Genomic DNA, 57671 nt, shown 5'->3' on the forward strand with positions numbered 1-57671 from the left:
AACAGCCTGTTGGCCGAAGCTTCCGCAATGGCGCAATGGAATTGCCCATCCAGCAGCACCCAGGGATGCGGCCTTTCTTCGGCTTCCATCCGATCACAGAGGTCAAGCAGGACTTCCAGCTGAGCATTCGTGCGCCTCAACGCCGCCCAACCGGCCGCAGGAACTTCGATGAAGGGGCGGGCCTCGATCAGATCGCGGGCGGAATAGGCGCCGTAATTCAATTCGGAAGGCGGCGTCGGCGTCATCACATAGGTGCCGCTTCCGGTGCGGGTCTGTGTCAGCCCCAGGGTCTGGAGCGACCGCAAAGCTTCGCGAACAATCGGCCGGCTGACGCCATATCGGGCGGCCAGATGGGCTTCGGAAGGCAGCCGGGTGCCGACCGCAAGCTGCCCCGAAGTGATGGCGGAACGGATATCATCAAACACCGCTTCTGCGGCATTCTTGCGATTGATCGGCTGCGCATCCGCTAGCCAATCCGACAACCCGCCCATCTTCAAACCCTCCGCACTCTCAATATGTTCGCAATATCAACGCAAAACCAGACAACCGTCCAAACGCAAAAGGACGGCCGCCGCTCTCGCAGCCAAGCCGACCTTCCTAACATTATCCTGCCAGCCGGAACAACGACGGCGGATATTTTTTGTTGAAGCGAGGGCGCTGTATCGCCGCACCCTCGCTCCGCGTCAGATATTACGCCTTGATTTCCGCTGCCTCCGGCTTGTCATCCTCACGCGGAATGCGGAACCACGCGACATAGAGCGCCGGCAGGAAGAGCAGGGTAAGCGCCGTGCCAACCACGATACCGCCCATCATCGCATAGGCCATCGGCCCCCAGAAGATTTCCCGGGAGATGGGGATGAGGGCAAGCGTGGCCGCCGCCGCCGTCAGCATGATCGGTCGCATGCGATGCTCGGTCGCCTCGATGACGGCACGCCATGCCGAGACCCCTTCGCTTCTCAGATGCTCGATCTGCACGACGAGGATGACCGAGTTGCGTATCAGGATGCCGATTAGCGCCAGCACGCCGAGAATGGCGACGAAGCCCATCGGCGCATTGGAGAAAAGCAGCGCCACCACGACACCGATCAGGGCAGTCGGCGCCACGGCAAAGACCAGGAACAGCCGGCTGAAGCTCTGCAACTGGATCATCAGGATCGTCGCCATCGCAAACAGCATCATGGGCACGACAGCGACGATCGGCGCTTGCGAATCCGCGCTGGATTCCACCGAGCCGCCCGTCTCCAGCGTATAGCCGACGGGAAGCGTTTTCTGGAACGCCTCGATCTTCGGCTTCAGCTGTTCCACAATCGTCGCCGGCTGCGTTGGACCGATAATGGCCGCCTTGACGGTGACCGTCGGGATCCTGTCACGACGCCAGATGGTCGGCTGCTCCAGCTCATAGCGGAAATTGGCGATTGCCGAGAGCGGCACGGCCTTGCCGTTGGTTGCCGGCAATTGCAGGTTTTGCAGCGTCTCGATGGAGCCGCGCTCCGAAAGCTGCGCCCGCGCCACCACGTTGATGAGGTAGATATCGTCCCTCACCTGCGTGACGGTGGAGCCTTCGACAATGCTGTTCATGGCATTGGCGATATCTTCCGAGGAGACGCCGAGCTGGCGGGCCTTGTCCTGCAGAACATCGACCTTGACGACGCGCGTCGGCTCGTTCCAGTCCATCACCATGTTGGACAGTAGCCGATGTTCGCCGACGATGCCCGACAATTGCTGCCCGAGTTCACGCACCTTCTGGATGTCAGGACCGCTGAGGCGATATTGTACCGGCTTTCCGACCGGCGGACCGATATCGAGCAGTTTCACGAAGGCGTCCGTGCCGATAAAAGTCTTGTTCAGATAGTCCTGCAATTCGGCGCGCACCTTGTCACGCACATCCAGCCCCTTGGTGACGATGACCGTCTGGCCGAAGGTGACATCCGGCGTCTGCACGTCGAAGGACAGGATGAAACGCGGCGCGCCTTCACCGACATAGGTTGTCCAATGGTCGATATCCGGATTCTTGGCCAGCATTTCCTGCTCGAACTGCGCCATCTGCCGGTTGGTTTCGGCAATGGAACTGTTCTGCGGCAGGTTCCAGTCAACGATCAGTTCCACGCGGTCGGATGACGGGAAGAACTGCTGCTGCACAAGGCTCATACCGCCGATAGAAAGGCCGAACAGCGCGATGGTGAGGATAATCGTCACCCAGCGCCAGCGCAGCGCCCGGCCGAGAAGCCAGGAAAAGGCGGAGGCAAAGCGGCCCTTTTTCTCGTGATGCGATTTCATCGTCTTCGGCAGGATCGTCACGCCGAGCAGCGGCGTGAACAGGACCGCGACGATCCATGACACGATCAGCGAAACGGCGATCACCACAAAAAGCGTGAAGGTGAATTCACCCGCCGCGCTGTTGTTGAGACCGACCGGAATGAAGCCGGCGACGGTGACCAGCGTACCGGTCAGCATCGGGAAAGCGGTCGAGGTGTAAACATAGGTCGCCGCTTTCCTGAGATCGTCACCGACCTCGAGCCGCGCCACCATCATCTCGACGGCGATCATCGCATCGTCGACGAGAAGCCCGAGCGCGATGATGAGGGCGCCCAGAGAGATGCGTTGCAGCGAGATGCCGGTATATTCCATGTAGACGAAGGTGATCGCCAGCACGAGCGGAATGGAAACGGCAACCACCATGCCGGCCCTGAGGCCAAGGCTGATGAAGCTGATGACGAGAACGATGGCGATGGCCTCGAAGAGCGCCGAGGTGAAGCCAGAGACCGCCTCATCGACCACGGCCGGCTGATCGGACACGCGATGCACATCGACACCAATAGGCAAATCCGCCACCACCCGCTTCATCTGCGCATCCAGCGCCTCGCCGAAATGCAGCAGGTTCGCGCCGGTTTTCATGCCGATGGCAAGGCCGATGGCCGGCTGGCCGTTGAAGCGGAACAGCGAGGACGGCGGATCAACATAACCGCGCCGGATCGTCGCCACTTCCGTCAGCGGGAAAAACCGGTTGTTGACCCGCAGATTGATGGACCGCAGGCTGTCCTCCGAGGTGAACTGGCCGCTTACACGCAGCGCCACGCGCTCAGGCCCGGCATTGACGAAGCCGGATTGCGTGACGGCGTTCTGGGCTTGCAGCGTCTTGATGATCGACTGCTGGTCGATGCCGAGCGCCGCGATCTGCCGCGTGGAGAACTCCAGATAGATCGTCTCGTCCTGCGCGCCGATGACATCGACCTTGCCGATATTGTCGACGGTCAGCACCTTCGCACGGGCATCCTCCACCAGATCGCGCAATTGCCGCTGGCTGAGACCGTCGCTGGTGAAGGCGTAGATATTGCCATAGACATCGCCGAAGCGGTCGTTGAAGAAGGGACCGACGACGCCCGAGGGGAAGTCGCCCTTGATGTCGCCGATCATGTTGCGCACCCGCACCCAGGTCGGCTCGACGTTGCGCGCCTTGGTTTCCGGCACCAGTTCCACGAAGATCGTTGTGCGGCCGGCGACCGTCTGGCTGCGCAGATGGTCGAGATTGTCGAGTTCCTCGAGCTTTTTCTCGATCCTGTCGGTCACCTGCCGCGCCACCTCTTCGGCGGAAGCGCCGGGCCATTGCGCGCTGATCACCATGGTCTTGATGGTGAAGTTCGGATCTTCCTCGCGGCCGAGGTTGAGATAGGAGAAAACGCCGGCAAGAACGAAAACCAGCATGAAGTACCAGACGAGCGAACGGTGTTCGAGCGCCCAGTCGGAGAGATTGAATTTCTTCACTGACGGACCTCCTGATCGATCCTGATGGCCTGTCCATCCTTGAGCTTGTGAACGCCGGCGCTGGCAACGCGCTCACCGGGCTTGACGCCGCCGATGATGCGGACGTTGCCGCCTTCGGCAGGCTCGCCCTCTATCGTGACCGGGCGAAGCGTTACCGTTGCCGTCTCGGCATTGACGATCCAGACGCCCCATCCATTGTCGGTTTTCAGCAGGGCCGATGACGGAAGCATGATCTGCGGTTCGGAGGCAGCAAGCACCGAGGCCGTGACGACGGACCCCAGCCGGAATGCCGGCGGCGCATCCTGCAGGCTGATCTTCGTGCGGCGCGTACGCGTCGCCGTTTCGGCTTCCGGAGCGATCTCGCGCACCACGCCGTTGGTGCGAATTTTCGGATCGAGCTGCAGGGCGACCTCGAAGGCGGAGCCGATCTCCAACCGCTGCGCCGCAAACTGCGGAACATCGACCACCACGTCGCGCACTTCCGGACGGGCAATGGTCACGACCGTTTGGCCGGCCGAGACCACCTGACCGATTTCGCCCGAAGTTGCCGTTACGACGCCATCAAATTCCGCATGCAGCTGCGCATAACCCAGCTGCTCCTCGGCCTTGTCCAGATTGGCGCGGGCCTTGGCGACAGCGGCATTGGCGGTGCGTGTTGCCTGCTCGGCCTCTTCCAGTGCGGCTTCCGTGCCGCTGCGCGCCTCGGCCAGCACACGCTGGCGCTGCTCGGTCGTCACTGCATTGGCCAGCTGCGCTTCCGCATTGGAAAGGTCGGATTGCGCGCTCTTCACCGCAAGCTCGAGCGCGAGCGGATCGATCGACGCTACCACGTCACCCTTCTTCACAAGATCGGCGACATCGACATTGCGGGCGATAATGCGCCCGAGCACGCGAAAGCCGAGATCGGTCTGAATGCGCGATTCCACCGTGCCGGTCAGACGCAGGGCATCGGCCGGCTTCTCTTCCACGACGACGGAAAGCACCGGGCGCGGCGCTTCAGCGGCTGCTTCCTGCTTGTTCTCGCAGGAGGAAACCGCAATCGCCACAGCCAACAAAAACAAGCATTTATATATACTGGACATTATTGTGCCTGCCCCTTTTCATAGGCGACCTTTTCACCGGCGCGGAGAAATTTGGTGCCGACGGTGACGACGAGATCGCCGGGATTAAGCCCCTGCGTGATGACGAATTGACCCGTCTCGTAATCGGCGACCTCGACGCGCCGCATGGCGATTTCCGAAGATTGCGGATCGACCACCCAGACGGCGGGTAAGCCGTCCTGCGACGTCATCGCCGACCACGGAAGCTCAATCGCATCGACCTGTTTGAAGCGGAAATGGCCGGATACGGGCGCGCCGAGCGGCATGGTCATATCGCCGTTCAGACCCACCTTGACCCTGATCGTTCCATTGTCCGGGTCTATCGTCGGAGAAATCTCCCGCACCGGCGCCGCAACGCTGCGGGCGGGGTCCGACAGGAGGCTGACATTGACCAGATTGTCGATATCACGCTCGAGGAAGAGGGATTCGTAAACATCGAAGACCGCATCGCGCGGCCCGTCATGCGCCAGCGTGAAGACGAGCTGGGCGGCCTGCGCCACCTGGCCGACCTCCACATTACGCGCCGTGATAACGCCGTCCGCATCCGCCCTGAGTTCGGTATAGGACAGGGCATCGCGCGCCGTATCGAGCTGCGCCTGCGCCGATCTCACCGCTCCTTGCGTCGTGAGAAGGGTTTCCTGGGCCTTGTCGACCGCCGAACGCGAGGTCACCTGCGTCCTGAACAGGCTTTGCTGACGGTCGAACGTCAATTGCGCCTGCGTCTGCTGCGCTTCCGCTGATTGCAGGTTGGCCAGGGCGACATCGAGATCGGCCTTCTGCTCTTCGGGATCCATGCGGGCAAGCAATTGCCCGGTCTTCACCCTTGCGCCCACATCCACCAGCCGCTCGGTGATCTTGCCGCTGACGCGGAAGGACAGATCCGTCTGGACCCGTGCCTTTACTTCGCCCGTGATGACGCTGCCGCGATCGACAGGCTTTTTCTCAGCCGCGACCACATCGACGGTGCGGAGCGGCTTTTCGGCAGGCGGCTCTTCATTGCTGCAGGACGACAGGGCGAAAATACCGCCAAGCGCCGCCGCGATAAGAATAGTTCTCATGGTGACCTCTTGATCTTCGCCTCATCCTATAATATTTGACTGACTGAATAGTCAATGAAATTCTTATGCCGCTGATCGGGGGAGCTGTCCGGAACATCGGGCCAGCCTCCCGAATGATCATTTCCTTCTCGTCCGGCACATACCTGCGGGCGCATCGGCAATGTTCCGGCATATTGAAGCATGCGCGCGCCTTCACAAAAATCGTTCCGGTTTTTGCGCCGGTGCTATAGGCAAACCCATCTCTCATTTCCGCCAATCGCGACGGACAGAAGGGCACGCGTCGAAAATAAAGAAGGAATCCGGGGCCATGGCGAAAGCAAAACTGACACGTGCTGAACAGAAGATACAACGTCCGTTGCAAATTCTCGATGCAGCATTCGAAGAATTCACCAAAAGGGGATTTACCGCGACGCGGGTGGAAGACATCGCGGAACGGGTGGGGGTGACGAAGGGAACGGTCTACGTCTATTTCGAAACCAAGGAGGCGCTCTTCGAGGCCATGGTAAAACGTGCCTCCATGCCGTTCCGGGAGGCGTTCAGGGCCTATACGCACAAGTCAGACGATCCCGTCGAGCAGCTTCGTCTGCTGCTCGAATTCCTGTTCGACTCACTCGTCGACAATAGAAAAATGCGGGAACTGTTTCGTCTAATCGTCGCGGAAGGCGCAAAATTCCCGGATCTCATCGACCAGCACCATGACACGATGATGGCGCCGGTCTTTGCACGCATCGATGCGGTCCTCGAGGAAGGCGTCGCGAAAAAAAGGTTCAGGGCCAACCCTCCCGAACTCGCCAAAGTGGTGATGTCACCCATGGTCGGAACATTGGTGTTTCGGCTAATTTTCAACGACCGGCGCATTCTGGACAGACAAGCCGTCCTGAAAATTCATCTCGAGCTGATCATGCGCGGGCTGCTGGCATAGGCATCATTCTTCGCGGCCCGGCCTTAGCCGACGCCGCCGATGCAAACATATTTGAGCTCGGTATATTCCTCGATGCCGTGGCGTGACCCTTCCCGGCCAAGACCCGACATCTTGACACCGCCGAAAGGCGCCTCCGCGGTGGAAATAGCCCCCGTATTGACGCCGACCATGCCATATTCGAGCGCCTCGGCGACCCGGAAGACCCGCGACAGATCGCGCGCATAAAAATAAGATGCGAGACCGAAATCCGTATTGTTCGCTTGCGCGATCACATCGGCCTCATTCTCGAAGCGGAAGAGCGGGGCGAGAGGCCCGAAGGTTTCCTCATGCGCCACTTGCATGCCGGCATCGACATTGCGCAGGATCGTCGGCTCGAAGAAGTTGCCGCCCAGCGCATGTCTTCTGCCGCCGGTAGTGACTTCCGCGCCTTTCGAAAGCGCATCGGCAATATGGGCCTCCACTTTGGCAACGGCGTTTGCATCGATGAGAGGCCCGAGAATGCTTGCCCCCTCCAACCCGTTACCGACCTTCAATTGCGCGACGGCTCGAGCGAATTTTTCAGCGAAAGCGTCATAGACGCCGCTCTGCACATAAAGACGGTTGGCGCAAACGCAGGTCTGACCATTGTTGCGGAATTTGGCGAGGATCGCGCCCTCAACAGCTGCATCGAGATCGGCGTCATCGAAGACGATGAAGGGCGCATTGCCGCCGAGTTCCAGCCCCAGTTTCTTGATCGTCGGCGCACATTGCCGGTAAAGATGCTCTCCTGTGCGCGTCGAGCCGGTAAAGGTCAGAAGGCGGATATCCGGGCTTGCCGTCATTTCTGCGCCTATCTCGGCGGCTGGCCCTGTCAAAATGCTGAAAAGCGCAAGCGGCAGGCCGGCGCGCTCGGCAAGGATCGCAAGGGCGATGGCAGAAAACGGCGTTTGCGGCGCCGGTTTCAGCACCACCGCACAGCCGGCGGCCAGCGCCGGGCCGGCCTTGCGGGTGATCATGGCATTGGGGAAATTCCATGGCGTGATGGCCGCAACCACGCCCACGGGCTGGCGGAGAACCAGAATGCGTTTGTCCGGCTGGTGGCCGGGCACTGTCTCGCCATTGATCCGCCGCGCCTCCTCGGCAAACCATTCGATGAAGCTCGCACCATAGGCGACCTCACCCTTTGCTTCCGCCAGCGGCTTTCCCTGTTCCAGCGTCAGTATCATGCCGAGATCGTCACGGTTTTCCATGACGAGCCGGAACCATTCCTTCAGGATATTCGCACGCTCGCCGGCGGTGCGGCGGGCCCACTCCTTCTGGGCGATTACAGCCGCAGCGATCGCTTCTCGTGTTTCCTTCGCGCCGAGTTCTGGAACCCGTCCAACGATCTCTCCGGTTGCGGGATTGCGGATCGCCGCCGTTTCATGGCCATCGCAACCGATCCAGCGACCGGCCACCGGCACTTTCTCGCCGAAGAGTGTGGGATCATTCAGATGCATGGCCCATCCCTCAACAGAAGACCTGCGCCGAGGCCGGATCGAAGGCGAGATGCACGAGGTCGCCACGGTTGAGGCCAGAAATCGCCTCATGGCCGAAAGGCAGGCGCACTGCAAGCGGCTCACCCGAGCCGGTATGGGCCACCACATGGACATTGTTGCCGAGGAAGGTGATATCGCTGACCGTGGCCTGGAAACCGGCGGCGGCGACCGGCCGGTTACGGCTGAGCTGCAGCCGCTCCGGGCGCAGCATCAGCGCCGCCTTCGTTCCCGGCGCAGCCTCACCATGCACCGGAATATGATCGAAGACGATATCCCGGCCGAGCGACACCGTCGCCTTGCCGCCCGAGGCGGCGAGGAGATCGCAGGCGATGAAATCGCTGTCGCCGATGAATTCAGCCACAAAACGGGTAGCCGGGTGAGCGTAAAGCTCCGGTCCTGTGCCGATCTGGTCGATAACCCCCTTGGAAAACACGGCGATGCGGTCGGAAAGACGCAAGGCCTCTTCCTGGTCGTGGGTAACATAGAGGATCGTCACTTCCGTCTGCTGGTGAATGCGGCGGATTTCGAACTGGATTTCTTCGCGCAGCTTCTTGTCGAGCGCCGACAGCGGCTCATCCATCAGAAGCACCGGCGGGTCGTAGGCAAGCGCGCGGGCGAGCGCCACGCGTTGCTGCTGGCCGCCCGACATCTGCGCCGGTTTTCTGTCCTCGAAACCTTCGAGACGGACAAGCCGCAGCATTTCCTCCACCTTCGCATCGATTTCCGCCTTGCTCTTGCGGCGGACCTTCAGCGGAAAGGCGATGTTCTCACCGACCGACAGATGCGGAAACAGGGTGTAGCGCTGGAAGACCATACCGATATTGCGCTTGTGCGACGGCGTCGACAGCAGGCTTTCACCGTTCAGCAGAATATCGCCCGATGTCGGCTGCTCGAAACCAGCGAGGATATAAAGCGTCGTGCTCTTGCCCGAGCCGGACGGCCCGAGAAATGTCATGAACTCGCCCGGTTGCACGTCGAGATTGACGTCCTGAACGGCGACGACCGGTCCGTATTGCTTGCGGATGCCGCGAATCTGCAGGAGCGGTTTGGTCATGTTTTCAGTCCTTTTCGCACAGCCGCGACAAGCAGCATGAGAATGATGGTCACCGCGATGAGAAGCGTGGAGGCGGCCGCGATCACCGGCGTCAGATCCTGACGCAGCGTTGCCCAGATTTTCACCGGCAGCGTCTGCAATGTCGGGCTTGCCATGAAGATCGCCAGCACCACCTCATCCCACGAGGTTAGGAAGGAGAAGATCGCCGCCGAAAACAGGCCGTGACTGATGGCGGGAAGCGTGATGCGGATTTTCGCCTGCAACGGGCTTGCGCCGCACAGCACCGCCGCATCCTCAATCGATTTGTCGAAACCCTCGAGCGCGCCGGTCAACGCCAGAATGGAAAAGGGCAGCGCCACGACAAGATGGGCGATAACGAACCCGGCAGTGGTGCCGGCAAGGCCAAGTTTCAGGAAAAAGGCGTAAAGCGCCACAGCCAGCACCACGACGGGCAGGATCATCGGCGTCATGAACAGCGCGCGAAGCGTGTTACGCCCGATGAAACGGCCGCGCACCAGCCCGAAGGAGGCGACAAGACCGATCAGCACGGACAGCACCGTGACCATGAGGGCTATGCGCAGGCTCGTCCAGGCGGCCTCCAGCCATCGCGGATCGGCGAAGAAATCCGCATACCATTTCAATGTCCAGCCGGGCGGCGGAAAGATCAGCCATTGCGACGAGCCGAAGGACAGCGCTGCGATGAAAACGATGGGCAGAACGAGAAATGCCGTCGTCAGCAGCGTGATCAGGAGGAGTAGCCATTTCCAGACGCCGAGGCTGTTATAGTTCAAAAGCATGTCAGCGCCCCCCTGCCCCGGCCGCGCCGAAAAATTTGAGCTGCACGGCGTAAAGCGTCAGCGTCACCCCCAGCAGCACCAGTGCGGCCGCCCCGCCCATGCCCCAGTTGACGAGCGACTGGACGAATTGCGCAATGAGTTCGGCCAGCATCATGTTCGCCGTACCGCCAAGGAGCGCCGGGGTGACGAAGTAACCGAGCGACATGACGAAGACCATCAGCGCGCCGGAAATCATGCCGGGCGCGGCCAGCGGAATAAGGATACGGGTCAGCGCCTGAAAGCGTGTCGCCCCGCACAGGGCCGCCGCCTGAAGAATGGCCGGATCGATCTTGCGGATGACGCCATAGAGCGGAATGATGATGAAGGGCAGCATGATATAGGTCATGCCTATCGTTACCCCGGTAAGATTATTGACCAGCGCCAGAGGCTGATCGATGATGCCGAGTCCCATCAGCGTCTTGTTCACCACGCCCGTGCGCTGCAACAGCACCATCCACGCATAGGTGCGCGCCAGAAGATTGGTCCACATCGACAGGAGCAATATGGCAAAGACGATGGAAGCGAGCCGCGCCGGCATGATGGCGAGCGCCCAGGCGACGGGAAAGCCGATCGCCAGCGACACGACCGTGACCAGCGCCGACACCGCGAAGGTATTGAAGAAAATCTTCAGATAGGTGGAGCTTCCCAGCAGGGCGGCATAGTTGCCCAATCCGAAAACAGGTTCGGTGACGCTGCGCGACAGCAGGATCAGAACCGGAACGACGAAGAACAGGACAAGCAGGACAAGCGCCGGCAGGGTAGCCGTAAAGTTGCCGGGCCGGAAAGGCATCCGCACCTTCGCTTTCGGGCTGACTGTTTCATCGGTAAGCGAGACCATGCCCAAACCTCCCGGACGTGGAAAATCGCGCGGGCGCCTGTCGCGGCCCGCGCCGTTATCTTACTTCGCCTGCCAGGCGTACCAGCGCTCGCCAATCTCATCGCGATGCTGCGCCCAGTAGCTCATATCGGCATTGACCTGGCTTGCCGTCTGCTGGTCCGGCAGTGTCTTGGCGGTTTCCGGATCCATCAGCTTGGCGGATTCGATATTGACCGGCGCATAACCCGTCGCGGTCGCCATATCCGCCTGCGCCTGCGCAGAGGTGGCGAGCGCGATGAACTTCATCGCCGCATCCTTGTTCTTCGTTCCCTTGGGAACGACGAGGGAATCCGCCGCGGTGATGTTCTGCTGCCAGGAGGTCTCCACCTTCACGCCGCTTTTTTCAAGCGCCGTCATGCGCCCGTTCCAGACGCTGCCGAATGGCGCTTCCGCAGATGCAATCAACTGCTGCGACTGCGCGCCGCCGGACCACCAGATGATATCGGATTTGATCGTATCGAGCTTCTTGAAAGCGCGGTCGAGATCGAGCGGATAAAGCTTGTCGGCGGCCACGCCATCGGCCAGAAGGGCGGCTTCGATCACGCCCGGCGCAGACCATTTGTAGAAGGTTCGTTTACCGGGAAATTTCGCGGTGTCGAACAGATCCGCCCAGCTCTTCGGGCAGGCGGCCACGGCATCGACATTGCAGCCGATGACGAAGGAATAATAAAAGCTGCCGACGGAGTAGTCCGTCACGAAGCGCGGATCAAGTTTGGTCTTGTCGATGACGGCAAAATCGAGTTTTTCCAATAGGCCCTTCGGGCCGGCCTGCGCGGCATAATCGCCCTCGACATCGACCACATCCCAGGTCACGCCGTTCGCCTCGACCATGGCTTTCAATTTGCCGTAGTCCGTAGGACCATCCTGCACCACATTAATGCCGGTCGACACCATGAATTTTTCAGCCCAGGCCGCCTTCTGGGCGTCCTGCGTGGTTCCTCCCCAGCTGGAGAAAACCAGATCATTCGCCTCAGCAGATGCACCAAGGGCAAAAAGAGCGGCGCATGTCGTCAATACCAGTTTCAATTTCATGTTCCCTTACTCCGTTTTAGAGCTTCTTGTTGGTATGCACGTCGCAAACGGCGCATTTCACCCGAGCGGTGAAAATCGCGCTGGTTTCATGATCTTGTTTTCGGCGACTTCGATGAGGTCGCGGATTTTCGGAAGGAAGGACAACCAGCGCGGATCGGCCATGAGCCGTGCGCGCCGTTCTTCGCGGTCATCCAGGCTCGAAAAGGCCCAGATATGGACGATCTCATTGATCGGTCCGATCTCGGAGAAGAAGTAACCCACCAGCTCGCCGAGATGGATCTTCTGGATTTCGATACCCTCCTCCTCGACCACCTTGAGGTAGGCGGGAATGGCGCCGTTTTTCAGCCGGTAGGTACGGATTTCGTAAAACATGGGCTCACCGCATCACGAAGGGATCGGGGATCGGGTCATCGGAGGTGCGCAACCATATGGTCTTGGTGCGCGTGTAATCGAGCGCCGCCGCAAGCCCGCCTTCGCGACCGTCGCCCGACAGGCCGAATCCGCCGAAAGGCGCAATCGGAGAGACCGCACGGTAGGTATTCACCCAAACGATGCCGGCACGGATCGCTTTCATCAGACGGTGGGCGCGCGTCAGGTTCTGCGTGAAGACACCGGAGGCAAGGCCATAGACCGTGTCATTGGCCAGCGCGATGGCTTCCGCTTCGGTTTCAAATGAAACGACCGAGAGGACGGGGCCGAAGAACTCCTTCCCCATCGATGGGGAACGAATGCCGTCGCAATCGAGAATGGTTGGCCGATAGAAATAACCGTCGCCGTCTAGAGGCGCACCGCCTGTGACAACCTTGGCGCCCGCATCCACGGAGGCGGAAACCAGAGAAACGATATGCTTTCTTTGACGCTCCGTCGCCAGCGGGCCTACTTCCGTCGCCATATCCAGCGGCGAGCCGATGCGGATCGCCTCAGCTTTCGCCTTCAGAATATCGAGGAATCGATCTTTGATACTTCTTTCGATGATCAGCCGCGAGCCGGCGACGCAGCTCTGGCCGGTCGCGGCAAAAATGCCAGCCACCTGCGCATTGGCAGCACTTTCGAGATCGGCATCGGCAAAAACGAGGATCGGCGATTTGCCGCCGAGTTCCAGCGAGGTGGAAGCGAGGTTTTCAGCCGAATTACGCACGATATGACGCGCCGTTTCCGGACCGCCGGTAAAGGCGATATGTGCCACCTTCGGATGGGTGGTGAGCGCCGTGCCGCAGGATGCGCCGAAGCCGGAGACGATATTGACGACGCCGGCGGGAAAACCGGCTTCATGCACCAGCCGGGCAAATTCCAGAAGAGGTGCCGGCCCATCTTCCGAGGCCTTGACGACGATGGTGCAGCCGGCGGCGAGTGCGGGACCGATCTTGACGGCGGCGAGAAACAGCTGGCTGTTCCACGGCACGATGGCCGCCACGACGCCCACGGGTTCGCGTCGCAGCCAGACATCCATATCCGGCTTGTCGATCGGCAGATAGGCGCCCTCGATCTTGTCGGCCAGACCCGCATAATAACGATAATAATCCGCGACATAGGCAATCTGCGCGGAGGTTTCCCGAATGATCTTGCCGGTATCGCGGGTTTCGAGTTCGGCGAGCGCCTTCGCATTCTCACTGACCAGATCGGCGAGCCGATAGAGCAGCTTGCCACGCTGTGTCGCCGTCAGTTTCGACCAGCCTGCATCTTCGTAAAGCGCCCGATGCGCGGCTTCGACCGCACGACCGACATCGGCCTCGCGGCTTTCCGGCATTTCGGCCCATGCCGTGCCGCTTGCGGGATCGAGACTTGCGAAACGCGCCTCGCCATCTTCGAAACGTCCATCGATATAGCACTGGAAACTGCGCATCGCGTTACTCCCCGAAAGCCGGCATGACATCGGAAAGGAAGCGTTCCAGCGAGGCCTTCTTACGCTCGAAGCTCATGCCCGTATCGATCCAGAAGGAATATTCGTCATAGCCCATGGCCTCGTAAGCTTTAAGCCGGGTAATCACCTCATCGGCATTGCCCACGACATTGTTCTTTCGCATGACATCGGTGGAAAGCATCGCGTTGGCGGCGATGTCTTCGGGCGCAATACGCTCGATCAGCCCCTGATGGATCGGTGTTTCGTTTTTGAACCAGGCGAAGAAATAATTGTAATAGACGCTCATCTCATGCGCTGCCTGGGCGATATCGGCTTCATCGGAACCGACATAGGTGTGGCGAAGCAGCATGATTTTCGGCCGCTGTTTTTCCGGGTTCTTGGCGCAGGCATCGTTGAAGCGGCCCATCAGGGTTTCCACCTCGTCATCGCCCTGCCAAAGCGGCGTCACCTGCACGTTGCAATCATTGGCGACGGCGAATTCATGCGAATTCGGATCGCGCGCCGCCACCCAGATCGGCGGGAAGGGCTGTTGCAATGGCTTGGGAGCAGAGGTGGTGGCCGGAAATTTGTAGAACTCGCCGTCATGGGCATAGTCGCCTGCCCACACACCTTTGACGGCCGGGATCAGCTCGCGCATGCGCTGGCCGGCGCCCCAGGCATCGAGGCCCGGAAGCAGCCGCTCATATTCAAACGAGTAAGCACCGCGCGCAATGCCGATATCGAGACGGCCATCGCAGATGAGGTCGGTCATCGCGGCTTCGCCGGCAAGCTTGATCGGGTGCCAGAAGGGCGCGATTACCGTTCCCGTGCCAAGGCGCGCCGTCCTGGTGCGCCGCGCCAGATCGGCGATCGTCACGAAGGGGTTCGGGGCAATGGTGAAGTCCATGCCGTGATGTTCACCGGTCCAGATGGCATGCATGCCGCCGCGATCGGCGATTTCGCAAAGCGTTACGAACTCCTCGTAGAGCGTCTTGTGATCCTGCGAGGCGTCCAGCCGTTCCATATGGACGAAGAGGGAGAATTTCATGGGTTTGCCGCCTTCATCGAGATGGGGTGGACCCTGCCGGCAGTCTCGTTACCGACATAGACACCGAAGTTGCCGATTGAACTTTCCAGCGCGAACCGGTTGACAATGTCCGCCGTCGCGCCGGAGTCGAACTTTGCCGAAGCCAGCGCGCCGGGCAACAGAAAACGGCCATGGCGCGGCGCATCGTCACCATCTGCCAGCGCGTGGTAGACGATGTGCTGACGCCCATCCGCCTTGTTTTCATAAACCGAGTAAAGAAAGCCCGTCCTGACCGGCAGCCCGGTGAGTTCTTCCAGCCGCGCCGTCAGCGCCGCGACCGGATCGCCGCCCGCCACGACGCAGCCGGGCAGCGACAGCACATCCTCACCAACGAGGTAAATCTCGCCACGACGCTCGAGAACCGCGCCGACAGCGATTTCACCCTCTGCCGCAGCCGAAAGCGCCTTGGCGGCCAGCATCGGCGTGAAGTAACCGCCGCGCGCATAACCGAGGCCGTTCAGGCCGCTATTCTCGAACGCCTCGATGCGACCGAGCAGAATGACGTGGTCTCCGGCCTCGATAACCTCCTGCATCGAACATTCGAACCAGGCCGCAACATCGGCAAAGACCGGTGAGCCTGCCGGCGCATCCGACCAGATGGCGGCGGCAAAACGATCTTCCACCGGCCGGGCGAACGTATTGGACAGGTCCTTCTGGCCTTCCGACAGAATATTGACGGCGAAATTTTTCGCACCCCTCATCGTCGCGAAATTGCGCGAGGTGCGGGCAAGGCAGATCAGCAGCAGCGGCGGATCGAGCGAGACCGAGGTGAAGGAATTTGCGGTGAAACCCACCGGCTTTCCGGCTTCGTCGCGGGTGGTAACGATCGTCACCCCAGTCACGAAGGCGCCGAATGCGTCGCGCAGGGCGCGCGGGTCAAGGGTTGCAACGGTCATTGCGGCTCCTCCTCTAAAGCCAGCCATTCAGCCATCAGTGCATTGACGGTTTCGGGTGCGGTCAGATTGACCATATGCCGGTGCGCCTCAACGATACGGGCATAACCGCGCGGCGTGATCGCCGCCATCTGCTCCGCCATCAGGGGCGTGGAGTTCGGATCGTCCGAACCGGTCAGAAAAAGCGCCGGGCAGGTGACAGAAGGCCAGCGGTCGGCATAGGTCTCATCCCCGCCCGCAAAAGCGGTATAGGCGACCGCGTAACCTTCCGGATCGACCATTTCCAGCCAGCCTCTCGTCAATTCCCGGGCGTGCTGGCTTTTCAGATCATCGCCGAACCAGCGCAGCAAGGGGCCTTCCTTGTCCACGCCCGTGGTGCGGATCGCCGCCGCGCGCGCAAGCACCGCCGCCTTCGCAACGGGGTCGCGGCGATAAACACCGTTCAGATACCCGACACGCGCTATGCGATCTCCAAGCGTCGCGGCTGCCCCGCCGGAAATCAGCGCCCCCATGGAATGCCCGGCGACATTGGCGCGCTCTATCCGCATGTCGTCGAGAAACCGGCCGAACCAGCCGACGAAATCCTCAAGAGTGCTGCCGGCCGCAAGACGTTCGCTGCCGCCGTGGCCCGGCATATCGACCGCGATGACGCGGTGCGTCCTCGAAAACACCTCGATCTGCGGCGTCCATGCTTCGAGCCGCATTCCAACACCGTGGATGAGGATCAGATTCTCGCCCGCGCCGGCTTCGAAATAGGCGGCCCCGCCTCCGGTCGTTTTCCGGGGAAGCGTGGCGGCGCCTGTCTTTGCACCATTGACCCGTGACGTGTCGGCGACCCTTTGCATTGGCGTCCGCCTCAAACGCCGGCCGGATTGGCGACATCCTGACCGAGATCCTTCAGATCCTGATAACGGTCACCAATGCGGTGGTGCGGCCGGCCGCCAACGGAAGCACCGAGTGCGACCACGATCTCGTCGGCGGCCGGAGCATCGGGAATGGCCGTCTGGATCGTCAGATAATGCGAACGGCGACCCTCATCATTCTTGTCCATCAGCGGGATCATGATCGGCGCATTGCCGGGGCCGCGTGTGTTGCAGAAAGCGAGATAGGATTTGGCGCCGACCGCCTGACGATAGTGATTGCCGAAGCGCAGCGTATGGATGAGCGCGGAGGCATGTTCGATCTCACCATCCAGCCCCACGACGGCCGCCTTGCCATAGGCCTCCACCGCCTCGCCGGACCCGACGGCGTCAAGGATCATCTTCGTCAGCAATTCGCCCAGCACCGGCGCACCTGCGTGAATTTCCGGCTTCAGATCGGCTACGAAACCTTTGCCCGCCCACGGATTTTTAACGACCGCAATGGCGGCGAACAGCTTCAACGGCGCTGCGGCAGCCTTGCCCCCCTCAATCAACGTCGTTTCGACCTGCAGCAGGGTCTTGCGGATCTGGATGGACATCAGCGCTCTCTCCGTAAATATGATGGCTTATGGTATGCCATAATATACGACTGTCAAGTACCGTAATCCCGTAAGGGTGAGCAATGGAATTTTTGGGGTTGTCGTCGCCGATAAGCCGAGCGCTATGGCCAACCGATTGCACTTGGCAAGCAACGATTGGAGGCGGGAAAATGGGGCAGATTTGACCGGGGCGTCATCAGCCGGACTGGATGCGCAAGTAGCCGCCCGATACGGCAGCAATGTTACGGAAGATCAGGGAGCCGAGGCCGGCGGCCTCTATTCCTGACTTTCAAGCCGATATCGGGAACCGGGATAGAGCAGCCGCACGGACGTGACGGCGCGGCTTGATGACCAGGTTCTGCGGCGCACGAGAAGGCAGGGCTCGTTTCGGCTGATGGCCATCAATTTGCATTCCCAGGGCTGGGGCGATGCCGCCTCGATGAATTGCTCGGTGCGCGAAATCGGTGCCGCCGCCGTCAGATAGGCATTCGGGGTGAGCGTATTGAAATCCTGCATAAGATAATCCGGAGCGATCTCCGCATTGACGAAGCGATCTTCGAGCTGGATCGGCACATCGTCTTCGTGGTGCACGATGATGGAGTGAAAAACCTTCGCTCCCACGGCGATCTCCAGCGCCGTTGCAAGATCGGGACCGCAAACTTCCGTCTGGGCGAGAATCAGGCTCGGCCGATGCGTCGAACCGCGCTCCTTGATCTCGTCGGCAATGTTGCGCACGCCCATCATGCCGGCGCTTCGCTTTTTCGGGGCGACAAAGGACCCGCGCCCCTGCACGCGAACGATCACCCCCTCGGTTGCCAGCTCCCGCAGCGCGCGGTTTGCCGTCATGCGACTGACACCCAGCATGTCGACGATCTCGTTTTCGGAGGGTATCCTGTGGTTGGTCAACCACTCGCCGCTGGCGATCTTATCCTTGATCTGTTCTTTCACCCGCTCATACAGCGGCAAGGAGGAGCGATCGCCCGAGACAGGAAACTCGTTTTCGGTGACGGGCAGCATTCAAACTCCTAAAAATCGGGCGACTGCACAAAACGCAGCCAGAATCCGCGCAAGCACAAAATTATCACATCCTATCTTGCTTGTCTTTCGCAAATGTGTGAAGTTACATATACAACTTGAGGGGAAAATAATGGCAAGCGAAGACTCGATCTCCAGCGGCCGCAAGTCTCCCGCCGATAGTCGGGGCGATATTCGAATGCCCGCCCAGCGCAACGGCAGGAGCTGCCATGCCGGTGCCGAAGCCATGTTTGGTGGCTCGGCCGCGCAATATGCGCTGAAAGACCGCCCTTGCCAGAACCCGCCAACCGCATGCGCCTTCTACCCGGCGTCGCCAATGCGCGTGAACCATTTGAATTTTTCAAAGTTGTATAGTGAACTTTCGGCACATCGTTTCGAGGCGAACAACGAATTCCGTATTGATTCGACAATCAACCGGCTGCCGATTTCGATGGGACATGAAATGCACCAATGACCGCCGGGCTCACGGGTAGACATCTGCCCGGAGCGCCCGGCTGAAACCACAAAACGCATGCCAGCAACTTGCCAATCATCAAACCAAAAGGGGAATGCAATGCTGAATTCAAAGCTGAAAATCGCGCTGGCCACCACCGCGCTCATCATGGGAGCCTATGCCGGGTCCGCGAAAGCGGAAGGCTATTGCGCCGCTGGAAAGACCATCACCTTCGCCGGCATCGACTGGGAAAGCGGTGCTTTCATCACCGAAGTCATGAAGGAAATCCTCTCCAAGGGCTATGATTGCAAGGTCGATTCCATTCCCGGCAACTCCGTGACGCTGGAACAGGCGACCGCCAATAACGACGTGCAGATCTTCGCTGAAGAATGGATCGGCCGCTCCGACGTCTGGAACAAGGCTGCGGAAGCAGGCCAGGTAACATCGGTCGGAAAGACCTTCGTTGGCGCCGCCGAAGGCTGGTTCGTGCCGGAATATCTGGTCAAGGGCGACCCGGCAAAAGGCATCGAAGCCAAGGCTCCGGACCTGAAGAGCGTCGACCAGCTTTCCGACCCGAAGATCGTCGAGCTGTTCAAGGATCCGGAAGAGCCGACCAAGGGCCGCTTCCTCAATTGCCCCTCGGGCTGGACCTGCGAAGGCGTCAATACCGCTAAGCTGCAGGCCTACAAGCTGGAAGCAAACTATGTGAACTTCCGCCCCGGCACCGGCACCGCTCTCGACGCCGCCATTGCCGCCGCCTATCTCCAGGGCGAGCCGATGCTGTTCTATTACTGGAGCCCAACGGCAATCATGGGCAAATACAAGCTCATCCAGCTGCAGGAGCCGGCCTATAGCGACGCCTGCTGGAAGGAACTGACGAGCGCCGATGGAAAGCGCGACGCCGGTTGCGCCTTCCCCTCCGTCGAGGTGGCCTATGGCGTGAACAGCACCTTTGCGAAGGAAGCGCCGGAAATCATCGCGATCCTTGAAAAGGCGACATTCCCGCTGACCGAGATCAACTCCAGCCTCGCCTATATGACCGACAAACAGGTCGATGCGACAGCCGCCGCCAAAACCTTCCTTCAGACCAAGGCCGATATCTGGGGCAGCTGGGTTTCTGCGGACGCCAAGGCGCGGATCGAAGCCGCCGTCAAGTAAACATCGCAGGCGCGCCGGGCTTCCGGCGCGCATTTTCCCGTCAGGACAGGGGCCGGCTCCCGGACATGGGGTCGGCAGGCGCGAGGACGACACCAATGTTTCCTGAAGTTTTCCATATTTCCATCCGAGGCCCGATCAACGAGATCGTGCGTTCGCTGGTGGTGAATTACGGCTCCGTTTTCAAGGCGATCTCGCAGACGATCCTGCAGGCGATCCTCTTCGTGGAATGGGTGCTGCGCGGTCTGCCGTGGTGGGTCATTTTTCTGGTCTTCCTGGTGCTCGCCTGGTTCGCGGCGAAGAAGATTTCGCTCGTCATCATGGTGGCGGTAATGCTTTTCATCGTCGGCGCGCTCGGTCTCTGGGACCTGACAATGCAGACGCTGGCACTGATGCTGATTGCCAGCCTCATCTCCATCGTCATCGGCGTGCCCATGGGCATCCTGCTTGCCAAAAGCGAGTGGGCAAGGCGCATCACCCTGCCGGTGCTCGACGTCATGCAGACCATGCCGAGCTTCGTCTATCTCATTCCCGCCATCATGCTTTTCGGTCTCGGCAAGGTTCCGGCCGTGCTGGCCACCATCGTTTACGCCGTGCCGCCGCTGATCCGCCTGACCGATCTCGGCATCCGGCAGGTGGACCGGGAAGTGGTGGAGGCGGCGACCGCCTTTGGCGGCAGCCCGAGACAAATCCTCTTCGGCGTCGAATTGCCGCTCGCCACGCCCACGATCATGGCCGGCCTCAACCAGACGATCATGATGGCGCTCTCCATGGTCGTCGTCGCCTCGATGATCGGCGCGCGCGGCCTTGGCGAGCAGGTGCTGAACGGCATCCAGACGCTCGATGTCGGCAAGGGCCTCGAAGCGGGCCTCGGCATCGTGATTCTCGCAATCGTGCTCGATCGTATCACCCAGGGTTTTGGCCGATCCAGCCGGAAGGAAATGGGCAATGACTGATATCCATATCCGCAACGTGTCCAAGATCTTCGGCGGCAACTGGAAGGCTGCGCTCGCCATGGCGCAGCAGGGCGCGGAAAAGAGCGAAATCCTCGCAAAGACGGGGTGCAGCGTCGGGCTCGACAATGTCAACCTCGATATAGCGGGCGGCCGCATTTTCGTGATCATGGGCCTCTCCGGTTCCGGCAAGTCGACGCTGGTGCGCCATATCAATCGCCTTATCGAACCGACAAGCGGCGAGATTCTCGTCGGCGACGACAATGTTCTCGCACTGAAACCGAAAGATCTGCGCGACTTCCGCAACCGGCGCGTCAGCATGGTGTTTCAGAATTTCGGCCTGATGCCGCACCGCACCGTGTTGCAGAACGTCGTTTACGGCCAGCGCGTGCGCGGGTTGACCAAGGCCGACGCACGGCCCATCGGCATGAAGTGGATCGAGACCGTGGGCCTTTCTGGCTATGAGGACAAGTTTCCGCACCAGCTTTCCGGTGGCATGAAGCAGCGTGTCGGTCTGGCCCGCGCGCTGGCCGCCGATACCGACGTCATCCTGATGGACGAGGCCTTTTCGGCGCTCGATCCGCTGATCCGCGCCGACATGCAGGACCAGTTGCTGCAACTCGAAAAGAACCTGCACAAGACCATCGTTTTCATCACCCACGATCTCGACGAGGCGCTCCGCATCGGCGCGCAGATCGCGATCCTGAAGGACGGCAAACTGGTGCAGGTGGGAACGCCGGACCAGATCCTCAACAGCCCCGCAAACGACTATGTCGCCCGTTTCGTGGAGCGCCGCACGGGTGCGGGAGAAGGCCAGCATGGCTGATACGATCACCATCGATCGTCCCCTCACCTGGCAAGAGATCGCCGCTGCTGCAAAAGGTGCGACGCTTTCCCTGTCGGATAAAGCGTGGCGGCGCATTGCCGAAGCCCGCGCCATCGTCGATGCGCTGGTCGAAAAACGGGTTCGCGGTTACGGTATCAACACAGGTGTCGGCGCGCTCTGCGATGTGATCGTCGACATCCCGCAGCAGCAGGCCCTCTCCCGCAACATCCTGCTCAGCCACTCCTGCGGCGTCGGAGAACCGCTCGGACGCGAAGAAACGCGCGCCATCATGGCCGCCCAGATCAACAACTTCGCGCATGGTTATTCCGGCGTGCAGGTCAAGACGGTCGAAGCGCTGCTCGCCCTGCTGAATGGCGATATTCTTCCCGTTATTCCGTCAAAGGGCTCGGTGGGTTACCTCACCCATGCCGCGGCCATAGGTCTGGTGCTGATCGGCGAAGGCTGGGCCCGCCACGGCGGCGAACTCATCAGCGGCAGACAGGGGCTCGAAAAGCTTAACCTCGAACCCATGGTTCTTCAGGCGAAGGAGGGGCTCAGCCTCGTTAACGGCACACCCTGCGCCACCGGCCTCGCCAGCCTCGCGCTTGCCCGCACGACTTCGCTCCTTGACTGGGCCGATGCGGCAGCGGCGATGAGTTATGAAAACCTTGGTGCGCAGGCCGATCCCTTCGCCGCAGGGCCGCTGGCACTGCGCAGCTCGCCCGGCATCCAAACCGTCGGCGCAAATCTGCGCCAGCTTCTGGCGGCAAGCCCGCTTCTTGCCCGGTCGGCCGGATCGCGCACGCAGGATCCGCTCAGCCTGCGCGCCGTGCCGCAGGTGCATGGCGCCGTTCGCGACAGCGTCGCGCAGATCGCCGATGTCGTAGACCGCGAGCTCGCGAGTGTCACGGACAATCCGGTCGTCGGCGGCACGCCGCAGGCGCCCGAGGTCCACTCCCAGGCCCACGCCGTCGGTGCGGCGCTCGGGCTTGCCATGGATGGGCTGGCGACGGCCGCAGCCGAACTTGCGGCGATTTCCGAGCGGCGTATCGACCGGCTCGTCAACCCGCTTGTCAGCGGGCTGCCCGCCTTTCTGGCGGAAAGCGATGGTGTCTGTTCCGGTTTCATGATCATCCAGTACACGGCCGCAGCGCTTGCCGCGGAAAACCGCCGCCTCGCCGCCCCCGCCAGCCTCGATGGCGGCATCACCTCCGCCTTGCAGGAGGATATACTGACTCACGCCACCGCCGCTGCCGACAAGACGCTTTCGATTATCGGCAATCTGGAAACCATTCTGGCAATCGAGATCATGAGCGCCGCGCAGGCCTACGACATGCAGCCAGGCGAAGCCGGCCGTGCGCCCGGCACCGATAGGCTTTATCAGCACGTCCGGACGGCGGCGCCATTTTACCGCGACGACCAGCCGCTCAACAATCTGGTAGCTGCCGTTCGGGAAATGCTGCAAACCACGCTTGCGGGAATAGGTGCCGACGCAGGCTAGATACTGCGCCGGAAATTTTAGCCGAATACGAGGCGGAAGAGGTCACTCTTTGCCGCTCTTCTGGGCGATGAGAACGGCTTCCGCAATCGCGCTTGCGCTCGCGACATGGTCCAGAGCCGCCTTGTAAGCGGCGTCTCCGTCCCCCTGCCGGATGGCTTCGACGATCTTTTCCATTTGCGCCGGACCTTCGGTATCGCGGCTTTTCGTCTTGATCGTCATCGAACGAAGATGGTTGATCCGCACCGTCAGCAGGTTGACGACGCCCCAGGCGACATGCCGGTCGATCTTGCTGAACAGCGTCTGATAAAAGGACGAGGTATGCGCCAGAACGCCCGGCATATCCCTGGCGACATAGCTTTCGCGGATATGCCTGAGCGACACTTCAAGCGCTTCCACGATGGCTGGATCGCGGCGCTCCGCACAAAGGCGTGCCGCCATTCCCTCCAGCGCACCGCGAATTTCATAAATCTGCTTCGCCTCATCGAGATCGAGCATCGCGACCATCGGCCCCTTGTTCGGCAAATTCGCAACCAGCCCCTCGGATTCCAGATGCCGCAGGACCTCACGAACGATGGTGCGGGAAACGCCGAGCTGGGCGCAGAGATCGCGCTCGACCAGACGGTCGCCCGGGCGGAAATAACCGTTCACGATGGCGTCACGGACCTTGTCGAGAGCGAGCTCCCTCAACGTCTTTGTCGGGCGCTCAACGCGAATGGCAGTTCCGTGCGAAGCATCTGTCATGGTATCACCTCGTTTGACACCTCCCGTTTCGTTGCAACGCAGTTACGAACAAAACGGGAAATGGCTTTTGTATTATGGCGTACCAGCTTATTTAGCGCCGTGCTCTGCTTAAGGCAACATCAGCGCGGCTCACGCAGAATGCTCATCCCATTCTTTCCGAAGCGTAAGATCCGGGACCGGGGGGAAACACTACGGTTCGGCTGCCATTCAGGAATACGCGCCGATGAATATGGGCGTGGATGGCACGCGCCAGCACCTGCGCTTCCACGTCGCGGCCGAGCGAAACATAGTCCTCGGCCGACTGGGCATGGGTGATGCGCACGATATCCTGCTCGATGATCGGTCCCTCATCCAGATCGGCGGTCACATAATGCGCCGTTGCACCGATCAGCTTCACACCGCGCTGATAGGCCTGCTTGTAAGGGTTGGCGCCCTTGAAGGACGGCAGGAAGGAATGGTGAATATTGATGATCCTGCCCGACATCGCCTCGCACATCCTGTCGGAAAGCACCTGCATGTAACGCGCCAGCACGACGAGTTCCGTACCTGAGCTTTCCGCGATCTCCATGATCCGGGCTTCGGCCTGCGGCTTGTTCTCTTTCGTCACCGGAATGTGGTGGAACGGAATGTCGTGATTGACGACGACCTTCTGATAATCGAAATGGTTGGAAACCACACCGACAATATCGATCGGCAGCGCCCCGATGCGCCAGCGGTAGAGCAGGTCATTGAGGCAATGGCCGAAGCGCGACACCATCAAAAGAACCTTCATCCGCTCTGCCTGGTCGTGCAGCGCCACCTCCATGCCGAATTTTTCGGAAATCGGAGCAAGCCCGGCCATCAACGCGTCGCGTGTGGCCCCCTCCTCGGAGATGAAACCCACGCGTATGAAAAAACGACCGGTGCCGAGATCGTCGAATTGCGAACTGTCGACGATGTTGCACCCCTTCTCAGCGAGAAAGCCTGAAAGGGCGGCGACAATGCCGCGGGTGGATTTGCATGTCACGGTCAGGACGAAGTTCGTCATCTGGCACTCTTTCTGTCATCGATAAAGCATGTCTCCCAAAAGTGTGCAGCGATTTTGGGAGACATGCTTAAAAACAAAGATCTAAAGCGCGTGGCATGAACCAGATTGGACGCGACGCGCTTTAGTGAAAAACCCCGCGCTTTTGATCAGCGCGGGGAAAAGCCGCAAGAGCGGCGGGGAAACCCGGGCTCAGACGTCGAGGGTGGTCTGATGCTCCCATGCGGTGAATTGCGAGCAATAGCTGTTCCACTCACCCTGCTTGAGCTTCAGATAGGCCTTGGAGAATTCCGTGCCGAGCGCCTGCTGCAACTCCGCATCCTTCTCATATTCGCGCAGCGCATCGAGAAGGTTGAGCGGCAGCTTCGGTGCATCCGTAACCTTGTGGCCCTCGCGGTACATGTCGATATCGTAGTGCGGACCGGGATCGGCCTTGGAGCGGACACCGGAAAGGCCGGCGGCGATGATGATGGCCTGCAGCAGATAGGGGTTCACGGCTCCATCCGGCAGGCGCAGTTCGAACCGTCCCGGCCCCGGCACGCGCACCATATGGGTGCGGTTATTGCCGGTCCAGGTCACCGTATTCGGCGCCCAGGTCGCGCCGGAAATCGTTCGCGGCGCGTTGATGCGCTTGTAGGAATTGACCGTCGGATTGGTGACGGCCGCAAGAGCGGACGCATGTTTCATGATGCCGCCGAGAAACGTCTTGCCCTTGGCCGACAGACCGAAAGGCATTTCCCTGTCGGCAAAGGCGTTGACCTTGCCGTCGATGTCCCAGACCGAAATATGGGCATGGCAGCCATTGCCGGTCAGGCCCTTGAAAGGCTTCGGCATGAAGGTGGCGCGCAGCCCGTGTTTTTCGGCGACGGATTTGACCATGAATTTGAAGAAGGAATGTTTGTCTGCGGTCTGCAGCGCGTCGTCATATTCCCAGTTCATCTCGAACTGGCCGTTCGCGTCCTCATGGTCGTTCTGGTAGGGCTTCCAGCCCAACTCCAGCATGTAATCGCAAATCTCGGCGATCACATCATAACGGCGCATCACCGCCTGCTGGTCGTAGCAGGGCTTCTCCGCCGTATCGTATTCGTCGGAGATTTTCGCACCATCCGGCGAAATCAGGAAAAATTCCGGCTCCACGCCGGTCTTGACCCTGAGCCCTTCGCTTGCCGCCTCAGCGATAAGCTTTTTCAGCACCACGCGCGGCGCCTGCTCCACCGGCTGGTCTTCCATCACGCAATCGGCGGCGACCCAGGCGACATCCTTTTTCCAGGGGAGCTGGATGACCGAGGAGGCGTCGGGCACGGCGAATAGATCGGGATGGGCGGGCGTCAGATCGAACCAGGTGGCGAAGCCCGCAAAACCCGCGCCATCCTTCTGCATATCGGCAATGGCTTCTGCGGGAACCAGCTTGGCGCGCTGGCCGCCGAAGAGATCGGTATAACTGATCATGAAATATTTGATGCCCTTTTCGGCAGCAAATTTGGAGAGGTCCAGTGTCACGTCATTCCCCTTTTTTTGAATATCAGACACTTCATCGAAAAAAGACGGGCACATCCTCCCAAATGCGCCCGTCCGTTCTTTATGGCTTAAAAACTGCCTTTGCCCGGGAACCAGTTGGTTCCCGCAAGCGGAACCTGCGCCATGGCGGCAGCCTCCATCGTCAGCGCCACCAGATCTTCCGGCTCCAGATTATGGAGATGGTTCTTGCCGCAGGCACGCGCGATGGTCTGCGCCTCGAGCGTCATGACCTTCAGATAATTGGCGAGGCGGCGGCCGGCGGCGACGGGATCGAGGCGTGCTGCCAATTCCGGGTCCTGCGTGGTGATGCCGGCGGGGTCTTTGCCCTCGTGCCAGTCATCGTAAGCGCCGGCCGTGGTGCCGAGTTTCTGATATTCGTCTTCCCACTTGGGATCATTGTCGCCGAGCGCAACCAGTGCCGCCGTGCCGATGGCGACCGCATCGGCACCCAGCGCCAGTGCCTTGGCGACGTCAGCACCCGAACGGATACCGCCGGAGACGATCAGCTGCACCTTGCGGTGCATGCCGAGATCCTGAAGCGCCTGCACGGCGGGGCGAATGCAGGCGAGCGTGGGCATGCCGACATTTTCGATGAAGACATCCTGCGTGGCCGCCGTGCCGCCCTGCATGCCGTCAAGCACCACCACATCCGCACCGGCCTTCACCGCCAGCGCCGTATCGTAATAGGGCCGTGCACCGCCAACCTTGATATAGATCGGTTTTTCCCAGTCGGTAATTTCACGCAGTTCGAGGATCTTGATTTCCAGATCGTCCGGGCCGGTCCAATCAGGATGACGGCAGGCGGAGCGCTGGTCGATTCCCTTCGGCAGGTTGCGCATATTGGCGACGCGATCGGAAATCTTCTGACCCAGCAACATGCCGCCGCCGCCCGGTTTCGCGCCCTGACCGACGACGACCTCGATGGCGTCCGCACGGCGCAAATCCTTCGGGTTCATGCCGTAACGGGAGGGCAGATACTGGTAAACCAGCGTCTGGCTGTGGCCACGCTCCTCATCCGTCATGCCGCCGTCGCCGGTCGTGGTGGAGGTGCCGGCGATTGTTGCGCCCCGGCCAAGCGCTTCCTTGGCGTTGCCTGACAGAGCGCCAAAGCTCATGCCGGCAATGGTGATCGGCGTTTTCAGCGTGATCGGCTTCCTGGCGAAGCGCGTGCCGAGCGTCACGGTCGTATCGCATTTCTCGCGATAACCTTCGAGCGGATAACGCGAGATGGACGCGCCGAGAAACAGGAGATCGTCGAAATGCGGCACCTTGCGCTTCGTGCCCGCGCCGCGAATATCATAGATGCCGGTTGCCGCCGCGCGGCGGATTTCCGCCAGCGTGTGGTCATCGAAAGTTGCGGATTTGCGCGGCGGGGTGAAGGGGTTGTGATAGCTCATAGGAAAATCCCTCGCCTCAATACGCGTCGGCGTTGTCGATGTTGAAATTGTAGAGCGTGCGGGCCGAGCCGTAGCGCTTGAACTCGTCAGGGCTGACATCCGTGACGCCGGCTTTGTCGAGAAGTTCTGCGAGCTTTTCGAGATGTTCGGGGAGCATCTCCTTCTCGATGCAATCGGCCCCGAGGCTCTTCACCGAACCGCGCACAAAGAGCTTCGCCTCATAAAGGGAATCGCCCAGCGCATCGCCCGCATCGCCGCAGACGACGAGGTGGCCGGACTGGCCCATGAAGGCCGACATGTGGCCGATATTGCCTTTCACGACGATATCGATGCCTTTCATGGAAATGCCGCAGCGCGAGGCGGCATTTCCCTTGATGACCAGAAGCCCGCCGCGGCCTGTGGCGCCGGCATATTGCGAGGCGTCGCCCTCGATGACGACCGTGCCGGACATCATGTTCTCAGCGACACCCGGCCCAGCCGAGCCGTGCACGGTGACGGTGCCGCCATCATTCATGCCGGCGCAATAATAACCGACCGAACCGTGCACATCGACGGTGACGGGGCTGTCGATGCCGACCGCCACGGCATGGTGGCCGCGCGGATTGACGACCTCGAATTCGGTGTCGTTTGCGCCCGAGGAAAGACCGTGGAGCGCCTTATTGAGTTCACGCAGCGGCGTGTGGGAGAGATCGAAAACTGGCATGGATTATGACTTTCAAAACAGGCGCCGATGACGGGGCTCAGGCGGCCTTTTCATGGTCCCAGAAATAGACGGTCGCCGGTTCCGGCTCCCAGACGCGGGCATTTTCAATGCCGGGCAGATTGACCAGAGCGCGATACTCAGAGCCGAAAGCGACATATCGGTCGGTCTCGGCCATGACAGCAGGCTTGCAGGCGATGGGATCACGCACCACGCCGAAACCGGATTTGGTGCCGACGACGAAGGTGAAGAAACCATCGAGATCATCGAGCGCGCCGGTCAGGGCCTCGCCCAGATCCTTGCCCTTGGCCATTTCCGCGGTGAGATAGGCGGCGGCGACTTCCGAGTCATTCTGGGTCTCGAACGTCATGCCCTCGCGCACCAGTTCGCGACGCAGATTATTGTGGTTGGAAAGCGAGCCATTATGTACCAGGCACTGGTCTGCACCGGTGGAGAAAGGATGCGCGCCAAGCGTCGTCACCGCCGATTCCGTCGCCATGCGGGTGTGGCCGATGCCATGGGTGCCCGCCATGGAGCGCACGTCGAAACGGGTGACGACATCCTTCGGAAGACCGGTTTCCTTGTAGATTTCGACGCTGTCGCCGGAACCCATCACGCGCACATTCGGGCGGATTGCGGAAAGAACCGGACGGATACCATCCAGTTTTTCGGCGGGAATATCGAGAACCGCATGAGTGCTCTTCACCGTGATCACGGCATCGACGCCGCTTTCCTTCAGCGCTTCGGCGAGGCCGGAAAAATCGGCGGCAGGATCGGCCGACTGGATCGTCACTTTCGCCCGGCCATTGGCAGCGCTTCCGTAGATCGCGATGCCGGCCGAATCCGGGCCGCGATCGGTCATGGTAACGAGCATGTCCGAAAGCAGCTGACCCAGCTGCGGTTCAAGGCTTTTGTCTTTCAGGAATAGTCCAACAATGCCGCACATCGACAGGCACCTCCATTCGTTTCTGAATGAACGGCTAACATATGGAATTCCATCCCGTCAACTATCAGGAATATTTTTTTCTTCTAAGGCAAATTATCAATCGTTGCCCAGTCGCCTTTGCGGGTAGGAAATGATCGACAGATAACGCGCGGGAAGCTTCACCAATTCCTCCGGCCCGTGCGGCGCATCGGCGTCGAAAAACAGGCTATCGCCGGCCTGCATGGTGAAAAGCTGCTCGCCGTGGCGGTAAACCACCTCGCCTTCCAGCATGTAGAGAAACTCCATGCCCTCATGCTGGAAGGTCGGGAACACGTCCGAATCCTTGGTCAGCGTGATGAGATAGGGCTCGACGGTGACGCCGCTGGTATTGTTGTCGATATGGCCGAGCAGGCTGTATTGGTGGCCGGCCCGGGTGCCCCTGCGCTCAATATTCACGCCCTGCCCCGCCTTGACGAAGGTGGCGCTGCGCGGTTCCTCGAAACCGCGAAAGAAGGCCGTGATCGGCACACCCAGAGCCTTTGAAAGCGTCTGCAGCGTGGTGAGCGACGGCGAGATATTGCCGTTTTCGATCTTGGAAAGCATGCCCACCGAAACGCCGGTGGCCGATGCAAGATCGGTGACCGTGATGCCGAGTTTCTTGCGATAGGCGCGCACCTCATGGCCAATCGCCATTTCCAGATTATTGACCCTTGGCTCGCGGACGGCATGGGGATCCTGCGACAGGAACTGCGCAGTTTCGGTCTTGGTGGTATCCTTCGCCATGGTGTCCTCCGGCATTATCGTGTTTTCCCTTCCTTACAGGAAAACTATTTTAATTCGGAGGAAATCTTTGCCGCAGTGCATTTGGAGTATGGCCGAACCGGGCCTTGAAGCTTCCCGAAAAATGCCCGGCACTTGAGAAGCCGGTGGCGAAGGCCACTTCGGCAATGGAGAGCGGGCTTTGCTCCAGCAGCCGTCGGGCGTGATCGAGGCGGATCGCGCGGTATGTTTCCAGAAACGTCGTTTTCAGATGGGTTGCGAACAGCCGGTCGAGGTGACGCGCGCTGGTTCCCGCCAGTTTCGCCATGGTCTGCCGGTCGAGCGGGCTTTCAATGGTCGTTTCCATTTTTTCCAGCACGGTCAGCAAGGCCGGATGGTTGGTGCCATGGCGCTCGGCGGCGGAACCCCTTTGCGGCGCGCCGGGTTCGGCCACGGCCGTGTGCAGATACCAGTCGCTGACACGCCGTGCGAAATGCGCGCCCATTCTTTGCGAAATCATCGCGTGCATCATGTCGAGGGGCGCGACGCCGCCGGCGCAGGTGATGCGGTCTCCATCGAAAACAAACCGCGCCTGCCGGGGCGTGAGGTGGCCGAAGGCCTCTTTCAGCACCGGCGCATGCTCCCAGTGAATGGTGAAATCGCGGTTTTCTAGCAATCCCGCCGCCGCCAGCACATAAGCGCCGCTGGAAATGCCCCCGATCCGGACACCCTGCCGCGCCAGCCGCCTTAACGTCCCGTAGGAATTTTCCGCAACGATCCAATCCTGCGGCCCGCCCCCCGCGCAGACGAAGATCGTGTGGCATCTCTCGCCTGCGGTGGCGAGTGCCTCGCAGCCGACAATGATGCCGGAAGAACTTCTGACGGCCCCGCCATCGAAAGACAGCGGAACCACATCGTAAAGATCGGTTCCGGCGATCAGATTGGCGGCCCGCAACGGCTCCGCGGCCGAGGCGTAGGACATCAGCGCGAAATTCGGAACCAGAATGAAACCAATGCGCTGGACATTCTTCTGCTCAATGATCGTCATGTCTCTTTTTTAAATCATTATGTCCTTTATTTGCAATTCCCTTTTGAACGACGCCGGTAAGCTTGCGCGATATCGTTCGAGGTACGCAGATGCGCTATTCCGCCTTTTCCATTTTCAAGAACGGCCTTTTCGGCAACGAAGCGTGGAAACCCGCCTGGCGGGACGTGTCTCCGAAACCGCATTATGACGTCATCATCGTTGGCGGCGGCGGACATGGGTTGGCGACAGCCTATTATCTTGCGAAAGAATTCGGCGTCACCAATGTCGCGGTGCTGGAAAAAAACTACATCGGCTCAGGCAATGTCGGTCGCAACACCACGATCATTCGCTCCAATTATCTGCTGCCGGGTAACAATCCCTTCTACGAGCTTTCGATGAAGCTGTGGGAAGGGCTGGAGCAGGATTTCAATTTCAACGCCATGGTTTCCCAGCGCGGCGTGCTGAACCTCTATCATTCGGATGCGCAGCGCGACGCCTATACAAGGCGCGGAAACGCCATGCGACTGCACGGCGTCGACGCCGAATTGCTGGACCACGCCGCAGTCAAAACCATGCTGCCGTTTCTCGATTTCGACAATGCCCGCTTTCCGGTGCAGGGCGGCCTGCTGCAAAGACGCGGCGGCACCGTGCGTCACGATGCCGTCGCCTGGGGTTATGCGCGCGGCGCAGACAGCCGCGGCGTCGATATCATCCAGGGCTGCGAGGTAACCGGCATTCGCCGCGAAAACGGCAGGGTCGTGGGTGTGGAGACCGCCAAAGGCTTCATCGGCTGCGGCAAGCTGGCGCTGGCGGCAGCCGGTAATTCCTCGCAGGTGGCCGCCATGGCCGGGCTGAAACTGCCAATCGAAAGCCATGTGCTGCAGGCTTTCGTGTCTGAAGGGCTTAAACCCTTCATCGACGGCGTCGTCACCTTCGGGGCCGGCCATTTTTACGTTTCGCAATCGGACAAGGGCGGCCTCGTCTTCGGCGGCGATATAGACGGCTACAATTCTTATGCCCAGCGCGGCAATCTGGCGACGGTCGAACATGTCGCGGAGGCAGGCAAGGCGATGATACCGGCGCTCTCGCGCGTCCGGGTGCTGCGCTCCTGGGGCGGCATCATGGATATGTCGATGGACGGCTCACCGATTATCGACCAGACCCCGATCGACAATCTCTACCTGAATGCCGGCTGGTGTTATGGCGGCTTCAAGGCGACGCCCGCTTCCGGTTTCTGCTTCGCCCATCTTCTGGCGCGCGGCGCACCGCAGGAAACGGCAACGGCCTTCCGGCTGGACCGCTTCCGGCGCGGTTATCTCATCGATGAAAAGGGCCAGGGAGCCCAGCCCAACCTTCATTAAATTTATAGCGGGATTTCAGGCGAAACCCGCTCACACTTTTCGCCATCCCGCTATCTGGCGGATCAAGGACATCTGAAATGGCAAGTCTCGTGCCCTGCCCGCATTGCGGGCCAAGACCCAGGGAAGAATTCACCATCAAGGGCGCAGCCCTTCAAAGGCCTGCCGCCGATGCCGGCGCGGAGGAATGGTTCGATTATGTCTATCTGCGCGACAATCCGCGCGGCGCCTATGAGGAATATTGGCACCATACCTCCGGCTGCCGCCGCTGGCTGGTCGTCACCCGCGATACCGCCACCCATGAGATATCCGCCTGCCGCGACGCCGCCGACAAGACGAAAGTGACAAACGCATGAGCGCCAACCGCCTGAAGACCGGCGGTCTGATCGACCGTTCCAAACCGCTTTCCTTCACCTTCGACGGCAAGCCGATGTCGGGTTTTGAGGGCGATAGCCTCGCTTCCGCCCTGCTCGCCAACGGCCAGAAACTCGTCGGTCGCAGCTTTAAATACCACCGCCCGCGCGGCATATTGACGGCGGGTGCAGCCGAGCCGAACGCGCTGATGACCATCGGCCGCGGCGGGCGCACGGAGCCGAACACCCGCGCCACCATGCAGGAGCTTTATGTCGGGCTGGAAGCCAGCAGCCAGAACCGCTGGCCCTCTCTCGAGTTCGATATCGGCGCCTTGACCGGCCTTCTGTCTCCCTTCCTCGGCGCGGGATTCTATTACAAGACCTTCATGTGGCCTGCCGCCTTCTGGGAAAAGGTTTATGAGCCCTTCATCCGCAAAGCCGCCGGTCTCGGCAAAGCAAGCTACGAGGCGGATCCGGATACCTATGACAAATGCTGGGCGCATTGCGACCTGCTGGTGATCGGCTCCGGCGCGGCGGGTCTGGCGGCAGCGCTTGCCGCAGGACGCGCCGGCGCGCGCGTCATCATTGTCGATGAACATTCCCTCGCAGGCGGCGGCCTTCTTTCCGAAACGGCAGCTATCGGCGGCAAGAGCGCTCCGGATTTCGCGGCGCAATGCGTTGCCGAGCTCGAAACCCTGCCGAATGTGACGATGCTGACGCGAACTACGGCTTTCGGCTGGTATGACGGCAATGTCTTCGGTGCGGTGGAGCGGATGCAGAAACATCTGTCCGATCCGAAAGCCCATGTGCCCGTGGAGCGCCTGTGGCGCATCGCCGCCAAGCGGGCGCTGCTGGCAACCGGCGCGGAAGAACGGCCGCTGGTCTTCGGCGGCAACGATGTTCCCGGCGTGATGATGGCCGGCGCCATGCGCAGCTATCTCAATCGCTATGCCGTCAGCCCCGGCACGGCGACGGCAATTTTCACCACCAACGACAGCGGTTATGCGCTTGCCCGCGATCTGGAGGCGCAGGGTGTCGCTCTGGCCGCCATCATCGACAGCCGTGAGCAGGGCAATCCGGGCTACGAAGGCAAGGCGTGCGTCATCAAGGGTGGCGTCGTCTCCAATGCCAAGGGCGGCAAGGCGCTTTCCGCAATTGAGATTTATGCGAATGGCCGGGCGGAGAAGCTGAATGTCGATGCGCTGGCCATGTCGGGCGGCTTCAGCCCCATCATCCATCTCGCCTGCCATCGCGGCGGCAAGCCGGTCTGGTCGGAAGACGATGCCGCTTTCCTGGCGCCCGGCAATCTCAAGGGGCTGGAACTCGCCGGCGCGGTTTCCGCAATAAACGGTATCGCCGCCTGCCTTGAGGATGGCGCGCGGAAGGGCGCAGCGCTGGCGCAAGAGCTCGGCTTTGCATCAACCGCACCGACATTCGGCACGGTGGAAAACGATATCGTGGCCACGCCTGCAAAGCCGCTCTGGTCCATCCCCGGCATTAAAGCGAAAGCCTTTGTCGATTACCAGAACGACGTTCACCGCAAGGATCTCGGCCTCGCCATCCGTGAAGGTTATGGCCATGTCGAGCTCGCCAAACGCTACACCACGAACGGCATGGCGACGGATCAGGGCAAGCTTTCGAATGTCAATGCCATCGGGCTGCTGGCCGAAGCGCGCGGCGTCTCCCCGGCGGATATCGGCACCACGACGTTCCGGCCGTTTTATACGCCCGTCTCCTTCGGCGCACTGACCGGAGCCTATCACGGCCAGCATTTCCAGCCGGTACGCAAATCGCCGCTGCATGGCTGGGCCGAGAAAAACGGGGCCGTGTTCGTCGAAACCGGGCTCTGGTATCGCTCCTCCTGGTTTCCGCGCGAAGGCGAAAGCGACTGGCGGGAAAGCGTCGACCGTGAGGTTCTGAATGTGCGCAAGAATGCCGGGCTCTGCGATGTATCGATGCTCGGCAAGATCGAAATCTGTGGCAAGGACGCCGCCGAATTCCTGAACCGGGTTTATTGCAACGCTTTCCTCAAACTGCCGGTCGGCAAGGCGCGATATGGCCTGATGCTGCGTGAGGACGGCATGATCTATGACGACGGCACCACCAGCCGGCTGGAGGAAAACCGCTTCTTCATGACGACCACCACCGCCTATGCGGCGGGCGTCATGAACCATCTGGAATTCTGTGCGCAGGCGCTCTGGCCTGATCTCGACGTACGGCTTGCCTCCGTCACCGATCAATGGGCGCAGATGGCGATTGCCGGACCGAAGGCACGCGCGATTCTGCAAAGAATCGTTGATGAAGATATTTCCGATGAAGCCTTTCCCTTTCTTGCGGCCCGGGAAGTTTCCCTGTTTGGCGGGCAACTGCATGGACGCCTGTTCCGGATTTCCTTCTCCGGCGAACTGGCCTACGAGCTTGCCGTCCCGGCCGGTTACGGCGAAAGCGTCGCCGACGCGCTGATGGAAGCCGGCAAACCGGAGAATATCATGCCCTATGGCGTCGAGGCGCTTGGCGTGCTGCGCATCGAAAAGGGACATGTCACCCACAATGAAATCAACGGCACGGTGGTGCCCGCCGATCTCGGCTTCGGCAAAATGGTCTCCACCACAAAGGCCGATTTCATCGGCCGGATGCTGGAGCGCGAGGGGCTTTTCGCCGCCGACCGTCCGAGCCTCGTCGGCGTCGTGCCGCTCGATCCAAAACAGTCCTTCCGCACCGGCTCGCATATTCTTGCGAAGGATGCCGCGGCAACGCTGGAGAACGATCAGGGTTATGTGACCTCCAGTGCGTTCTCACCGCATCTGGGTTCGACCATCGGTCTCGCCCTGGTCAAGAATGGCCCTGCGCGACATGGCGAGGAAATCACGGTCTGGAATGGCCTGCGCAACGAATTTACCCAAGCCCGCCTTTGCAACCCGGTTTTTGTCGATCCTCAAAACGAGAAACTCCATGTCTGATTTCAAGCCTGACTTCAAATCCGGCTTCCGGCCGACACTCCGCCCGGTGCTGGGCGCGAAGCGAGCGATTGCCTCCACCGCCATCAAACTCTCCCCTTTTCCAGAAGGCGCGATCATCCACTTTCTGGCCGCACCGGACGCAACGGATCTGGAAGCCCGCCTTCGCGACCTTGCCAAAGGCGATATACGCGCGGTCTCACCGGGCCAATGGTTCATCGTCGGTGAACACCCTCTGTCACACGCTGATATGAAGGCGCTTCTTGCGGCGCTCGAACCTCAGGCGACGGGTGTCGACCAGAGCCAGGGACGCGTTCGCATCCGCATCGAAGGCAAGATGGCCGAGCGGGTTCTGGCCAAAGGCACGGCGGTCGACTTGTCTCTCGCAGCCTTCCCGGTAGGACATTCCGCCGCGACGCTGATCGGCCACATCGCCGCCCACCTCACCCGCGTCGACGGACAGGTCTTCGAAGTCATCGTGCTGCGCGGTTTTGCCGAAAGCCTGTGGGACGACCTTGCCCGGATGAGTCTCGAATTCCAGTGATCGTGTCGGTCAGGTCCAGATGCTTTCGGGCGTCAGGATTTCGAAGGGCACGATCCGCTGCTCAACGGAGGACGAATCTCCGTTCTCGATGCGCCGTAACATCACGTCGATCAACTGCTGCGGCATCCTGTCGAGGGGAAGCGGCAGCGAGGCGGTGATCAGCCCTTCGTTGAGGCCTTTTCGTGTTTCCGGCCCGATATCGTTACAGATGATTTTTATGTCGCGCTGCCGCTCGGCAGGCAGTTCCCTGAGTGCGCGCAGAACGCCCGATATGCCGCCGCCATTGACATAAATCCCCCGGAGTCCCGGTTCGGCAGCAATCATATCCCGCACGATGACATAGGCGTTTTCCGGCTCCTCGTGGGTCAGCAGCGTTTCCGCGACCTGAAGTTCAGGCGTGTTCTCGCGCATATAGGAGCGGAAGCTGGCGTCCGAAACATCCTGGCACTGATACCGATTGCTGCCGATCAGAGGCACGACCACGCCCTCGCCCTTTACCGTCTGGCTGAGGAACCATGCCGCCGTGCGGCCGCGTTTCCAGCTGTCGGTGCCGACAAAGCCCGCGCGGCTTGCCGCCGACAGATCGGATACGTAAGTCACCACCGGAACGCCCCTGCCCCGCAGCTCGTCGATCGCCTGGCTGACGAGCGGATGATCGGCCGTCACCACCGCGATTGCGCCGCAGGATTGTCCCATCTTCAGGAGATTGGCGGAAACGGCCTCCGGTGAAAGATCGTCCTCGAAAACGACATCCGGCTCGATGATGCTATCCGGCCGCTGACGTGCGGCGGCGACGATCCCTTCCGCCCAAAGCCGGTAAAGCGGCCGGTGGGATTGCTGCAGCAGAAAGCCGAGCCGGTGATGGGGCATGGCCTCGCGGCGACGGTCCTTGATGGTACCAAGACCGTAAAAACCGATCTCCTCCGCCGCCTTGAGTATCTGGTCGATCGTATCCTGGCGCACGGCGGTCGAACCGTGCAGCAGCCGGTTGACCGTGGAGATGCTGACACCGGCGGCTTTCGCAAGATCGGTAATGGTCGGTCGGTTCATGACGCCTCACAATCGTATCATCCATGAATGACATTAAATGATATTAAATGCAACATTAAATGAAATATAAATTCCATTCCCATGAAAATGAAAGATATAAATCACCCTGTCATTAGGGCCCGTCGGGAGAATGGGCAGGGAGGAAGCAATGGCATTTTTCAGGAAATTTCTCGCAACGGGCGCTGTCTCGCTCGTGATGGCATCCGGCGCGTTCGCGGCCAATATCGCCGTTGTCGGCGGCAAGAATGACGATGCGTTCTGGAACCTCATCAAAAAGGGTGTCGACGACGCACGCCTCGTGGTCGAGGCGAATGGCGGCAAGGTCAATTACCTGCGTTTGCAGACCTATGACAATTTCGCGCCCGATGTGGTGCAGCTGATCCAGACCGCCATCAGCCAGAAGGTCGATGGCCTCGTCATTCCGAACTGGGTTCCGGAAGGCGAGGACCCGGCGATCCGGGAAGCCATCAATGCCGGTATCAAGGTCATTCTCATGAATGCCGGTGGGCACGAAAAGGCCAAGGAACTCGGCGCGATCAATTATGTCGGCTCCGACGAATATATTGCCGGCGTCGCCGGCGGCGAATATTTCGCGAAACAGGGCAAAAACAACGTCATCTGCGTCAACACTGTTCCGGGCGCCGCCAATCAGGAGGCGCGCTGCAAGGGCGTCATCGACGGCATCACCAAGGCCGGAGGCGCCGGCAAGCAGCTGCCGCTTCCCGCCACCAGCTTCGGCGACGCCACCGCCGTCGCCGAAGCAATCAAGGCGACATTGCTACAGGACAGCAAGATCGACGGCGTCCTGACCATTTCGGCGGGCGATGCGGATTCCGCCGCCATCGGCATCATGCAGGCCGGCAAGACCGAAACCGCCCTGCTTGGCACTTTCGATCTCAACCAGTCCGGCCTCGACCGGATCAAGGACGGGACGCAGGGTTTCGCAATCGACCAGCAGCCCTATCTGCAATCATTGCTGGCCGTAACGCTTCTGGCCTCGGCCATCGATTTCGGAACCGATCTGCCGACCGCCCCGCTGCTGACGGGACCGAACATCGTCGACAAATCCAACATCCAGACCACGCTTGCCGGCGTCGCCAAGGGAGCGCGCTAAGCGGTTATCCATACCCGCTCCCGATCTCCGGCGAAACCGGGGATCGGGCTTTGACGGGAAGGATATCCCCCTCGGCACCTAGGGCCAATATTGGAGTGAACGACGTGAAAAATCTCTCTTTGGGCGACCTTCTGCGCCGCCCGGAATCAGGCGCCTTTCTCGGCCTTGTTTTCGTTCTTGCCTTCTTCGTCATCTTCGGCAGCATCGATTTCCTGAAACCCGCCGGTGCCGCAAGCTGGCTGAATGTCGCCGCCAATCTCGGCATCGTCGCCATTCCCGTTGGGTTGCTGATGATTTCCGGCGAGCTCGATATTTCCATCGGCGCGATGATCCCGGCCGGCGCGCTGACGGTCGCCATTATCTCCGGTTATTACGGCATGCCGATCTGGCTCGGCATTATCGGCGCGCTTGGTCTTGGGGTGCTTGTCGGGCTTATCAACGGCTTTCTGGTGATACGGACCGTGGTGCCCTCACTGATCGTCACGCTCGGCACGCTGTTTGCGGTGCAGGGGCTGATCCTCGGCTTTTCCGTGCTGTTAACCGGCACGACCAGTGTGGCGCTTAGCCCGGCGCAATCCGGCCCCATCGCTAAATTTCTCTTCGGACATTTCATCGGCGGCAGTTTTCAGGTCAGCATCGTCTGGTGGCTGCTGCTGACGGCGATCTATATCTTCTATGTCCATTATTCGCCCTTCGGAAACTGGATCTTCGCCATGGGCGGCGACCGGGTGAGTGCCCGCAATGCCGGCATTCCCACCGACAAGCTGACGGTCACGCTTTTCGTCCTTTCCTCCGTCAGCGCCTCCTTCGTCGGTGTCTGTCAGGCGATCCTCTTCAATGTCGCCCAGGTTTCGGCCGGCATGACCTTCATATTCAACTCCATCATCGCGGTCGTCGTGGGTGGGGTGCTGCTGACGGGCGGTTTCGGTTCAGTAATCGGCATTTTTCTCGGCACCATCACCTTCGCCATCGTCAACCAGGGCATCTATTTCACTTCGTTTGACCGCAACTGGTCGAGCCTCATCATCGGCGTCATGCTGCTCCTGGCCGTGCTGATGAACAACACCTTCCGCGTCATGGCGCTCACCTATTCGCCGAAGAAGAAGTGAGGCTGGACGATGACCACACCCATTCTCGAACTCAGAAACGTCAACAAATCCTTCGGCCCGATCGATGTTCTGCACGACATCTCGCTAAAGGTGCGCGCCGGCGAGGTGCTCTGCCTGCTGGGCGACAATGGTGCTGGAAAATCCACACTGATAAAGACACTGGCCGGGGTTTATCAGCCCAGTTCCGGTGAGTTGCTGATGGATGGCAAGCCGGTCGATTTCGACGGGCCACGCGCTGCGCAGCGCATGGGCATTTCCACCGTGCACCAGTTCGGCGGAACCTTTCCGCTGATGAGCATCGGCCGCTCCTTCTTCATCGGCGCCGAACCCACGAAAGGCTTCTGGCCTTTCCGCATCTACGACCGCAAGAAGGCCAATGAAATCGCCGTCAAGGCGGTGCAGGAATTCGGCATCACCCGCATCGATGACGGCGACCGCCTGATCGGCGGGCTCTCCGGTGGCGAGCGGCAATCGCTCGCCATCGCCCGCGCGGTGCATTTTGGCGCACGCGTTCTGATCCTCGACGAGCCGACGGCGGCGCTGGGCGTGAAACAGGCGTCCCACGTCCTGCGCATTGTCCTTGAAGCCCGCAAGCGGGGGATAGCGGTGATCTTCATCACCCATCAGGTCACCCACGCTATCGCCGTCGGCGACCATTTTGCCGTGCTCATCCGCGGCGCAGTCGCCGCCAATTTTCGCAAGGGTGAAAAATCCCGCGAGGAGATCACCGACCTGATGGCCGGCGGCGAGGCGCTCGCCGATCTCGGTGCCGAGGTGGAAAATTACATGGCCAGCCCTGACGGCCATCCGCCGCAGCAGCCATCCAGTTAAGACATAGAGAAGGATCAAGACCGATGAAAATCGCCATCGACCCCCACATGCACCGTTTCACCAGCCTCGATGAGCTGCCCGCCAAGGTGAAGGAGCTCGGCTACGACTGGATCGAACTCAGCCCGCGCGCCGATTTCCTCGAATGGTTCAAGGCGCCGCGCGTCTTTCCCGAGCGTATCAGGTCCTTCAAGAAAGCGCTGAAAGAAGCCGATGTCGGCATCGCCTCACTGCTGCCGATGTATCGCTGGGCCTCCAATGACGAGACCGAACGGCAAGCGGCGGTGAAACACTGGAAACGCGCCATCGAGATCGCCATCGAACTGGAGGTCGATACGATGAACTCCGAATTCGGCCGCGGACCGCATCCCGACAAGGGTTCCTGCTACTGCTGCCATACCGGCTCGATGATCGAGGCCTGCGAGGATGCCTGGTGGCGCTCGATGGAAGAACTGGTGCCGATCTTCGAGCGCGAAAACATCAACCTGCATGTCGAGCCGCATCCGGAAGACTGGTGCGAAACGCTGCAGCCGGCGCTGGACATCATCCGCACCGTCAATTCGAAGAACGTCAAATTCCTCTATTGCGCGCCGCACACCTTCTATTTCGGTGATGACACCAAGGCGATGCTGCGCGAAGCGAAGGATGTGCTCGCCCATGTGCATGTCGGCGATACCTTCAACCACAAGGCCAGCTCCGGGCTTCGTTATATCCTCAACCCGCCGGGCACGCAGGCGCGGGTGCACCAGCATCTCAATATCGGCCAGGGCGAAGTTCCATGGGACGACTTCTTCAGCACACTTTCCGAAATCGGCTTCGACGGCATCATGACCTCCTGCGTCTTTGCCTGGGAAGACAGGGCCGATGAATCGAGCCGGTTCATGCGCAGCAAGATGCAGGACTATATCGACCTCTATTTCAAGAAATAACGCGGCAAACCGGCGCTGAAGCTGAGGCGGACCCAGCCTCCGGCCACGGCCATTGGCAACATCAAATGGAAAGACGACCGACATGATCAACGGAGAAAGACTGATTTCACGCCCGCTGCGCTGGGCCATGGTGGGCGGCGGACGCACGGGACAGGTGGGTTACAAGCACCGCACCGGTGCGCTTCGCGACGGCAATTACCAGCTCGTCGCCGGCGCATTCGACCTCGATACCGAAAGAGGCCGTGACTTTGGCGTCAATCTCGGCGTTGCAGCGGAACGCTGCTATGCGGATTACAAGGCGCTGATTGCCGGTGAAACGGCACGCGAAGACGGTGTTGACGTCGTCTCCATCGCCACCCCCAATTTCACCCATTACGAGATCACCAAAGCCTGCCTTGAGGCAGGGCTGCATGTCATCTGCGAAAAACCGCTATTCTTCACCGTGGCGGAATGCGACGAGGTGGCGCGGTTGGCCGAACGGAAGGGCCTGATCGTCGGCGTTACCTATGGCTTTACCGGGCATCCGCTCGTCCACCAGATGGCGGCCATGGTCAAGAAGGGAATGCTGGGCGACATCCGTATCGTTGACCTGCAATATACCCACGGCTTCAATGCCGGCGACGATGTGGGCGCGGGCGAAGCCGTCAAATGGCGCACCAATCCCCGCACCGCCGGCCCGACCTTCGTGCTGGGCGATATCGGCACGCATCTTTATTATCTCTCGGAAGTCGTACTGCCGCATATGAAGGTAGAACGCCTGCTCTGCGACCGCAAGGCTTTCATCCCCACGCGCGCGCCGCTGGAGGACCACGCCACCGTTCTGATGCATTACGACAATGGCGCACGCGGCCGTCTCTGGGTTTCCTCCGTCAATGCCGGCAATATGGGATCGCAGCGTTACCGCTTCGTCGGCTCCAAGGCGTCCCTCGAATGGTCAGATTCCCATCCCGACCAGCTGATCTACGAGGTTCAGGGCGAACCCGGCCGCATCCTGCACCACGGCATGCCATATCTGGAACAGGAAAGCCTCGCCATCGACCGCATGGGCGCATTGCATACCGAAGGTCTCGGTGACAGCTGGTCGAATATCTATCTCTGGATCGCCCAGGCCATCGACGCGGCAAATCGCGGTGACAGGGCCTTTCTAAAGACCCACCATTATCCCGGCATCACGGCCGGCACCGAAGGCGTTCGCTGGCTGGAAAACTGCGTCCGTTCGGCCGATGCCGGCGCCGCCTGGGTCGATTTCGCTTAACCAGCTTGGGGGCGCGCCGGACAACTCTCCCGTCCTCCTCCTCTTCAGGCGCGTCCCCATACCTCCTCGGAAAGATGAACGATGAAACTCGCAATTTGTACTGACGTCATGGCAAGCCTGCCCTTCACCGATATGCTCGACAAATGCGTCGCGCTCGGTGTCGAGGGCATCGAGATGACCGGGGGCGGCTGGTCCAGCGGCCCGCATTTCAGGGCCGACGAACTGTTGGCGGATAAGGGGCTTCTCAAATCCAGGCTCAAGGAAATCGAGGCCCGTGGCCTCGAAATCGCTGCGCTGAATTGCTCCGCCAATCCGCTCGATCCCGGCGATATGGGCAAGCGCCACCTGAAGGAGATCGAGGACACCGTCCGGCTGGCGGGCGAAATCGGTGTGACGAAGATCGTCACCATGTCCGGCCTGCCGGAAGCAGCGCCGGGTGACACCGTGCCGAACTGGCTCGTCTACACCAAGAGCTGGCCGAACGAGATGCCGGAGCGCGACCGTTACCAATGGGAAGATCGCGCCTTTCCGCTCTGGCACGGGCTTGTGAAGCTCGCCCGGGAAGCGGGCGTCGAAAAATATGCGCTCGAGAATTTCTCGGCCATGCTCGTCTGGAACCCGGAAACCCTGTTTCGCCTGCGCAATGAGGTTGGCCCGACGGTGGGCATGAATCTCGATCCGTCGCACCTGATGTGGATGGGGGCCGATCCCATCGCCTCTGCCCGTGCACTCGGCAGCGCGATCCACCATTGCCACGGCAAGGACACCCGCATCGAACGCGGACTGGCCGATGTGAACGGGCTGCTGGAACTCAAAGAGGTGACTGACGTCGCCAACCGCAGCTGGAACTATGTGGCGGTGGGCGCCGGCCATGATCTGCAATGGTGGAAGGAATTTTTCTCCGTGGTGCGCATGGCCGGTTACGATGGCTGGGTCAGTCTGGAAATGGAGGATTTCACCATGTCCACCGAGGCGGGCATCCAGTCTTCCATCGACGCCCTTAAAGCCACCATCAGCCGCTGAAACCCGCTCCGGGCCGCAGAAGGCGGCCCGGCGTCAATTGCGCCACGAGGATGCCATGACCAACCGGATCACCATCACCACCGCTCCCTGCTGCTGGGGCGTCGACGACGTCAAGAACCCCCATCTGCCCCATTGGGAAAAGGTGCTGGACGAGGCGAAGGCCGCCGGTTTCGGCGGCCTGGAACTCGGCCCCTACGGTTATCTGCCGCTCGACCTCGAGCGTGTTTCGCAGGCGCTCAATGAGCGCGATCTGAAAATCGTCGCCGGCACGATTTTCGACGATCTGGTCTCACCGGAGAACCGCAACAATCTGCTGCGCCAGACCGACGAGATCTGCGCGCTGATCACCCGCCTGCCGAAACCGGAAACCCATGCCGGCCAACGCTTTTCCGCCCCCTATCTGACGGTGATGGACTGGGGACATGACGAGCGGGACTATGCCGCCGGCCACTCCGACCGCGCGCCGCGCCTCGATGGGGGTGCATGGAACGACATGGTGGAGAACATCCGCGCCATCGCAACGCTTGCCCGCGACAAATATGGCGTGCGCGCCACTATCCACCCCCATGCCGGCGGCTACATCGAATTTGCCGATGAGTTGCAGCAGATCGTCGAAGACATTCCCGCCGATCTGGCGGGCCTGTGCCTCGATACCGGCCATATGGCCTATTCCGGCATGGACCCCGTCACCACGCTTCGCCGCTATTGGGACCGTGTCGACTATATTCATTTCAAGGATATCGACGCCACGGTTTTCGAGGAGGTGATGGCAGAACGCATCCGCTTCTTCGACGCCTGCGCCAAAGGCGTCATGTGCCCCATCGGTCGCGGCTCAATCGACTATCCAGCCATCCGCAGCCTTTTGACGGAACTCGGCTATGGCGGCTATATCACCATCGAACAGGAGCGCGACCCGCGCAATGCCGGCGGCATTCTGGATGATCTGGCGGCCAGCAGGGCGTTTCTTGCTGAGTGTGGGTTCTGAGCGGGTACAATATAGGCAAGTGCCTCGTGCCAAGGATTGACCCGGCGCGGCCAAGTGAAAATAACGGGCAGACTAAGCTTCTGAGTGGAAAATCTTCTGAACGAAAATTATGGCGGAGAGGGTGGGATTCGAACCCACGATACCCTTGCAGGTATGCCGCATTTCGAGTGCGGTGCATTCGACCACTCTGCCACCTCTCCGCATGCGCGAACGCTTGCGTTGCGCGCTCCTCTTAAACATCAATGGCCGGGCTGACATACATGAGAGTGGCCGGTTCGTGCCGGTAATCAGTTCTCTATCATTTGATTGGCACGTTGCGCAAATGGGCAGCAATGCGCGCCCTCTCATCCTGCCTCGTAAGCCTGCCTTAGGAGAGTCTGCGCTTTCTCGAAATCTGCCATTGATCTCAGTATCACCTGCAGGTCGCCGCTGCCGTAATGGCCTATATTTCGAAAATCACGCGTAAAGCCTTCTTCGAGATCCAGCTCCGCAGGATTTAATTTGAGAAAAAGCATTACAGTCCGAGCTTGCGGATAGATTTCCATGCACACGAAATTCTTTAATCGCTTAAATGCTGTGTAGAGCTTGAGCTCCTTGACCTGGACGTCATCACCGAGCCCCACAAGGAATTGGTATACTGCATCGTAGATGTCGCGAAGCTCTGACGATGACTGGGACAGGCGATAGCTCATCCGGTTGCTGAGATAGGGATCGTTGGGCTGTCCTACCTCCGTCGTGTGATCCGCAACTTGCGGCTCAGCCGATGCCTTTGTCACGCTCAACCGTGCGGACTTGGGCGCATGCACAAGCTCGATCATCAACAGGTCATCACCAAACTTACGGTAACGAATAAGCTCGATGTTTCGTGCAATCTGCTTGACTGCGTGCTCGTCATATCGCGTAAAATCGCCGGCAATACAAAGCAGACGCGGCGAGGTCCAATCTACGGCTTTGGCTACCTCCGGCCCCAGGCGCTCCATCACCAGCCATTGAAACTCCTTGCGATGATCGAGCAACCAATCGAGGTAGAAGAGCCCTTGATTGATGACATTCTCATTGACCGAACGCTTATATTCGATGATGACGGGTGAATTGTCTTCATCCACACCGAGCGTATCAATCCTGCCGCCGTGGACTGCACCAGTTGAATGTTCGCTGGCGAGAAATCGAATTCCAAGGAGAGCTTCCAGGTTTGCCTCGAATAACTTCTGGAGCGATTTCTCGACCTGGACGGCAGCACCGGCAAGCTCCGTCACTTGGCCACCATTGAAATGAAACAGCTTGATATCGCTCAAAATTTACTCCGATAAGGATCAGAAATTGCACACAAAGTTCTATTCGCCTTAACGCCGTTGTCCAGATAAATTGCCACGCGGCTCCGATTTGATATTGTGAGCGCTGAGCATGACGGGGAATATGTAACGTGACGACTTTGAGCCTTTCGCAGCTGGAAAACCATCTCTGGAGGGCGGCGGATATCTTGCGGGGATCGATCGATTCCGGCGACTACAAGCACTACATTTTCGGTCTTCTGTTCTTCAAGCGCCTCTCGGATGTCTGGGAGGAGGAGTATGAGGAACGACTGGCGCGCTACCATGATGCCGATCTGGCGGCCGATCCAGATGAGCACCGCTTCGATATTCCCAGGGGCCATTTCTGGAAACATGTGCGCAAGCACACGACCGACATCGGCACCCATCTGAACGCAGCCTTCCGCGCCATTGAAGACGCGAACATGAAGCTGCGCGGCGTCTTCCAGGATGTCGATTTCAACAACAAGGAGCGCTTTCCGGATGCCATGCTGGAAAAGCTGCTGCAGCATTTCGAGACCTATCGCCTGCGCAATTCCGATGTCGAGCCGGATGTGCTGGGCCAGGCCTATGAATATCTGATCGCCCAGTTTGCCGATGATGCCGGTAAGAAGGGTGGCGAGTTCTACACGCCGAAGATGGTCGTGCGGCTGATCGTTGAGTGCCTGAAGCCGGAAGAAGGCATGTCGATCTATGACCCGACCTGCGGCTCGGGCGGCATGCTCTTGGAGGCCGTGCATCATCTGGAGCGTCAGGGCAAGAACCCGAAAAGCCTTTCGCTTTTCGGCCAGGAGCGTAACCTCAACACCTGGGCCATCTGCCAGATGAACCTGTTCCTGCACGATATCGATGATGCGCAAGTGGCGCGTGGCGATACGCTGCTGGAGCCAAAACATCTGACGGGCGACAGCGTGAAGGCCATCCGCACCTTTGACCGGGTGTTGGCCAACCCGCCCTTTTCGCTGAAAAGCTGGGGCCGTGATGTCTGGTCGAAGGGGGACGCCTATGGCCGCGACCGCTATGGCTGCCCGCCAAAGTCCTATGGTGACCTCGCCTTCGTGCAGCATATGGTGGCGAGCCTTAAGGAGGATGGCGTCTGCGGTGTGGTGCTGCCGCATGGCGTGCTGTTTCGCGGCGGTGCCGAGGGCAAGATCCGTGAGGGACTGATCACGGACGATCTGATCGAGGCCGTCATCGGCCTTGCACCAAACCTCTTCTATGGCGCCGGCATTCCGGCCTGCGTCCTGATCCTGCGCAAGCAGAAGCCGGCAGCGCGCAAGGGCCAGATCCTGATCGTCAACGGCGCCGAGCATTTCGTCGAAGGCAAGGCGCAGAACCATCTGTCGGAGGGCAATGTCGCCACGCTGGCGAAAGCCTATGTCGACTTTGCCGATGCCGAGCGGCTGGCGCGGGTGGTGCCATCAAGCGAAATCGAGGCGAATGACTTCAACCTCAACATCAGCCGCTATGTGCATCTGGGTGAAGAGGCTGAAGAGGTTGATGTTGCTGCGGAAGTGGAAAAGTTGGTCGAACTTCAGGTCGAAAGGGATGCGGCGGAAGCCCGGATGATGGGCTTTCTGCGGGAGCTTGGCTATGTCGCATGAAGTGCCGGAGGGGTGGAAGCTGAACCCGCTGACGGATTTGGCCAACTATATTAATGGGCGCGCATTTAAGCCTGAGGATTGGGTGAGCAGCGGTCTACCCATCATTCGTATTGCGAACATGACCAATTCAGATGCTGCCTTCAACTTCTATGAGGGCGAAGACATCGATGATGGTCACTTGGTTCGAAATGGAGATATTCTTTTCTCATGGTCAGCGACGCTCTCAATCCAGAAATGGACAAGGGGGGCAGCAGTATTGAATCAGCACATATTTAAAGTCGTCCCAGCAGAGTCTGTTCAGCCAGATTGGCTACTTTACGTCCTCCAGAACGAAGTCGAACGCCTAGCCGACCAATCGCATGGCAGCACCATGAAGCACATCAAAAAGGGAGTGCTTAAAACGCATCATGTCGGCGTGCCCCCACTCCATGAACAACGCCGCATCGCCGAAGTCCTGTCCAGCGTCGATGAGGTCATTGCGGCAACGCGGGCGGTGATCGAGCAGACCAGAAAGGTCAAGCAGGGCGTGCTGGAACGCCTGCTTACCAAAGGCATCGGCCACACCCGCTTCAAGCAGACGGAGATCGGAGAGATCCCGGAGGGGTGGGACCTTGCCACGCTTGAAGAGCTTCTTGCTGACATTCCCAACCCGATGCGCAGCGGTCCCTTCGGGAGTGCGCTGAAAAGCGAAGAGCTTGTGGAAACTGGCATTCCCTTCCTCGGGATCGACAACATTCAAGTTGAGCAGTTCATTCGCAACTACAAGCGCTTCCTTTCAGAAGACAAGTTTCGGCAACTACGGCGCTTTGCCGTGAACCCGAATGATGTCGTGATCACGATTATGGGAACCGTAGGGCGCTGTTGCGTCGTCCCGCCAGATATTGGCGAGGCTGTTTCATCGAAGCATATCTGGGCGATGAGCCTGGACCATGAGCGATACATTCCTGACCTGGCCTGCTGGCAAATGAATTTCGCGCCATGGATCGTCAGTAAATTTACTACGTCTGCCCAAGGCGGCATTATGAGCGCGATTAACTCAGGCATTTTGAGGAAGCTGGTATTCCCTGTCCCCGGCTTAGAAGAACAGCGCCAGATCCTTCAGATATGGCAATCGTTTCAACGTGAACTTCAGGTCGAGCAAGCGAAACTGCAAAATCTGGAGGAACTCAAATCCGCTCTGATGTCCGACGTCCTCACCGGTCGCAAGCGTGTGACCGACACCCTGCTCATGGCAGCGGAGTAAGCGCCCATGAGCCACGGCCCCGAATGGCATTTTACCGAGCGCCCCACGATCGAACATCTCAAGGCCATGGGCTACGGCTTTATTGCGCCGGTCGAGCACTCAGCTCTTCGCGATGGCGAGAACCAGGTTCTGTTTCGCCCGCATCTGGTCGAGGCGCTGATGCGCATCAACGGGATCGACCGCGCGTCTGCCGAGGCCACCTATGGGGAACTTGCGGCGATCAGCGATAACGAGGCCTGGCTGAAGGTGCTGCGCGGCGATTATGCTCGCAAGGTGACCGGCCAGGAGACCCGGCAGACGCTGCGGGTGATCGACTTCTTTACGCCCGGCAACAACCAGGTCTCCGTGACGCATCAGCTGCGGGTGAAGGCGGAGCATACGCGCAAGCCCGATGTGGTGGTCTATGTCAACGGCATTCCGCTGGTCGTGATCGAGGCCAAGAGCCCGCTCAACGTCAAGGACAAGACCGGCGAGGCCTTTGAGCAGATCAAGCAATATGAGCAGGACATTCCGCGCCTGTTCTTCTCCAATATCTTCAACATCGTCACCGACGGCGCCCTAGTGCTCTATGGCGCGACCGGCTCCGGCTCCAAATATTACGCAGAATGGCGCGACCCATGGCCGAAACGGGAGGCTGATTTTCCCGATACGCTCGCCAAGGGTCTCTGGTGCCTGCTGGAGCCCAGCCGTCTGCTGGACGTGATCGCGCATTACGTGGTGTTGGAAAAGACCGAGACCGGCACGATCAAGAAAATCTGCCGCTACCAGCAGTTCCGCGCCGTCAACCGCATCGTCGAGCGCGTGATCGAGGGCAAGCACCGCCAAGGGCTGATCTGGCACACCCAGGGCAGCGGCAAGTCGCTGACCATGGTGTTTGCCGCGCTGAAGCTGAAGACGCACCGGACAATCCAGTCCGAACGGCTCACCAACCCCAACATTCTGGTGCTGACCGACCGGGTGGATCTGCACAGCCAGATCAGCGGCACCTTTGTCGCCTGCGGCTTGCCGAACCCGACGCCGATCGAGAGCATTAAGGATCTGCATGCGCTGATCCGCAGCGGCAAGGACGGTCACACGGCGCTTTCCACCATCTTCAAGTTTCAAGGCTCTAAGGAGGCGATTGCCAATTCCGAAAACTGGATCGTGATGGTGGACGAGGCGCACCGCACCCAGGAAAAGGATCTCGGCGCCTATCTGCGCGCAACGCTGCCGAACGCGCTCTTCTTCGGCTTTACCGGCACACCGGTGAGGAAGGATGATAAGAACACTTATGAGAATTTTGGTGTGCCGGGAGAAGGCTATCTCGACAAATACGGCATCGACGACGCCGTGGCCGATGGCGCGACCGTGCCGATCTATTATACCGGCCGCAAGACCGACTGGCATATCGACGAGGCGAAGATCGACATCCTGTTCGACACCTGGTTTGCCGAGCTGGACGATGACAAGCTCAACGAGATCAAGAAGCGCGGCGTCCAAATCGAGGATCTGGTCAAGCATCCGCGCCGCATCGAACTGATCGCCTATGATATCTGGACGCATTTCAAGCAATATGCGCAGCCGGACGGGTTCAAGGCGCAGATCGTCGCCATCGATCGCGAGGCGGTGATCCTCTACAAGCAGGCGCTGACCAAGGTCATTGTTGAGGATCTGAAGGCCGAGGGCCTGGAGCCTGCCGAGGCGCTGACGCGCGCCGATGCCATGTCGGCCTGCGTCTATTCGATCAACCAGGAGGACAGCAAGCCGAGCGAGGATGCCCACAAGCAGGCGATCCGCACCAAGCTGAAGGCGTATTATCTGGATGCCGAGGCGGAAAAGCTGGCGAAGAAGGCTTTTGGCCGTAAGGGCGACAACCCCCAGTTTCTGATCGTCTGCGATAAACTGTTAACCGGCTTCGACTGCCCGATCGAAAGCGTGATGTATCTCGACAAACCGCTGAAGGAGCACGGGTTGCTGCAGGCGATCGCCCGCACCAACCGCGTCTCTGACGCCCGGAAACGTAACGGGCTCATCGTCGATTACATCGGCGTTTCCGGTCACCTTGAGGAGGCGCTCTCTTCCTACCGCGCCGATGACGTGAAGAACGCCATGCGCGACCTGGACGACCTGCGCAACCAACTGCGGGCAGCCCACTCTGCCGTCGCCGCGCTGATGAAGCCGGTGAAACGCAAGGCGAGCGACAAGGACGCGCTCAAGGCGGAATATGATGCCTTCGTGAAGCTGCTGGGCACCGAGGACAAGTGGTTCGACTTCAAGGCCAAAGCCCGCAGCTTCATCGCGCTCTATGAAACGCTGAGCCCGGACCCGAGCGTTCTGGAGTTCGCCGCAGACCTAAAGTGGGTCGCAAACTTCCTGCTCTACGGCACCCAGCACTTCGAAAAGCGCCAGGCCTTCGACCAGATGAATTACAGCGAAAAGATCCGCGAGATGCTGGAGAAGCATCTGGAGGCGACGGGTCTGAGCGTCACCGTCAAGCTGCGCCACATCACCGATCCGGAGTTCTGGGAGGATTTCGATCCAGCGGGCAAGACTGAGGAAGACCTGATGACTGCCGCGATCCGCAAAACGACGGAGCTGCGCAAGACCGTCACGGAGCGGATCGACGATAGTCCGCATCAGTATGGCAAATTCTCAGAACGCCTACGTCAACTCCTGGAAAAGCTGGAAAGTGCGCAGCTGAGTTGGTCGGAGAAGCTGAAAGCAGCCGAAGAGCTGGCGAAGGATATCACTGCTGAGGATGCAGCTCATGTCGAGGCGGGTCTGTCACCTGGCGCATATGGCATCCTGCAGATTTTGAACGGCTTCACCTCCGGACCGCAGGGCGAGGATCTGGCAATCCGGTTGGAGAAACTTTACTCCGACCCCGTGACCGCTCCATCAGGCTGGTGGCAGAAAGACGGTCTGCGCAAGAGCCTGCGCCAGCAGGTGAGATCCATGGCGCATCTCGCCGGTCTGACGCAGCTCAGGGAAATCCCGGAAGAGGTGGAGGCCTACGCGCTCAAGCATTTCGCGGGGCAGTGACATGGCCGTCTATCGCATCGGCAGCCAGGAGATTGAATACACGCTGCGGCGATCACCCAGGGCCCGCAAGGCAAGCCTCAGCGTCACGCCGAAATCCTTCGAGCTCTTGGTCCCGGAGGCTGCCACCGACGAGCAGATCATCGCCGTGCTGGACCGCCGGCGCGCCTGGATCATTGAGACCGTGCAGCATATGGCAGAACGCGCCCGGGCGCAGACGCGCGTCTACCAGTTTGTGACCGGCGCCAAGATACCCTATCGTGGTCGGATGGCGAGGCTCACCATCGAGCCCTTCGATGGCTCCCTTGTCGAGGTAAGCTATCGCAACGGCTTTCAGATCCGCAAGCCCGCAGACCTGTCGCCTGAGTCATCCGACACCATCATCGAGAGCGCGCTCCGGCTCTGGCTGAAGCGCCGAGTGCGCGACGACGCCCGCGACTTCGTCCGCCGGCATGGCGAGCGGCATGGGATGAAACCGCGCGGAGTCCAAATCAAGGACCAGAAACACATGTGGGGCAGCTGCGGCCAGGACCGGCAGATCAACCTCAACTGGCACCTGATCTTCGCGCCGAAGCCGGTGCTCGAATATGCGGTAGTCCACGAGATGTGCCATCTTAAGCACCGCAACCACGAGCCGGAGTTCTGGGACCTCGTAGGGCGCGTGCTGCCGGACTGGCAGGAGCGCAAGGCCTGGCTCGACAAGAACGAGCACATGCTGGGATGGGAGAAAGTGGAGGCGGTGAGATAATCAGACTGTTTTTTGGGGATCTTGGGGAATGTGCCATATGATCAATCTCAACGAGACAGCGCTCCTCGGCATCGATGTGGGCTTTTCAAAATCAAGGGCGACCACTGGCATCGCCTGGAGCAACAACGGCGAGTTTGGAGCAGCCAGGACGCACTCGGATTGGGAACGTCGTAGGCAGCACATTCCAGCGTCTACGAGGTTCTCTGTGATAGCCATCGACGGGCCGCTAGTCCCTGTCGGTTCCGATGATAGCTTGGACCGATTGTGCGAACGCCTGTTCATTCGAGGCACATTCCAGACGCGATGTAAGCCGGGCCTAAGCAATCATGGTTATGGGAAAGATTTGCGAAGGGCTGCCGCTGAGACGGCAAATCAGGTGCTCCATCTGGCTGAGCATAACACAGGCGTATCGAACGCGATCCGTCAGGACACCTTCATCATCGAAGCATTTCCAAACGCCTTTCTGGGGGTTCTGTTGCCAGAGGCACGGTTTGCCTCGCCAAAGGCAGGTAAACGCAAGAAATTCGATTGGCTGTATGATCATGCCGTCGATAGTGGTGTCCTCGCGGACCTCTTCCTAAGCATTGAATGGAAGAATGCTGAGCTGATAACCGCAGTTCTTGACGAGCGCGACCACGAAAAGCGGGCCGCGTGGATCTGCTTGCTCACTGCGGCGTGTGCTGCGAGCGGCAAAGCTGAGGTCGTGGGCGATAATATAGGCGGCTGGTTCTGGCTGTCACCCCAGGATCAATGGGCCGGATGGGCGCGGGAAGCCCTCAAGAAGAACATGTTGGCTCTGGCGTAGCGCTTTTTGACTCAGGGGAGCTTGCTGGCTGGCTTAGTGCAGCAATGCGTTGTATCGCAGTGCAAAGCATGAGGCGTGCGCCGGTGAGTCTCTCTGGCGTTTTTGCAGTGTCGCGACTACCAGTTGCGTCGATTGATTCCGGACCTAGTTCACAATGCCGAAGAAGCAGAAACGCGACAGCGCCTATTACGAAGAGCGATTGAAAAATGAGTCCCCGCTGGTTTATGCTGATCTAAGGGCCGGGAAGCACGAGACGATCACTGAGGCTGCAATAGCTGCAGGGCTGAAAAAGCCGAGAACGCGCCTGCAAGAAATGAAGAATGCGTGGGTGAAGGCATCGTCCTCAGAACAAGGCGATTTTTTGCTCTGGCTGACCCGCACCGGCGTCAGTTTATCACTAGCACCATCTCCAACCCCCGGCCTCCCATTCACTGTTGCCGTAGATCGCAGACTGAGCCCGGCAGCCGTTCTTCGCATAAGCGAGGTTATTGCCAAGCGTCATTTGCAGCCGGGCGACGTCATGGCGGAGATGGGCTACCCGAAGCTCAACGCGTCGCTGGGTCGAGCCCTTCATCGTGGAGACAGGCTGCAGCCGGACCTGATCACTGCCTTGCAGAAATGGTTGACGGCGAACGCCTCAGTGTAAGCGGCCACTGCCACGCACAACGCTATTCCGCAATTTTCTTAGCTACGACAGCTTTAAGGTCGGCTGCTTCGCTCTTGTAGATGCTGTTCAACGTGTTCAGAGCATCCGCATCTTCCGGATAGCATTTTGAGCCACGAATGCTAGCTTCTGACTGCCTACGCTGCTGAAAATGAGAGATCACGCCGCTTATCTTCAACCCTGGCACATCCATCAATGTTTCGATGACCTGGCCCTCAAGCATTGGATCAACTGCGATCTTGCAGCTGTCTGAAATCGCCCTGATCCGCGCCGCCGTTGTCGCCAACACATTGACTATGGCGCTCAGTTCATCTGCAGCCCCCGCAGGGCACGAGAGTAACGAACTGACGACAGCGATCACGATGGGCTGTGACTTCATTTTCATTGGCAATACCATTCATAAAGGCACCGCACAAAAGGGAAGGGTTCCGTCATAACGAACCAGCGTTCCGGCACGTCGCGCTAAGGTGTTGATTTCCCTTAGCGTCGCGAGCGCTGTTAACAAAAACCCCATGCCGCACAAAAAGGTTCCTTTAAATCAATGGCTTGGCGGGTATTCTATGGTGAATACCCACCCTGGTTGCAGGATCAGAACGGAATCGATATGCGCAATTTCGGATACGCTCGCGTCAGCACGACCGAGCAAAACATGGACCTTCAACTCAAGGCACTGAATGCGGCTGGTTGCGTCAGAGTATTGACCGACGAGGGTTTCTCCGGCGCGAATTTTTCGCGACCCGGACTGAATAAAGTGCTGCGGGTCCTGCGAAATGGTGACACATTGACCGTCTGGCGACTGGATCGCCTCGGTCGCTCTCTGTTCGAGCTACTCAAGCTCGTCCGGGATCTCAACGAGCGCGGCGTCGAGTTCCGATCGCTAAGCGAAAGCTTAGATACCAGCACCTCAGGAGGCCGACTGCTGCTGCACGTCCTCGCGTCGATGGCTGAATTTGAGCGGTCGCTGATCAGCGAGCGAACGCGTGCAGGCATGGCTGCGGCTCGGGCTCGCGGCAGCCGAATTGGCCGGAGACCAGCGATGACAGCAGAACAACTCATCGCTGCTAGGGCGGCAATCGATATTGATCATCGCTCGGTTGCCGATGTTGCGGGTGAATACCGAATTCACCCGCGCACCCTTGGGCGGCTGTTGCGAGAACAGCAACCTCGTCAATTTGAATCAGCTTGAATGTGGCACGGCGTTCGTCGACACAGCATGCATTTTCCGTCATGCGACGGGAGCCATGTGTCCCTCCTCTTCTGCAAGCTTCTGGTTTAGCACGGCAACCACGTCGCCATAGGTGCGACGCTTATCACGCCACATGGGGTAGAGCTTGCCGCAGAGCCTGCGAAATTCAGGCTCGTATTCGAGAGGGAAAGGTTCCGGATCAAAAGCGAGGCATTCGCACAGCTGGCGTAGAGTCAAGCGGCAGCCGTCGTGAACACCAACGCAGTAGCTGTCACGGATGTAGGCGTAGTAATTGACGCGGTTTCGAAAGAACCGGCGTATATCAGTAAAGTTCATTTTGATTTCCTTAAATAGCAAAAGGCTGCGACCGCGCTCTCCCGGAACGCTCTCTATTTCGCAGCTGATGGCTGAAACGACTTGCCGGAAGGATATCACCTCGTAATCGTTCCCTATATTTACATACTCTTTGAAAGCAGGAGGTATTATAGGGAATGATTACATCCCGGCTCGGCGTTCAGTGGCAAGACGTGACCGGAGCGGCACCTGCCTTCCTACGATGGTTCGCGACGTTTATAGAGATCCGCTTCCGGTCTGCGTCCAGAACAGGGGATGCGGACCCGGTGATCTCGACGGTGATATCGATGGCCTCAGCAGATGCGGCGCTACATCTAGCTATTAGCGGGCACAGGTCGCACGGCGCACGATTGACATCGATGGTCTCGGCGATTCCGAAACAGCTGGGGAGTAGATCTGCCTGATCAAGCTTGACGACCGGCCTGACCTCCCAGGCACGATCGTCGGCTGCGGTCTTCGCACGGCGCGTAAGTTCTGCGAGATCGGCGTTCGGAGGCGCAAGGGCCAGAGCCTGCTCCAGGGGCAGGTGACGCTTAATGAACACGCGGTCTGCGATCTGATCAACCAGCGGCCTGTGCTCATCCCGCATCTCTGAAAGCATGAGCTCACGAAAATGCTCCTGCGGCGGCAAACCAATGTAGTTCTCTGCGCGGTAGTGCGGGATCTCTGCAACGCTCTTCATGCGAAGCGGGAGCGCATCTTCAACGTGCTCATCGAACAATGCCCGCCATGCCTCTCCATTCTTCTTCGAGGCATGAAGCTGGCCCGGCCTCATGGTCCAGTAACGCTTGCGACGCGACGCAAAGTCAAAGCTGAAGTCGACCAACAAATCGTAAGGGACAAACATCTCGTCCGTCCGTGCGCGTGCGCGCCAAAGTTCGGTATACCAGGGTGCGCGGGCAGCGGGGATTGCTCCCTTGATGACCGATACCTTTTCAGCAAGCCCGACATCAAAGTTGCGCCTTACATAACGCCGGAGCCCAGCAACGTAGTGCTGTCCGAAGATCATCGTCGCCTCCACCGGGGACATGAAGCGGTAGTCAAACCAACGCCTCATCATCAGCTGGCTCTCGTCCTTCCAGTCCCTGGGGTGGAGGACAGTCCGCATGCGAACGACATCTTGAATCCGCTTATCAAGCTTTGCTTTATCCATTGGCACAGGTTCTCCTTCGGGCGACAGAAGTCGTCCGGCTATTGTTCTTCGATGATGGGCAAGCGCTTGCTCACTTACAGTTATAGCGAGATGCCGATGCGAGCGCATACGATCGCCAAAAAAACTTTTGAGCCTCGACTTAGGCGCTTTGACTCGAGGTTTCGCGTGTGCGGCTTCCATTGATCAGGGTGATGAAATTCAAGGCCAGGAAGATGGAGCTCGCCTGTGAGCTTCCCTGTCGATTTGCGGCATGGGAGGATAGGTCACCGGAACGTCGCCACTACGGAATGCATCCCCATCGTGCAGCTTAATTTCTTCTAGGACTTCGATGTCCACGATCGAACTGGATCATGATTGACCATCTCCACAGCCCTGGCAGAGGAGGTTCAACGGCACCGGGTGGACGTGAACGAGAGGCGGACGCCCCGCTCTGGATCGTCCACGGAGAGTTTTGGCGCATGGGAGCGTTCGACAGCTGTCAGCTCCTATTCGCAGATCACGTTAATCCCCATACACTGGCACACGGATATAGATTGATCTACGCATGTGTCCTGTCGCGCTAGCGGATATGTTTTCTCCACTGGCACCCAAGGGATCGGCAGCGTCTACTAGCTGGCTCACCAGTTCGGCGGTTCCAAGGTTTGGCAGTA

Annotated in this window: 53 protein-coding genes and 1 tRNA gene (1 of these 54 only partly in view); 24 read left to right on the forward strand and 30 right to left on the reverse strand. The window is 59.8% G+C overall.

From position 1 onward, the window contains the following. From ACIK7D_RS16375 to ACIK7D_RS16390, 4 genes are all read right to left on the reverse strand, one after another. Positions 1-491, reverse strand: partial view of a FadR/GntR family transcriptional regulator gene (locus ACIK7D_RS16375; RefSeq protein ID WP_127755527.1) — the 5' portion only. Its footprint begins 226 nt before the window's first position; 491 of the gene's 717 nt are visible here — the first part of the coding sequence; it begins with the start codon at positions 489-491; the stop codon falls past the left edge of the window. 199 nt (positions 492-690) lie between these two features. Continuing rightward, positions 691-3762, reverse strand: a complete 3072-nt coding sequence (locus ACIK7D_RS16380) for an efflux RND transporter permease subunit (protein WP_400156811.1) — start codon at positions 3760-3762, stop codon at positions 691-693. Next, positions 3759-4844: an efflux RND transporter periplasmic adaptor subunit gene (locus tag ACIK7D_RS16385; protein ID WP_400156812.1), complete on the reverse strand. Its 1086-nt coding sequence runs from the start codon at positions 4842-4844 to the stop codon at positions 3759-3761. The genes ACIK7D_RS16380 and ACIK7D_RS16385 overlap by 4 nt, the downstream gene beginning before the upstream one ends. Next, positions 4844-5920: an efflux RND transporter periplasmic adaptor subunit gene (locus tag ACIK7D_RS16390; RefSeq protein ID WP_269313216.1), complete on the reverse strand. Its 1077-nt coding sequence runs from the start codon at positions 5918-5920 to the stop codon at positions 4844-4846. Before ACIK7D_RS16390 ends, ACIK7D_RS16385 begins: the two co-directional genes overlap by 1 nt. Positions 5921-6227: 307 nt before the next feature. Between ACIK7D_RS16390 and ACIK7D_RS16395 the strand changes: the two genes are divergently transcribed. After that, complete coding sequence (locus tag ACIK7D_RS16395; RefSeq protein WP_127755889.1) at positions 6228-6842, forward strand: TetR/AcrR family transcriptional regulator; 615 nt, start codon at positions 6228-6230, stop codon at positions 6840-6842. 23 nt (positions 6843-6865) lie between these two features. Here the strand turns inward: ACIK7D_RS16395 and ACIK7D_RS16400 are convergent, their stop codons facing one another. The 12 genes from ACIK7D_RS16400 to hutC all read right to left on the reverse strand — a co-directional run bounded on the left by ACIK7D_RS16400 (position 6866) and on the right by hutC (position 18454). Continuing rightward, on the reverse strand, positions 6866-8320 hold the full coding sequence (locus ACIK7D_RS16400; RefSeq protein WP_400156813.1) for an NAD-dependent succinate-semialdehyde dehydrogenase: 1455 nt from the start codon (positions 8318-8320) through the stop codon (positions 6866-6868). A 10-nt stretch (positions 8321-8330) separates the two neighbouring features. Then, positions 8331-9413, reverse strand: coding sequence for an ABC transporter ATP-binding protein (locus tag ACIK7D_RS16405; RefSeq protein ID WP_400156814.1), 1083 nt, complete (start codon positions 9411-9413; stop codon positions 8331-8333). Further along, entirely contained in the window at positions 9410-10210 is an 801-nt protein-coding gene (locus ACIK7D_RS16410; RefSeq protein ID WP_174024360.1) for an ABC transporter permease, read from the reverse strand. The genes ACIK7D_RS16405 and ACIK7D_RS16410 overlap by 4 nt, the downstream gene beginning before the upstream one ends. Position 10211: 1 nt before the next feature. Continuing rightward, positions 10212-11039: an ABC transporter permease gene (locus ACIK7D_RS16415; RefSeq protein ID WP_400156933.1), complete on the reverse strand. Its 828-nt coding sequence runs from the start codon at positions 11037-11039 to the stop codon at positions 10212-10214. 108 nt (positions 11040-11147) lie between these two features. Next, positions 11148-12158, reverse strand: coding sequence for an ABC transporter substrate-binding protein (locus ACIK7D_RS16420; protein WP_127755519.1), 1011 nt, complete (start codon positions 12156-12158; stop codon positions 11148-11150). A 57-nt stretch (positions 12159-12215) separates the two neighbouring features. Next, positions 12216-12530, reverse strand: a complete 315-nt coding sequence (locus tag ACIK7D_RS16425; protein WP_400156815.1) for an NIPSNAP family protein — start codon at positions 12528-12530, stop codon at positions 12216-12218. 4 nt (positions 12531-12534) lie between these two features. After that, positions 12535-14001, reverse strand: coding sequence for an aldehyde dehydrogenase (locus ACIK7D_RS16430; RefSeq protein ID WP_400156816.1), 1467 nt, complete (start codon positions 13999-14001; stop codon positions 12535-12537). 4 nt (positions 14002-14005) lie between these two features. Beyond that, complete coding sequence (locus tag ACIK7D_RS16435) at positions 14006-15046, reverse strand: LLM class flavin-dependent oxidoreductase (RefSeq protein ID WP_400156817.1); 1041 nt, start codon at positions 15044-15046, stop codon at positions 14006-14008. Then, positions 15043-15981 carry a flavin reductase family protein gene (locus ACIK7D_RS16440; RefSeq protein WP_400156818.1) on the reverse strand — a complete coding sequence of 313 codons (939 nt, stop codon included), beginning with the start codon at positions 15979-15981 and terminating at the stop codon, positions 15043-15045. The genes ACIK7D_RS16435 and ACIK7D_RS16440 overlap by 4 nt, the downstream gene beginning before the upstream one ends. Further along, positions 15978-16823: an alpha/beta fold hydrolase gene (locus ACIK7D_RS16445; RefSeq protein ID WP_142845376.1), complete on the reverse strand. Its 846-nt coding sequence runs from the start codon at positions 16821-16823 to the stop codon at positions 15978-15980. The genes ACIK7D_RS16440 and ACIK7D_RS16445 overlap by 4 nt, the downstream gene beginning before the upstream one ends. 11 nt (positions 16824-16834) lie before the next feature. Beyond that, entirely contained in the window at positions 16835-17437 is a 603-nt protein-coding gene (locus ACIK7D_RS16450; RefSeq protein WP_003519589.1) for an amino acid synthesis family protein, read from the reverse strand. A 276-nt stretch (positions 17438-17713) separates the two neighbouring features. After that, positions 17714-18454, reverse strand: coding sequence for a histidine utilization repressor (gene hutC, locus ACIK7D_RS16455; protein ID WP_400156819.1), 741 nt, complete (start codon positions 18452-18454; stop codon positions 17714-17716). A 130-nt stretch (positions 18455-18584) separates the two neighbouring features. Between hutC and ACIK7D_RS16460 the strand changes: the two genes are divergently transcribed. The 5 genes from ACIK7D_RS16460 to hutH all read left to right on the forward strand — a co-directional run bounded on the left by ACIK7D_RS16460 (position 18585) and on the right by hutH (position 23340). Next, entirely contained in the window at positions 18585-18926 is a 342-nt protein-coding gene (locus ACIK7D_RS16460) for a hypothetical protein (protein ID WP_400156820.1), read from the forward strand. 99 nt (positions 18927-19025) lie between these two features. Continuing rightward, positions 19026-20063: an ABC transporter substrate-binding protein gene (locus ACIK7D_RS16465; protein WP_400156821.1), complete on the forward strand. Its 1038-nt coding sequence runs from the start codon at positions 19026-19028 to the stop codon at positions 20061-20063. Positions 20064-20158: 95 nt separating this feature from the next. Continuing rightward, on the forward strand, positions 20159-21016 hold the full coding sequence (locus ACIK7D_RS16470; protein WP_003519593.1) for a proline/glycine betaine ABC transporter permease: 858 nt from the start codon (positions 20159-20161) through the stop codon (positions 21014-21016). Continuing rightward, the gene (locus tag ACIK7D_RS16475) at positions 21009-21839 is read left to right on the forward strand and encodes a glycine betaine/L-proline ABC transporter ATP-binding protein (RefSeq protein WP_400156822.1); all 831 of its coding nucleotides are present in this window, start codon (positions 21009-21011) and stop codon (positions 21837-21839) included. Before ACIK7D_RS16470 ends, ACIK7D_RS16475 begins: the two co-directional genes overlap by 8 nt. After that, a complete protein-coding gene (hutH, locus tag ACIK7D_RS16480; protein ID WP_400156823.1) occupies positions 21832-23340 on the forward strand; it encodes a histidine ammonia-lyase in 1509 nt (502 codons plus the stop codon). The genes ACIK7D_RS16475 and hutH overlap by 8 nt, the downstream gene beginning before the upstream one ends. Before the next feature lie 42 nt (positions 23341-23382). Here hutH and ACIK7D_RS16485 read toward each other — a convergent pair whose 3' ends face one another. The 8 genes from ACIK7D_RS16485 to ACIK7D_RS16520 all read right to left on the reverse strand — a co-directional run bounded on the left by ACIK7D_RS16485 (position 23383) and on the right by ACIK7D_RS16520 (position 31452). Then, a complete protein-coding gene (locus ACIK7D_RS16485; protein WP_080819568.1) occupies positions 23383-24081 on the reverse strand; it encodes a GntR family transcriptional regulator in 699 nt (232 codons plus the stop codon). Positions 24082-24223: 142 nt separating this feature from the next. After that, positions 24224-25108 (reverse strand): formyltetrahydrofolate deformylase, encoded by an 885-nt coding sequence (purU, locus tag ACIK7D_RS16490; RefSeq protein WP_400156824.1) that lies wholly within the window; start codon positions 25106-25108, stop codon positions 24224-24226. Positions 25109-25297: 189 nt separating this feature from the next. Beyond that, the gene (glnT, locus tag ACIK7D_RS16495) at positions 25298-26605 is read right to left on the reverse strand and encodes a type III glutamate--ammonia ligase (RefSeq protein WP_137453592.1); all 1308 of its coding nucleotides are present in this window, start codon (positions 26603-26605) and stop codon (positions 25298-25300) included. A gap of 86 nt (positions 26606-26691) precedes the next feature. Next, complete coding sequence (locus ACIK7D_RS16500; RefSeq protein WP_020813492.1) at positions 26692-28020, reverse strand: FMN-binding glutamate synthase family protein; 1329 nt, start codon at positions 28018-28020, stop codon at positions 26692-26694. Between the two features lie 16 nt (positions 28021-28036). After that, positions 28037-28723 carry a protein GlxC gene (locus tag ACIK7D_RS16505; RefSeq protein ID WP_400156825.1) on the reverse strand — a complete coding sequence of 229 codons (687 nt, stop codon included), beginning with the start codon at positions 28721-28723 and terminating at the stop codon, positions 28037-28039. Positions 28724-28760: 37 nt separating this feature from the next. Next, on the reverse strand, positions 28761-29666 hold the full coding sequence (locus ACIK7D_RS16510) for a glutamine amidotransferase family protein (RefSeq protein ID WP_400156826.1): 906 nt from the start codon (positions 29664-29666) through the stop codon (positions 28761-28763). Between the two features lie 96 nt (positions 29667-29762). Next, entirely contained in the window at positions 29763-30443 is a 681-nt protein-coding gene (locus ACIK7D_RS16515; RefSeq protein ID WP_162936883.1) for an XRE family transcriptional regulator, read from the reverse strand. Positions 30444-30477: 34 nt separating this feature from the next. Beyond that, positions 30478-31452: a GlxA family transcriptional regulator gene (locus tag ACIK7D_RS16520; RefSeq protein ID WP_174024378.1), complete on the reverse strand. Its 975-nt coding sequence runs from the start codon at positions 31450-31452 to the stop codon at positions 30478-30480. An 89-nt stretch (positions 31453-31541) separates the two neighbouring features. On the opposite strand from ACIK7D_RS16520, the gene ACIK7D_RS16525 reads away from it, so the two are divergent. From ACIK7D_RS16525 to soxG, 4 genes are all read left to right on the forward strand, one after another. Next, the gene (locus ACIK7D_RS16525; protein WP_400156827.1) at positions 31542-32792 is read left to right on the forward strand and encodes a sarcosine oxidase subunit beta family protein; all 1251 of its coding nucleotides are present in this window, start codon (positions 31542-31544) and stop codon (positions 32790-32792) included. 77 nt (positions 32793-32869) lie between these two features. Next, positions 32870-33145 (forward strand): sarcosine oxidase subunit delta, encoded by a 276-nt coding sequence (locus ACIK7D_RS16530; RefSeq protein WP_020813497.1) that lies wholly within the window; start codon positions 32870-32872, stop codon positions 33143-33145. After that, positions 33142-36102 (forward strand): sarcosine oxidase subunit alpha, encoded by a 2961-nt coding sequence (locus ACIK7D_RS16535; RefSeq protein ID WP_400156828.1) that lies wholly within the window; start codon positions 33142-33144, stop codon positions 36100-36102. Before ACIK7D_RS16530 ends, ACIK7D_RS16535 begins: the two co-directional genes overlap by 4 nt. After that, the gene (gene soxG / locus ACIK7D_RS16540; protein ID WP_400156829.1) at positions 36095-36643 is read left to right on the forward strand and encodes a sarcosine oxidase subunit gamma family protein; all 549 of its coding nucleotides are present in this window, start codon (positions 36095-36097) and stop codon (positions 36641-36643) included. Before ACIK7D_RS16535 ends, soxG begins: the two co-directional genes overlap by 8 nt. A gap of 9 nt (positions 36644-36652) precedes the next feature. Here the strand turns inward: soxG and ACIK7D_RS16545 are convergent, their stop codons facing one another. After that, entirely contained in the window at positions 36653-37693 is a 1041-nt protein-coding gene (locus tag ACIK7D_RS16545; protein WP_020813500.1) for a LacI family DNA-binding transcriptional regulator, read from the reverse strand. A gap of 148 nt (positions 37694-37841) precedes the next feature. On the opposite strand from ACIK7D_RS16545, the gene ACIK7D_RS16550 reads away from it, so the two are divergent. From ACIK7D_RS16550 to ACIK7D_RS16580, 7 genes are all read left to right on the forward strand, one after another. Continuing rightward, positions 37842-38807 carry a substrate-binding domain-containing protein gene (locus ACIK7D_RS16550; RefSeq protein WP_400156830.1) on the forward strand — a complete coding sequence of 322 codons (966 nt, stop codon included), beginning with the start codon at positions 37842-37844 and terminating at the stop codon, positions 38805-38807. Between the two features lie 104 nt (positions 38808-38911). After that, positions 38912-39916, forward strand: coding sequence for an ABC transporter permease (locus ACIK7D_RS16555; RefSeq protein WP_400156831.1), 1005 nt, complete (start codon positions 38912-38914; stop codon positions 39914-39916). A gap of 9 nt (positions 39917-39925) precedes the next feature. Continuing rightward, entirely contained in the window at positions 39926-40747 is an 822-nt protein-coding gene (locus ACIK7D_RS16560) for an ATP-binding cassette domain-containing protein (RefSeq protein WP_400156832.1), read from the forward strand. 23 nt (positions 40748-40770) lie between these two features. Continuing rightward, positions 40771-41673, forward strand: coding sequence for a sugar phosphate isomerase/epimerase family protein (locus ACIK7D_RS16565; protein ID WP_127755503.1), 903 nt, complete (start codon positions 40771-40773; stop codon positions 41671-41673). A gap of 82 nt (positions 41674-41755) precedes the next feature. Continuing rightward, a complete protein-coding gene (locus ACIK7D_RS16570; protein ID WP_400156833.1) occupies positions 41756-42928 on the forward strand; it encodes a Gfo/Idh/MocA family protein in 1173 nt (390 codons plus the stop codon). A gap of 81 nt (positions 42929-43009) precedes the next feature. Continuing rightward, a complete protein-coding gene (locus tag ACIK7D_RS16575) occupies positions 43010-43951 on the forward strand; it encodes a sugar phosphate isomerase/epimerase (RefSeq protein ID WP_135397079.1) in 942 nt (313 codons plus the stop codon). A gap of 55 nt (positions 43952-44006) precedes the next feature. Continuing rightward, complete coding sequence (locus ACIK7D_RS16580; protein WP_400156834.1) at positions 44007-44936, forward strand: sugar phosphate isomerase/epimerase family protein; 930 nt, start codon at positions 44007-44009, stop codon at positions 44934-44936. Positions 44937-45046: 110 nt separating this feature from the next. Here ACIK7D_RS16580 and ACIK7D_RS16585 read toward each other — a convergent pair. After that, positions 45047-45136, reverse strand: a tRNA-Ser gene (locus ACIK7D_RS16585). Between the two features lie 144 nt (positions 45137-45280). Further along, the gene (locus ACIK7D_RS16590) at positions 45281-46231 is read right to left on the reverse strand and encodes a DUF5655 domain-containing protein (RefSeq protein WP_400156835.1); all 951 of its coding nucleotides are present in this window, start codon (positions 46229-46231) and stop codon (positions 45281-45283) included. A 128-nt stretch (positions 46232-46359) separates the two neighbouring features. Here ACIK7D_RS16590 and ACIK7D_RS16595 point away from each other — a divergent pair, with 128 nt between their 5' ends. From ACIK7D_RS16595 to ACIK7D_RS16620, 6 genes are all read left to right on the forward strand, one after another. After that, positions 46360-47850, forward strand: a complete 1491-nt coding sequence (locus ACIK7D_RS16595) for an N-6 DNA methylase (protein WP_400156836.1) — start codon at positions 46360-46362, stop codon at positions 47848-47850. After that, positions 47840-49093, forward strand: coding sequence for a restriction endonuclease subunit S (locus tag ACIK7D_RS16600; protein ID WP_400156837.1), 1254 nt, complete (start codon positions 47840-47842; stop codon positions 49091-49093). Before ACIK7D_RS16595 ends, ACIK7D_RS16600 begins: the two co-directional genes overlap by 11 nt. Positions 49094-49099: 6 nt before the next feature. Next, positions 49100-52114, forward strand: coding sequence for a type I restriction endonuclease subunit R (locus ACIK7D_RS16605; RefSeq protein WP_400156838.1), 3015 nt, complete (start codon positions 49100-49102; stop codon positions 52112-52114). 1 nt (position 52115) lies between these two features. Further along, complete coding sequence (locus ACIK7D_RS16610) at positions 52116-52859, forward strand: M48 family metallopeptidase (protein ID WP_400156839.1); 744 nt, start codon at positions 52116-52118, stop codon at positions 52857-52859. A 37-nt stretch (positions 52860-52896) separates the two neighbouring features. Beyond that, positions 52897-53664, forward strand: a complete 768-nt coding sequence (locus tag ACIK7D_RS16615) for a DUF429 domain-containing protein (protein ID WP_400156840.1) — start codon at positions 52897-52899, stop codon at positions 53662-53664. A gap of 154 nt (positions 53665-53818) precedes the next feature. Continuing rightward, positions 53819-54310, forward strand: a complete 492-nt coding sequence (locus ACIK7D_RS16620; protein ID WP_400156841.1) for a hypothetical protein — start codon at positions 53819-53821, stop codon at positions 54308-54310. 22 nt (positions 54311-54332) lie between these two features. Here the strand turns inward: ACIK7D_RS16620 and ACIK7D_RS16625 are convergent, their stop codons facing one another. Then, positions 54333-54725: a hypothetical protein gene (locus ACIK7D_RS16625; RefSeq protein ID WP_400156842.1), complete on the reverse strand. Its 393-nt coding sequence runs from the start codon at positions 54723-54725 to the stop codon at positions 54333-54335. A gap of 207 nt (positions 54726-54932) precedes the next feature. Between ACIK7D_RS16625 and ACIK7D_RS16630 the strand changes: the two genes are divergently transcribed. Next, entirely contained in the window at positions 54933-55514 is a 582-nt protein-coding gene (locus ACIK7D_RS16630; protein WP_400156843.1) for a recombinase family protein, read from the forward strand. A 39-nt stretch (positions 55515-55553) separates the two neighbouring features. On the opposite strand, the gene ACIK7D_RS16635 is transcribed toward ACIK7D_RS16630, so the two are convergent. Then, positions 55554-55850: a hypothetical protein gene (locus ACIK7D_RS16635; protein ID WP_400156844.1), complete on the reverse strand. Its 297-nt coding sequence runs from the start codon at positions 55848-55850 to the stop codon at positions 55554-55556. A gap of 178 nt (positions 55851-56028) precedes the next feature. Beyond that, positions 56029-57021 (reverse strand): hypothetical protein, encoded by a 993-nt coding sequence (locus ACIK7D_RS16640; protein WP_400156845.1) that lies wholly within the window; start codon positions 57019-57021, stop codon positions 56029-56031. Positions 57022-57671: the final 650 nt, after the last annotated feature.

This window comes from Agrobacterium sp. P15N1-A, assembly GCF_044626815.1.
Lineage (GTDB): Bacteria > Pseudomonadota > Alphaproteobacteria > Rhizobiales > Rhizobiaceae > Agrobacterium > Agrobacterium leguminum.

Bases quoted from the DNA above. Each gene is read 5' to 3' on its own strand.
- ACIK7D_RS16385 (WP_400156812.1), bottom strand. From the start codon at position 4,844: ATGTCCAGTATATATAAATGCTTGTTTTTGTTGGCTGTGGCGATTGCG.
- ACIK7D_RS16390 (WP_269313216.1), bottom strand. From the start codon at position 5,920: ATGAGAACTATTCTTATCGCGGCGGCGCTTGGCGGTATTTTCGCCCTG.
- ACIK7D_RS16395 (WP_127755889.1), top strand. From the start codon at position 6,228: ATGGCGAAAGCAAAACTGACACGTGCTGAACAGAAGATACAACGTCCG.
- ACIK7D_RS16400 (WP_400156813.1), bottom strand. From the start codon at position 8,320: ATGCATCTGAATGATCCCACACTCTTCGGCGAGAAAGTGCCGGTGGCC.
- ACIK7D_RS16405 (WP_400156814.1), bottom strand. From the start codon at position 9,413: ATGACCAAACCGCTCCTGCAGATTCGCGGCATCCGCAAGCAATACGGA.
- ACIK7D_RS16410 (WP_174024360.1), bottom strand. From the start codon at position 10,210: ATGCTTTTGAACTATAACAGCCTCGGCGTCTGGAAATGGCTACTCCTC.
- ACIK7D_RS16415 (WP_400156933.1), bottom strand. From the start codon at position 11,039: ATGCCTTTCCGGCCCGGCAACTTTACGGCTACCCTGCCGGCGCTTGTC.
- ACIK7D_RS16420 (WP_127755519.1), bottom strand. From the start codon at position 12,158: ATGAAATTGAAACTGGTATTGACGACATGCGCCGCTCTTTTTGCCCTT.
- ACIK7D_RS16425 (WP_400156815.1), bottom strand. From the start codon at position 12,530: ATGTTTTACGAAATCCGTACCTACCGGCTGAAAAACGGCGCCATTCCC.
- ACIK7D_RS16430 (WP_400156816.1), bottom strand. From the start codon at position 14,001: ATGCGCAGTTTCCAGTGCTATATCGATGGACGTTTCGAAGATGGCGAG.
- ACIK7D_RS16435 (WP_400156817.1), bottom strand. From the start codon at position 15,046: ATGAAATTCTCCCTCTTCGTCCATATGGAACGGCTGGACGCCTCGCAG.
- ACIK7D_RS16440 (WP_400156818.1), bottom strand. From the start codon at position 15,981: ATGACCGTTGCAACCCTTGACCCGCGCGCCCTGCGCGACGCATTCGGC.
- ACIK7D_RS16445 (WP_142845376.1), bottom strand. From the start codon at position 16,823: ATGCAAAGGGTCGCCGACACGTCACGGGTCAATGGTGCAAAGACAGGC.
- ACIK7D_RS16450 (WP_003519589.1), bottom strand. From the start codon at position 17,437: ATGTCCATCCAGATCCGCAAGACCCTGCTGCAGGTCGAAACGACGTTG.
- hutC (WP_400156819.1), bottom strand. From the start codon at position 18,454: ATGCTGCCCGTCACCGAAAACGAGTTTCCTGTCTCGGGCGATCGCTCC.
- ACIK7D_RS16460 (WP_400156820.1), top strand. From the start codon at position 18,585: ATGGCAAGCGAAGACTCGATCTCCAGCGGCCGCAAGTCTCCCGCCGAT.
- ACIK7D_RS16465 (WP_400156821.1), top strand. From the start codon at position 19,026: ATGCTGAATTCAAAGCTGAAAATCGCGCTGGCCACCACCGCGCTCATC.
- ACIK7D_RS16470 (WP_003519593.1), top strand. From the start codon at position 20,159: ATGTTTCCTGAAGTTTTCCATATTTCCATCCGAGGCCCGATCAACGAG.
- ACIK7D_RS16475 (WP_400156822.1), top strand. From the start codon at position 21,009: ATGACTGATATCCATATCCGCAACGTGTCCAAGATCTTCGGCGGCAAC.
- hutH (WP_400156823.1), top strand. From the start codon at position 21,832: ATGGCTGATACGATCACCATCGATCGTCCCCTCACCTGGCAAGAGATC.
- ACIK7D_RS16485 (WP_080819568.1), bottom strand. From the start codon at position 24,081: ATGACAGATGCTTCGCACGGAACTGCCATTCGCGTTGAGCGCCCGACA.
- purU (WP_400156824.1), bottom strand. From the start codon at position 25,108: ATGACGAACTTCGTCCTGACCGTGACATGCAAATCCACCCGCGGCATT.
- ACIK7D_RS16500 (WP_020813492.1), bottom strand. From the start codon at position 28,020: ATGAGCTATCACAACCCCTTCACCCCGCCGCGCAAATCCGCAACTTTC.
- ACIK7D_RS16505 (WP_400156825.1), bottom strand. From the start codon at position 28,723: ATGCCAGTTTTCGATCTCTCCCACACGCCGCTGCGTGAACTCAATAAG.
- ACIK7D_RS16510 (WP_400156826.1), bottom strand. From the start codon at position 29,666: ATGTGCGGCATTGTTGGACTATTCCTGAAAGACAAAAGCCTTGAACCG.
- ACIK7D_RS16515 (WP_162936883.1), bottom strand. From the start codon at position 30,443: ATGCCGGAGGACACCATGGCGAAGGATACCACCAAGACCGAAACTGCG.
- ACIK7D_RS16520 (WP_174024378.1), bottom strand. From the start codon at position 31,452: ATGACGATCATTGAGCAGAAGAATGTCCAGCGCATTGGTTTCATTCTG.
- ACIK7D_RS16525 (WP_400156827.1), top strand. From the start codon at position 31,542: ATGCGCTATTCCGCCTTTTCCATTTTCAAGAACGGCCTTTTCGGCAAC.
- ACIK7D_RS16530 (WP_020813497.1), top strand. From the start codon at position 32,870: ATGGCAAGTCTCGTGCCCTGCCCGCATTGCGGGCCAAGACCCAGGGAA.
- ACIK7D_RS16535 (WP_400156828.1), top strand. From the start codon at position 33,142: ATGAGCGCCAACCGCCTGAAGACCGGCGGTCTGATCGACCGTTCCAAA.
- soxG (WP_400156829.1), top strand. From the start codon at position 36,095: ATGTCTGATTTCAAGCCTGACTTCAAATCCGGCTTCCGGCCGACACTC.
- ACIK7D_RS16545 (WP_020813500.1), bottom strand. From the start codon at position 37,693: ATGAACCGACCGACCATTACCGATCTTGCGAAAGCCGCCGGTGTCAGC.
- ACIK7D_RS16550 (WP_400156830.1), top strand. From the start codon at position 37,842: ATGGCATTTTTCAGGAAATTTCTCGCAACGGGCGCTGTCTCGCTCGTG.
- ACIK7D_RS16560 (WP_400156832.1), top strand. From the start codon at position 39,926: ATGACCACACCCATTCTCGAACTCAGAAACGTCAACAAATCCTTCGGC.
- ACIK7D_RS16565 (WP_127755503.1), top strand. From the start codon at position 40,771: ATGAAAATCGCCATCGACCCCCACATGCACCGTTTCACCAGCCTCGAT.
- ACIK7D_RS16570 (WP_400156833.1), top strand. From the start codon at position 41,756: ATGATCAACGGAGAAAGACTGATTTCACGCCCGCTGCGCTGGGCCATG.
- ACIK7D_RS16575 (WP_135397079.1), top strand. From the start codon at position 43,010: ATGAAACTCGCAATTTGTACTGACGTCATGGCAAGCCTGCCCTTCACC.
- ACIK7D_RS16580 (WP_400156834.1), top strand. From the start codon at position 44,007: ATGACCAACCGGATCACCATCACCACCGCTCCCTGCTGCTGGGGCGTC.
- ACIK7D_RS16600 (WP_400156837.1), top strand. From the start codon at position 47,840: ATGTCGCATGAAGTGCCGGAGGGGTGGAAGCTGAACCCGCTGACGGAT.
- ACIK7D_RS16605 (WP_400156838.1), top strand. From the start codon at position 49,100: ATGAGCCACGGCCCCGAATGGCATTTTACCGAGCGCCCCACGATCGAA.
- ACIK7D_RS16610 (WP_400156839.1), top strand. From the start codon at position 52,116: ATGGCCGTCTATCGCATCGGCAGCCAGGAGATTGAATACACGCTGCGG.
- ACIK7D_RS16615 (WP_400156840.1), top strand. From the start codon at position 52,897: ATGATCAATCTCAACGAGACAGCGCTCCTCGGCATCGATGTGGGCTTT.
- ACIK7D_RS16620 (WP_400156841.1), top strand. From the start codon at position 53,819: ATGCCGAAGAAGCAGAAACGCGACAGCGCCTATTACGAAGAGCGATTG.
- ACIK7D_RS16625 (WP_400156842.1), bottom strand. From the start codon at position 54,725: ATGGTATTGCCAATGAAAATGAAGTCACAGCCCATCGTGATCGCTGTC.
- ACIK7D_RS16630 (WP_400156843.1), top strand. From the start codon at position 54,933: ATGCGCAATTTCGGATACGCTCGCGTCAGCACGACCGAGCAAAACATG.
- ACIK7D_RS16635 (WP_400156844.1), bottom strand. From the start codon at position 55,850: ATGAACTTTACTGATATACGCCGGTTCTTTCGAAACCGCGTCAATTAC.
- ACIK7D_RS16640 (WP_400156845.1), bottom strand. From the start codon at position 57,021: ATGGATAAAGCAAAGCTTGATAAGCGGATTCAAGATGTCGTTCGCATG.